Source organism: Massilia sp. X63 (assembly GCF_041023745.1).
In the GTDB taxonomy this organism is placed as follows: Bacteria; Pseudomonadota; Gammaproteobacteria; order Burkholderiales; family Burkholderiaceae_D; genus Telluria.
Map to the genome: position 1 here is coordinate 1 of NZ_JBFTEF010000002.1, position 57,671 is coordinate 57,671.

At 66.0% G+C, this 57,671-nt stretch carries 45 protein-coding genes (1 of these 45 running past the window's edge); 22 read left to right on the forward strand and 23 right to left on the reverse strand.

The window, feature by feature from the left end; genetic code table 11:
• Nucleotides 1–188: 188 nt before the first annotated feature.
• The 4 genes from AB3347_RS04215 to AB3347_RS04230 are packed head-to-tail and all read right to left on the reverse strand — an operon-like array spanning nt 189 to nt 2,637.
• Nucleotides 189–311: a hypothetical protein gene (locus AB3347_RS04215; RefSeq protein WP_369090533.1), complete on the reverse strand. Its 123-nt coding sequence runs from the start codon at nt 309–311 to the stop codon at nt 189–191.
• Nucleotides 308–1,282, reverse strand: a complete 975-nt coding sequence (locus tag AB3347_RS04220; protein ID WP_369090534.1) for a quinone oxidoreductase — start codon at nt 1,280–1,282, stop codon at nt 308–310. The genes AB3347_RS04215 and AB3347_RS04220 overlap by 4 nt, the downstream gene beginning before the upstream one ends.
• Nucleotides 1,283–1,294: 12 nt before the next feature.
• Complete coding sequence (locus tag AB3347_RS04225) at nt 1,295–1,645, reverse strand: methylglyoxal synthase (protein WP_369090535.1); 351 nt, start codon at nt 1,643–1,645, stop codon at nt 1,295–1,297.
• A 59-nt stretch (nt 1,646–1,704) separates the two neighbouring features.
• Nucleotides 1,705–2,637 carry a DMT family transporter gene (locus AB3347_RS04230; RefSeq protein ID WP_369090536.1) on the reverse strand — a complete coding sequence of 311 codons (933 nt, stop codon included), beginning with the start codon at nt 2,635–2,637 and terminating at the stop codon, nt 1,705–1,707.
• A gap of 221 nt (nt 2,638–2,858) precedes the next feature.
• Here AB3347_RS04230 and AB3347_RS04235 point away from each other — a divergent pair, with 221 nt between their 5' ends.
• The 9 genes from AB3347_RS04235 to rng all read left to right on the forward strand — a co-directional run bounded on the left by AB3347_RS04235 (nt 2,859) and on the right by rng (nt 11,070).
• On the forward strand, nt 2,859–3,626 hold the full coding sequence (locus tag AB3347_RS04235) for a DUF2182 domain-containing protein (RefSeq protein WP_369090537.1): 768 nt from the start codon (nt 2,859–2,861) through the stop codon (nt 3,624–3,626).
• Nucleotides 3,627–3,739: 113 nt separating this feature from the next.
• Complete coding sequence (locus AB3347_RS04240; RefSeq protein ID WP_369090538.1) at nt 3,740–4,465, forward strand: YebC/PmpR family DNA-binding transcriptional regulator; 726 nt, start codon at nt 3,740–3,742, stop codon at nt 4,463–4,465.
• Between the two features lie 15 nt (nt 4,466–4,480).
• Entirely contained in the window at nt 4,481–5,746 is a 1,266-nt protein-coding gene (purD, locus tag AB3347_RS04245) for a phosphoribosylamine--glycine ligase (RefSeq protein ID WP_369090539.1), read from the forward strand.
• Between the two features lie 253 nt (nt 5,747–5,999).
• Nucleotides 6,000–6,923, forward strand: coding sequence for an oxygen-dependent coproporphyrinogen oxidase (gene hemF / locus AB3347_RS04250; RefSeq protein ID WP_369090540.1), 924 nt, complete (start codon nt 6,000–6,002; stop codon nt 6,921–6,923).
• Nucleotides 6,920–7,603: a nicotinate-nucleotide adenylyltransferase gene (locus AB3347_RS04255; RefSeq protein WP_369090541.1), complete on the forward strand. Its 684-nt coding sequence runs from the start codon at nt 6,920–6,922 to the stop codon at nt 7,601–7,603. Before hemF ends, AB3347_RS04255 begins: the two co-directional genes overlap by 4 nt.
• Nucleotides 7,603–8,307: a ribosome silencing factor gene (rsfS, locus tag AB3347_RS04260; RefSeq protein ID WP_369090542.1), complete on the forward strand. Its 705-nt coding sequence runs from the start codon at nt 7,603–7,605 to the stop codon at nt 8,305–8,307. Before AB3347_RS04255 ends, rsfS begins: the two co-directional genes overlap by 1 nt.
• Before the next feature lie 16 nt (nt 8,308–8,323).
• Nucleotides 8,324–8,794, forward strand: coding sequence for a 23S rRNA (pseudouridine(1915)-N(3))-methyltransferase RlmH (gene rlmH, locus AB3347_RS04265; protein ID WP_369090543.1), 471 nt, complete (start codon nt 8,324–8,326; stop codon nt 8,792–8,794).
• An 88-nt stretch (nt 8,795–8,882) separates the two neighbouring features.
• Complete coding sequence (locus tag AB3347_RS04270; RefSeq protein WP_369090544.1) at nt 8,883–9,500, forward strand: nucleoside triphosphate pyrophosphatase; 618 nt, start codon at nt 8,883–8,885, stop codon at nt 9,498–9,500.
• A gap of 97 nt (nt 9,501–9,597) precedes the next feature.
• The gene (gene rng / locus AB3347_RS04275; protein WP_369090545.1) at nt 9,598–11,070 is read left to right on the forward strand and encodes a ribonuclease G; all 1,473 of its coding nucleotides are present in this window, start codon (nt 9,598–9,600) and stop codon (nt 11,068–11,070) included.
• Here the strand turns inward: rng and AB3347_RS04280 are convergent, their stop codons facing one another.
• Nucleotides 11,071–13,107 (reverse strand): putative bifunctional diguanylate cyclase/phosphodiesterase, encoded by a 2,037-nt coding sequence (locus AB3347_RS04280; RefSeq protein WP_369090546.1) that lies wholly within the window; start codon nt 13,105–13,107, stop codon nt 11,071–11,073.
• A gap of 191 nt (nt 13,108–13,298) precedes the next feature.
• A complete protein-coding gene (locus AB3347_RS04285) occupies nt 13,299–15,611 on the reverse strand; it encodes a heavy metal translocating P-type ATPase (RefSeq protein WP_369090547.1) in 2,313 nt (770 codons plus the stop codon).
• 88 nt (nt 15,612–15,699) lie between these two features.
• On the opposite strand from AB3347_RS04285, the gene AB3347_RS04290 reads away from it, so the two are divergent.
• From AB3347_RS04290 to AB3347_RS04310, 5 genes are all read left to right on the forward strand, one after another.
• Nucleotides 15,700–16,428 carry a cytochrome b/b6 domain-containing protein gene (locus tag AB3347_RS04290; RefSeq protein WP_369090548.1) on the forward strand — a complete coding sequence of 243 codons (729 nt, stop codon included), beginning with the start codon at nt 15,700–15,702 and terminating at the stop codon, nt 16,426–16,428.
• Between the two features lie 107 nt (nt 16,429–16,535).
• Nucleotides 16,536–17,483 carry a CHAD domain-containing protein gene (locus AB3347_RS04295; RefSeq protein WP_369090549.1) on the forward strand — a complete coding sequence of 316 codons (948 nt, stop codon included), beginning with the start codon at nt 16,536–16,538 and terminating at the stop codon, nt 17,481–17,483.
• Nucleotides 17,484–17,622: 139 nt separating this feature from the next.
• Entirely contained in the window at nt 17,623–18,504 is an 882-nt protein-coding gene (locus AB3347_RS04300; protein WP_369090550.1) for a sensor histidine kinase, read from the forward strand.
• Between the two features lie 79 nt (nt 18,505–18,583).
• On the forward strand, nt 18,584–19,009 hold the full coding sequence (locus AB3347_RS04305; RefSeq protein ID WP_369090551.1) for a hypothetical protein: 426 nt from the start codon (nt 18,584–18,586) through the stop codon (nt 19,007–19,009).
• An 11-nt stretch (nt 19,010–19,020) separates the two neighbouring features.
• Nucleotides 19,021–20,475: an ATPase domain-containing protein gene (locus tag AB3347_RS04310; RefSeq protein ID WP_369090552.1), complete on the forward strand. Its 1,455-nt coding sequence runs from the start codon at nt 19,021–19,023 to the stop codon at nt 20,473–20,475.
• A gap of 30 nt (nt 20,476–20,505) precedes the next feature.
• On the opposite strand, the gene AB3347_RS04315 is transcribed toward AB3347_RS04310, so the two are convergent.
• The 5 genes from AB3347_RS04315 to AB3347_RS04335 are packed head-to-tail and all read right to left on the reverse strand — an operon-like array spanning nt 20,506 to nt 27,251.
• The gene (locus tag AB3347_RS04315; protein WP_369090553.1) at nt 20,506–21,168 is read right to left on the reverse strand and encodes an energy-coupling factor ABC transporter ATP-binding protein; all 663 of its coding nucleotides are present in this window, start codon (nt 21,166–21,168) and stop codon (nt 20,506–20,508) included.
• Nucleotides 21,168–21,875, reverse strand: coding sequence for an ABC transporter permease (locus AB3347_RS04320; RefSeq protein ID WP_369090554.1), 708 nt, complete (start codon nt 21,873–21,875; stop codon nt 21,168–21,170). The genes AB3347_RS04315 and AB3347_RS04320 overlap by 1 nt, the downstream gene beginning before the upstream one ends.
• Nucleotides 21,875–22,747: a formate dehydrogenase accessory sulfurtransferase FdhD gene (locus AB3347_RS04325; protein WP_369090555.1), complete on the reverse strand. Its 873-nt coding sequence runs from the start codon at nt 22,745–22,747 to the stop codon at nt 21,875–21,877. The genes AB3347_RS04320 and AB3347_RS04325 overlap by 1 nt, the downstream gene beginning before the upstream one ends.
• Entirely contained in the window at nt 22,744–25,539 is a 2,796-nt protein-coding gene (gene fdhF, locus AB3347_RS04330) for a formate dehydrogenase subunit alpha (protein WP_369090556.1), read from the reverse strand. The genes AB3347_RS04325 and fdhF overlap by 4 nt, the downstream gene beginning before the upstream one ends.
• Nucleotides 25,536–27,251 (reverse strand): NAD(P)H-dependent oxidoreductase subunit E, encoded by a 1,716-nt coding sequence (locus tag AB3347_RS04335; RefSeq protein WP_369090557.1) that lies wholly within the window; start codon nt 27,249–27,251, stop codon nt 25,536–25,538. The genes fdhF and AB3347_RS04335 overlap by 4 nt, the downstream gene beginning before the upstream one ends.
• Before the next feature lie 108 nt (nt 27,252–27,359).
• On the opposite strand from AB3347_RS04335, the gene AB3347_RS04340 reads away from it, so the two are divergent.
• Nucleotides 27,360–28,826 carry a class I adenylate-forming enzyme family protein gene (locus AB3347_RS04340; RefSeq protein WP_369090558.1) on the forward strand — a complete coding sequence of 489 codons (1,467 nt, stop codon included), beginning with the start codon at nt 27,360–27,362 and terminating at the stop codon, nt 28,824–28,826.
• Between the two features lie 11 nt (nt 28,827–28,837).
• On the opposite strand, the gene AB3347_RS04345 is transcribed toward AB3347_RS04340, so the two are convergent.
• Entirely contained in the window at nt 28,838–29,095 is a 258-nt protein-coding gene (locus AB3347_RS04345) for a hypothetical protein (protein WP_369090559.1), read from the reverse strand.
• Between the two features lie 215 nt (nt 29,096–29,310).
• Between AB3347_RS04345 and AB3347_RS04350 the strand changes: the two genes are divergently transcribed.
• A complete protein-coding gene (locus AB3347_RS04350) occupies nt 29,311–31,575 on the forward strand; it encodes a family 1 glycosylhydrolase (RefSeq protein ID WP_369090560.1) in 2,265 nt (754 codons plus the stop codon).
• 49 nt (nt 31,576–31,624) lie between these two features.
• Here AB3347_RS04350 and msbA read toward each other — a convergent pair whose 3' ends face one another.
• Nucleotides 31,625–33,355, reverse strand: coding sequence for a lipid A export permease/ATP-binding protein MsbA (msbA, locus tag AB3347_RS04355; protein ID WP_369090561.1), 1,731 nt, complete (start codon nt 33,353–33,355; stop codon nt 31,625–31,627).
• Nucleotides 33,345–34,622, reverse strand: a complete 1,278-nt coding sequence (locus AB3347_RS04360; protein WP_369090562.1) for an O-antigen ligase family protein — start codon at nt 34,620–34,622, stop codon at nt 33,345–33,347. Before AB3347_RS04360 ends, msbA begins: the two co-directional genes overlap by 11 nt.
• Before the next feature lie 55 nt (nt 34,623–34,677).
• Here AB3347_RS04360 and AB3347_RS04365 point away from each other — a divergent pair, with 55 nt between their 5' ends.
• Complete coding sequence (locus AB3347_RS04365) at nt 34,678–35,541, forward strand: glycosyltransferase family 2 protein (RefSeq protein WP_369090563.1); 864 nt, start codon at nt 34,678–34,680, stop codon at nt 35,539–35,541.
• 17 nt (nt 35,542–35,558) lie between these two features.
• Here the strand turns inward: AB3347_RS04365 and AB3347_RS04370 are convergent, their stop codons facing one another.
• Entirely contained in the window at nt 35,559–36,131 is a 573-nt protein-coding gene (locus tag AB3347_RS04370) for a hypothetical protein (RefSeq protein ID WP_369090564.1), read from the reverse strand.
• Between the two features lie 136 nt (nt 36,132–36,267).
• On the opposite strand from AB3347_RS04370, the gene AB3347_RS04375 reads away from it, so the two are divergent.
• Entirely contained in the window at nt 36,268–37,371 is a 1,104-nt protein-coding gene (locus AB3347_RS04375; protein ID WP_369090565.1) for a DUF5694 domain-containing protein, read from the forward strand.
• 100 nt (nt 37,372–37,471) lie between these two features.
• On the opposite strand, the gene dnaE is transcribed toward AB3347_RS04375, so the two are convergent.
• Nucleotides 37,472–40,969, reverse strand: a complete 3,498-nt coding sequence (dnaE, locus tag AB3347_RS04380; protein WP_369090566.1) for a DNA polymerase III subunit alpha — start codon at nt 40,967–40,969, stop codon at nt 37,472–37,474.
• A gap of 195 nt (nt 40,970–41,164) precedes the next feature.
• Here dnaE and AB3347_RS04385 point away from each other — a divergent pair, with 195 nt between their 5' ends.
• Nucleotides 41,165–41,500, forward strand: coding sequence for a helix-turn-helix domain-containing protein (locus AB3347_RS04385; RefSeq protein ID WP_369090567.1), 336 nt, complete (start codon nt 41,165–41,167; stop codon nt 41,498–41,500).
• Nucleotides 41,484–42,737, forward strand: coding sequence for a type II toxin-antitoxin system HipA family toxin (locus tag AB3347_RS04390; RefSeq protein WP_369090568.1), 1,254 nt, complete (start codon nt 41,484–41,486; stop codon nt 42,735–42,737). Before AB3347_RS04385 ends, AB3347_RS04390 begins: the two co-directional genes overlap by 17 nt.
• 146 nt (nt 42,738–42,883) lie before the next feature.
• On the opposite strand, the gene AB3347_RS04395 is transcribed toward AB3347_RS04390, so the two are convergent.
• Nucleotides 42,884–44,008 carry an acyltransferase family protein gene (locus tag AB3347_RS04395; RefSeq protein ID WP_369090569.1) on the reverse strand — a complete coding sequence of 375 codons (1,125 nt, stop codon included), beginning with the start codon at nt 44,006–44,008 and terminating at the stop codon, nt 42,884–42,886.
• Nucleotides 44,009–44,156: 148 nt separating this feature from the next.
• On the opposite strand from AB3347_RS04395, the gene AB3347_RS04400 reads away from it, so the two are divergent.
• Entirely contained in the window at nt 44,157–45,032 is an 876-nt protein-coding gene (locus tag AB3347_RS04400) for a sulfurtransferase (protein WP_369090570.1), read from the forward strand.
• A gap of 248 nt (nt 45,033–45,280) precedes the next feature.
• Here AB3347_RS04400 and AB3347_RS04405 read toward each other — a convergent pair whose 3' ends face one another.
• The 6 genes from AB3347_RS04405 to AB3347_RS04430 all read right to left on the reverse strand — a co-directional run bounded on the left by AB3347_RS04405 (nt 45,281) and on the right by AB3347_RS04430 (nt 57,454).
• The gene (locus AB3347_RS04405; protein ID WP_369090571.1) at nt 45,281–45,856 is read right to left on the reverse strand and encodes a DUF4214 domain-containing protein; all 576 of its coding nucleotides are present in this window, start codon (nt 45,854–45,856) and stop codon (nt 45,281–45,283) included.
• Between the two features lie 381 nt (nt 45,857–46,237).
• A complete protein-coding gene (locus tag AB3347_RS04410; RefSeq protein ID WP_369090572.1) occupies nt 46,238–47,569 on the reverse strand; it encodes a TolC family outer membrane protein in 1,332 nt (443 codons plus the stop codon).
• A gap of 2 nt (nt 47,570–47,571) precedes the next feature.
• Nucleotides 47,572–48,924 carry an HlyD family type I secretion periplasmic adaptor subunit gene (locus AB3347_RS04415; protein WP_369090573.1) on the reverse strand — a complete coding sequence of 451 codons (1,353 nt, stop codon included), beginning with the start codon at nt 48,922–48,924 and terminating at the stop codon, nt 47,572–47,574.
• Nucleotides 48,924–50,825: a type I secretion system permease/ATPase gene (locus AB3347_RS04420; protein WP_369090574.1), complete on the reverse strand. Its 1,902-nt coding sequence runs from the start codon at nt 50,823–50,825 to the stop codon at nt 48,924–48,926. The genes AB3347_RS04415 and AB3347_RS04420 overlap by 1 nt, the downstream gene beginning before the upstream one ends.
• A gap of 520 nt (nt 50,826–51,345) precedes the next feature.
• On the reverse strand, nt 51,346–55,368 hold the full coding sequence (locus AB3347_RS04425) for a beta strand repeat-containing protein (protein WP_369090575.1): 4,023 nt from the start codon (nt 55,366–55,368) through the stop codon (nt 51,346–51,348).
• A 652-nt stretch (nt 55,369–56,020) separates the two neighbouring features.
• On the reverse strand, nt 56,021–57,454 hold the full coding sequence (locus AB3347_RS04430; RefSeq protein ID WP_369090576.1) for a FecR domain-containing protein: 1,434 nt from the start codon (nt 57,452–57,454) through the stop codon (nt 56,021–56,023).
• 181 nt (nt 57,455–57,635) lie between these two features.
• On the opposite strand from AB3347_RS04430, the gene AB3347_RS04435 reads away from it, so the two are divergent.
• A protein-coding gene (locus AB3347_RS04435) for a CHASE2 domain-containing protein (protein ID WP_369090577.1) crosses the window boundary here: on the forward strand, nt 57,636–57,671 show its 5' end (the start). The gene runs 1,884 nt beyond the window's last position; the window shows 36 of its 1,920 coding nt (coding positions 1–36); its start codon is at nt 57,636–57,638; the stop codon falls past the right edge of the window.

Genomic DNA, 57,671 nt, shown 5'->3' on the forward strand with positions numbered 1-57,671 from the left:
CAGGTCCTACGGCAAATTGCCTGCCTCGATGAAGCACCTTCGGGAAAGGCTGGTCAGCCTCCTGAAAGACGAACGGCCCGGCCGCAAATGCGACCGGGCCGTCAAGGCAGCGCCGAAGCGCTATGCCGTTCGAAAGGTCAAGAAGCTACCTTAACTGAACGGCATTAGGGCCAATGCCCCGTTTTTTTTCAGCTGAAGTAGGCTTCCGACCCGACCGTGATCGCCACGATCAGGACCAGCGCGAAGGCCAGCACGATCAACAGGCGCCCGAACTTCGGCGCGCCATCGCCGTTCTTGTCGGCCCCGCTCATGGCAGCAGCACCGTCGAACCGGTGGTGCGGCGCCCTTCCAGGGCGCGGTGCGCCTCGGCGGCGTCGGCCAGGGCGAAGCGCTGGTTGACCTCGATCTTCAGCTTGCCGCTCTCAACCATGTCGAACAGCTCGCGCGCCATGGCCTCGAGTTCCGGACGGGTGCCGGCATAGGCGAACAGCGTGGGCCGCGTGATGTACAGCGAGCCACGCGAGGCCAGCTCGGTGAGCGCGAAGGGCGGCACCGGGCCGGAGGCGTTGCCGAAGCTGACCATCAGGCCGCGCGGCTGCAGGCAGTCGAGCGAGCGGATGAAGGTGTCCTTGCCCACCGAATCGTACACCACCGGCACCTTGGCGCCGCCGGTGATCTCCAGCACGCGCTGCACCACGTCCTCGGTGTTGTAGTTGATGACGTGGGCCGCGCCATGGGCGCGCGCCAGCGCCGCCTTTTCTTCCGAGCCCACCGTGCCGATCAGGTTCACGCCCAGGGCTTTCGCCCACTGGCAGGCGATCAGGCCGACGCCGCCGGCCGCGGCGTGGAACAGGATGGTCTGGCCCGGCTGGAGTTGATAGGTCTGGCGGAACAGGTACTGCACCGTCAGGCCCTGCAGCATCATGGCGGCGGCGGTCTCGAAAGGGATCGACGCGGGCAGGCGCACCAGCTGACTGGCGGGCATGACGCGCGCCTCGCTGTAGGCGCCCGGCGGACCGCCGGCGTAGGCGACGCGGTCGCCCGGCTGCACGTGCGTCACGCCCTCGCCCACCGCCTCCACCACGCCCGCCCCTTCCTGGCCCAGGCCGGAAGGCAGCGCCATCTTGTACAGGCCGCTGCGGTAGTAGGTGTCGATGTAGTTCAGGCCGATCGCGTGGTGGCGCACGCGCGCTTCGCCCGGGCCCGGCTCGCCGAGCTCGACGTCCAGGAATGCGAGCACCTCGGGGCCGCCGGTGGCGGCAATACGGATGGCTTTGACCATGTGTGTCCTCCTTCAGGCCGGCGCGCCGGCCGCCGTTTCCAGCTGCATCAGCTGCGACAGCACCAAGCGCGCGGTCGAGACATTGGTCGCGCAGGCGACGTCGTGCACGTCGCAGGCGCGCACCAGCGCGTTGATGTCGGGTTCGTGCGGCTGCGGCGTCATCGGGTCGCGCAGGAAGATCACGCAGTCGATCTCGCCCTCGACCAGCTGGGCGCCGATCTGCAGGTCGCCGCCGACCGGGCCCGAGTGCTTGCGCTCGACCTCGAGCCCCAGCTCGTTGGCCAGGCGCCCGCCGGTGGTGCCGGTGGCCGACAGCGTGCAGCCCTTGAGGAAATCAAGGTACTCGCCCGCGAGGGTGATCATGTCGTCTTTCTTCTTGTCGTGCGCGATGAGCGCGATCCGTGGTTGTCGTTTAGGTGGCGTCATTTTTTGAGCGAGAGAGCGTAAATCCCCACAAGTACGAGACCGGTGCCGGCCAGCTGCACGCCGGTGATCGGCTCGCCCAGGACCAGCGCGCCGAGGAACAGCGTCGACACCGGCCCGATCATTCCGGCCTGCGAGGCGGTCGCGGCGCCGATGCGCTGTACCGCGGCCATGGTCATGAACACGGGGAAGATGGTACAGAATACCCCATTCACCAGCGAGAGCCAGTAAACCTCGGCCGGCTGCACCAGCATGCTCGCCGGGCGCAGCAGGAAGAACTGGGCGATGCAGGCCACGCTCGAGACGCACATGGCATAGGCCACCAGGCGCAGCGAACCGATGCGCCTGACCATCTCGCCGGTGCCGAGCAGGTAGACCGCATAGGAGATCGCCGAACCGAGCACCAGCAGCGAGCCCACGAATATGCTCCCCCTTGTGCTGCCGGAGCCGCCGGCCAGGTCGTGCACGAACACCAGCACGATGCCGCAATAGGCCAGTCCGAGCGCCGCCCATTCCACCGGCCGGACACGGCGCTTGAAGATCGCCACGTTGGCGAGCAGGACGAAGGTCGGGGTCAGGAACAGGATCAGGCGTTCGAGCCCCACCGAGATGTGCTGCAGGCCGAGGAAGTCGAGGTAGCTCGACAGGTAGTAGCCGAGCAGGCCCAGCACGACGATGCGCCAGCGGTCCTGTTTGCCGAGCGGCGGCTCGGTCCGCATCTTCCAGAGCGCGACGGCGGCAAACACCGGAAGTGAGAACAGCATTCTGAACGCGATCAAGCTTACTGCGTCGATGTGGTAGCGGTACAGCAGTTTGGCGACGATGGCCTTCGTGGAAAACAGGACGGCGCCGGCGACGGCGATCGACAGGCCGGCGACGATGGCAGCGCGTGGTAAAGGAGCAGCAGAGTTGGCAGGGGCGCTTCGGTTCATCCGACGATTGTACGGGCGAACCGCCGAGTTCGCTGGAGGGGACCGACCGGCACGCCAGAACGCGGGCCCTTCCGCGCTGTCGAACAGGCCACACCAACCACACCGAGGAGAGACAGCATGACGAACTCGTCAAACCATCGCCACAGGCGGCCCCGTGCGGGCGCAAGGATCGTGCATCCAACTGCGTCCTTCACGCCGGCGATACGCCGCGGGAGCCCGCGATGAGCCTGTCCGGTATCGATGAACGTCCCGGCCGGCCGTTCGCGCTGGGCCTGGCCTGGATGGCCCTGCTCGCCGGCGCCTGCTGGGCGTGGTTCGCCTTCCAGGGCGCGACCCTGGCGCTTCCTGCGCCCGCCGGCGCTCCACCCTTCCCGCGGCCGCTGCGGGCCGGCGAGGTGCTGCTGCTGTTCGCGATGTGGACCGGCCTGTCCATGGCCCTGATGCTGCCCGCCGCGGCGAGCGGCGTGTTCGTCTACCTGCGCCTGGCGCGCTGCCGCGCCGCGGTGCGCTGGCCGCGCCTGGGAACCGCCCTGTTCGCGCTTGGCTGCCTGCTGGCCTGGACCGGCTTCGCCGCGCTGGTCACCCTGCTGCACTGGGCGCTGCACGACACCGGCATGCTCGACGAGGCCCTGGCGGCGCGCCATCCGACCCTCGAACTGGCGCTGGTGGCGGCCGGCGCCTGGCAGTGGACGCCGTCCAAGCACGCCTGCCTGCAGCACTGCCGCGCGCCCTTGTCGGGCGTGCTGCTGGGCTGGCGCAGCGGCATCGCCGGAGCGCTCCGGCAGGGAGCCGCGCATGGGCGCATGTGTCTCGGCTGCTACTGGCTGCTGGTGCTCCTGCTGCTGGGCGGCGGCCCGGGCAACCCGGCCTTCGTGGGCGCCGTGGCGCTGCTGGCGCAGGCCGAACTGCGGCTCGAGGAGGGCGCGCTGGCCGCCTGCATGGCCGGGGTGGCGTTGGTCGCCTGCGGCACCTGGCTGTTGTTTCCGTGACAGTTTGCTCACCGCCTTGGGCGATTTTGCAAGAGGTGCCTATGCTAGAATGTCGGCCACTCTTGCATACAGGAACCTCGCAAGGTTCCCATACCGTCTAAGGAAATTTAGATATGGCTGGACACAGCAAATGGGCCAACATCAAGCATAAGAAAGCCGCCACCGATGCCAAGCGCGGCAAGATCTGGACGCGCCTGATCAAGGAAATCACCGTGGCCGCACGCATGGGCGGAAGCGACATCGCTTCGAACCCGCGCCTGCGCCTGGCGGTCGAGAAAGCGGCCGATGCGAATATGCCGAAGGATAACGTCACCCGCGCGATCCAGCGCGGCGCCGGCGAACTCGAAGGCGTCAACTACGAAGAAATCCGCTACGAAGGCTACGGCATCGGCGGCGCGGCGATCATCGTCGACTGCCTCACCGACAACCGCGTGCGGACCGTGGCCGAAGTGCGCCACGCCTTCAACAAGTACGGCGGCAACATGGGCACCGAGGGTTCGGTGGCCTTCATGTTCAAGCACGTCGGCCAGTTCCAGTTCGCGCCCGGCGTGGATGAAAACGGGCTGATGGAAGCGGCGCTGGAAGCCGGCGCCGACGACGTGCTGGCCGACGAAGAAGGCGGCTTCGAAGTGCTGTGCGACCCGTTCGCCTATGCTGGCGTGAAGGAAGCGCTGGAAAAGGCCGGCTTCAAGGCCGAGGTCTCGGAAGTCATCATGAAGCCGGACAACGAAACCGTGCTCACCGGCGAAGACGCCGTCAAGATGCAGAAGATCCTCGACGCGCTGGAAAACCTGGACGACGTCCAGGATGTCTACACCAACGCCGTCATCGAAGAGTAATTCCGAAAGCAAGCCATGAAAATCCTCGTCGTCGGCTCCGGTGGCCGTGAACACGCCCTGTCCTGGAAACTGGCCCAGTCGGAACGCGTCCAGACCGTCTTCGTTGCCCCAGGCAACGGCGGCACCGCGCTCGACTCGCGCCTGGTGAACATCGACATCACCGATCCGGAGGCGCTGGCCGACTTCGTCGTGGCCGAAGGCGTCGCCCTGACCCTGGTCGGTCCGGAAGCGCCACTGGCCGCCGGCATCGTCAACCTGTTCCGCGCGCGCGGCCTGAAGATCTTCGGACCGACGAAAGAAGCGGCGCAACTCGAAAGCTCGAAGGACTTCGCCAAGGCCTTCATGCAGCGCCACGGCATCCCGACCGCCAAATACCAGAGCTTTTCGAGCGCGGCCGACGCCCACGCCTACGTCGACGCCAACGGCGCCCCGATCGTCATCAAGGCCGACGGCCTGGCTGCCGGCAAGGGCGTGGTGGTCGCGATGTCGCTGGAAGAAGCCCACGCTGCGGTCGACCACATGTTGTCGGATAACGCCTTCGGCGACGCCGGCGCGCGCATCGTGATCGAAGAATTCCTGGCCGGCGAAGAAGCCAGCTTCATCGTCATGTGCGACGGCAAGAACGTGCTGCCGCTGGCGACCAGCCAGGACCACAAGCGCCTGAAGGATGCCGACGAAGGTCCGAACACCGGCGGCATGGGCGCCTACTCCCCGGCGCCCATCGTCACCCCGTCGATGCACGCTCGCGTGATGCGCGAGATCATCAACCCGACCATCCAGGGCATGGCCAGGGACGGCATCGTGTTCACCGGCTTCCTGTACGCCGGCCTGATGATCGACAGCGAAGGCAACCCGCGCACGCTGGAATTCAACTGCCGCATGGGCGACCCGGAAACCCAGCCGATCATGGCGCGCCTGAAGAGCGATTTGCTGCAGGTCGTCGACCACGCCTGCAACGGCACCCTCGACGCGGTCGAACTGGAATGGGACCGCCGCACCGCGGTGGGCGTCGTGATGGCAGCAAGCGGCTACCCGGACAGCCCGCGCAAGGGCGACGTCATCGACGGCATCCCGGCCGAGACGCCCGAATGCGTCACCTTCCACGCCGGCACCCAGCTGGTTGCCGGCAGCCTGCAGACCAGCGGCGGCCGCGTGCTGTGCGTGGTCGGCCTGGGCGACAGCATCAAGATGGCGCAGAAGCAGGCCTACGAGACCGTCGAGAAGATCCACTTCAACGGCGCGCAGTACCGCCGCGACATCGGCTGGCGCGGATTGAAGTAAGGTTCACGTTACGCTGGCACGATTGGGTCCCGGCCTTCGCCGGGACGCCTTTTTCAAGTTGTCCGTTAGCCTGGAGAACGTCATTCCTGCCACCGGCAGAAATGACTTCCTGCCACCGGCAGAAATGACTTGCGGCGCAGGCCGGAATCCAGGTTCGTCGCGTCCCATCATCCCTACGATCACCACAAGAATAAGTACGCCGCCCTGGGCAGGTGTACAATCTGCCCATTTTTCGTCCATTCACCCCAATCGCATGAGCACCCCCGATCCTTCCGCCATCAAAGCCTGGCTGCTCGCGCTCCAGTCCCGCATCGTCGGGGCGCTGGAAGAAGTCGACGGCCAACCCTTCCTGGTCGACACCTGGGAACGCCCGGAAGGTGGCGGCGGCATCTCGCGCCTGATCGAGGAAGGCAATGTGTTCGAGCGCGGCGGCTGCAACTTCTCGCACGTCACCGGCGCCAGCCTGCCGCCGTCGGCCATGGCCGCGCGCCCGGAACTGGCGGGACGGGCCTGGGAAGCGATGGGCGTATCGCTGGTGCTGCACCCGCGTAACCCCTACGCGCCGACCGTGCACATGAACGTGCGCTTCTTCGAAGCCACGGCCGAAGGCAAGGAACCGGTGTGGTGGTTCGGCGGCGGCATGGACCTGACGCCCTACTACGGGAACGAGGACGACGCCCGCCACTTCCACCAGGTCTGCCACGACGCCCTGGCGCCCTATGGCGGCGACCTGCACCCGCGCTTCAAGAAGTGGTGCGACGAGTACTTCTACCTGAAGCACCGCAAGGAACCGCGCGGCGTGGGCGGCATCTTCTTCGACGACTTCAACGAAACCGGCTTCGACGATGCGTTCGCGATGGTGCGCAAGGTGGGCGAGGGCTTCCTGGAGGCCTACCTGCCGATCCTGCAGCGCCGCAAGGACACGCCCTACGGCGAGCGCGAACGCGACTTCCAGGCCTACCGGCGCGGACGCTATGTCGAGTTCAACCTGGTGTGGGACCGCGGCACCCTGTTCGGCCTGCAGTCGGGCGGCCGCACCGAGGCCATCCTGATGTCGATGCCGCCGATCGTCAAGTGGCGCTACGACTGGCACCCGGAACCGGGCAGCGCGGAAGCCGCGCTGTACACCGACTTCCTGGTCCACCGCGACTGGCTGGACGCGAGACCGCATTCGTGAAGGAGTGCATTGCCCTGCTGGGTGGCAGCTTCGACCCGGTACACCACGGCCACGTCGCACTGGCCGCGCTGTTTGCCGGACTGCTGCAGCCCGACCAGCTGCGCATCCTGCCGGCCCGGCCCTGGCAGAAGAGCAGCCTGCAGGCCAGCGACGCCCAGCGCGTGGCGATGCTGGAACTGGCGTTCACCGGCCAGCCCCTGATGGGGACGACCCCGGTGAGCATCGACCTGCAGGAAATCGAACGCGGCAGCGCTACCTATACGGTCGAGACCCTGCGCGGGCTGCGCGCCGAACTGGGCGAGCAAAGCTCGATCGTCTTCCTGATGGGCGCCGACCAGCTGCAGAAGCTCGACACCTGGCGCGACTGGCAGGAACTGTTCAGGCTCGCCAACCTCGGGGTGGCGGCGCGCCCCGGCTACGACCTCGACCAGGACAAGCTGCCGCCCGCCGTGGCAGCGGCACTCGCGGGGCGGCTGGCGACGCCCGCGGAAGTGCGCGCCACACCCTGCGGCAAGGTATGCCTGGCGCAGTCACTCGCGGTAGATATTTCCGCAACCCAAGTCCGCAACGCACTGCATGCCGGTGCGCAAACGGGCGCGGGCATCGGTACTGACATAAGCGCGCTCCTTCCGCCGCAAGTGCTAGACTATATTCAACAACACAACTTATATAAAAGCTAATGGATATCAAGAAACTGCAGACCCTCGTCGTTGACGCCCTCGAAGACGTCAAGGGACAGGAAATCGCCCTGTTCGACACGACGCACCTGACCAGCCTGTTCGACCGCATCGCGGTCGTCTCGGGCACCTCGAACCGCCAGACCAAGGCGCTGGCCGCCTCGGTGCGCGACAAGGTCAAGGCGGCAGGCGGCGACGTGGTCGGCATGGAAGGCGAAGACACCGGCGAATGGGTGCTGGTCGACCTGGGCGACATGATCGTCCACATCATGCAGCCGGCCATCCGCCAGTACTACCGCCTGGAAGAAATCTGGGGCGACAAGCCGGTCAAGCTGGGCGCGGCCAAGCGCAAGTCGACGCCGGAAGCGCTCGAGGCGGCCGAATCCAAACCCAAGTCGAAGCACCTGGCCGCCAACAAGGACGAGCCGGAAGCCCAGCCGGTCAACGAACGCAAGCCGGCCGCCAAGCGCGCCACCAAGACCGCCACCAAGACCGCCACCGCCGCTGCGAAGAAGCCGGCCGCCAAGAAGGTCCCGACCGGCAAGACCGTGAAGGTCGCGCCGAGCAAGAGCGAAGTCGCCGCCGTCGAAGCCACCAAGGCCAAGCCGCCGAAGCGCACCCCGAAGGCTGCCGCACCTGCTGCAGGCGCTGCCGACGCCGCACCAGTGAAGAAAGTGATCCGCCGCGTCAAGAAGGCCGCCGAGTAAGCCCGTCCTTCATCGTATGCAGCTGATCATTGCCGCAGTCGGGCACAAGATGCCGGCCTGGATCGAATCCGGGTTCGGCGAGTACACGAAGCGCATGCCGCCCGAGCTGCGCATCGTCCTCAAGGAAATCAAGCCGGTCGAGCGCTCCGGTAGCAAGACCGCCGCCACCGCGATGGCGCTCGAACGCGAGCGCATCGAGGCCGTGCTGCCGAAGGGCGTGCGCATCATCGCCCTGGACGAGCGCGGCAAGGACCTGACCAGCGTCGGCCTGTCGCAGATGCTGGAGCAATGGCAGCAGGACGGGCGCGACACCGCCTTCCTGATCGGCGGCGCCGACGGGCTCGATCTGGCACTCAAGGCGCGCGCCGAAGGCATGATCCGGATCTCCAGCATGACCTTGCCGCACGGAATGGTGCGCGTCATGCTGGCCGAACAGTTGTACCGTGCCTGGTCGATCACCCAGAACCACCCGTACCACCGCGTCTGAGAGCGTCTGACAAAATCCCATGTCTGCGACGATGCGCCTTGCCTTGGCGCTTTGTCAGGCGCTCTAAGCCTACAACCATTGCCGACCGATGAAACCCACCGACAAGAAGATCTACCTCGCCTCGAAGAGCCCGCGCAGGCGCGAACTGCTGCGCCAGGTCGGCGTGGAATTCGACCTGCTGATGCTGCGCAGCGACCCGGCGCGCGGCGCCGACGTCAGCGAAGAGGTGCTGCCGGGCGAAGACCCGCACGCCTACGTGGCGCGCGTGGCCAAGGAAAAAGGCGCGTTCGCCTGGAACATCCTGCAGATGCGCCGCCAGCCGCTGCGGCCGGTGCTGACCGCCGACACCACCGTCACCATCGACGGCGAGATCCTCGGCAAGCCGGCCGACAACAAGGAAGCGGTCGCCATGCTCGAGCGCCTGTCGGGCCGCACCCACCAGGTGCTGACCTCGGTGGCGGTACATTCCGAACGCATCGCCGAGCAGGTCACGCAAGTGTCGAACGTGCGCTTCGCCACCCTCACCCCGGCCCAGATCAAGGCCTACTGCGCCACGCCGGAACCCTACGACAAGGCGGGCGGCTACGGCATCCAGGGCCTGGCCGCGCTGTTCGTCGAGCATATCGAGGGCAGCCATTCGGGGATCATGGGCCTGCCGATCTTCGAGACCGCCAAGCTGCTGCGCAAGGCCGGCTACCACATCTGAACCCCGGTTTTCCATGGGGCGGGCGGCGTATCCGCCTGCCCTACGATGCGCGCCGCCCGTGTATGATGTCGCTCTGAACAATACTGCGCGGCCGGCCATGAACGAAGACATCCTCATCAACATCACCCCGCAGGAAACGCGCGTGGCGCTGATCCTGCAGGGCGCTGTGCAGGAACTGCACATCGAGCGCACCCTCACGCGCGGGTTGGCGGGGAACGTCTATCTGGGCAAGGTCGTGCGCGTCCTGCCGGGCATGCAGTCGGCCTTCATCGACATCGGCCTGGAACGCGCCGCCTTCCTGCACGTCGCCGACATCTGGGAAGCCCGCAACCACGAAGGCCCGAACGGCGCGCTGGCCGCGCCCACTCCCATCGAAAAGCTGCTGTTCGACGGCCAGGTGCTGACCGTGCAGGTCATCAAGGACCCGATCGGCACCAAGGGCGCGCGCCTGTCGACGCAAATCTCGATCGCCGGCCGCATGCTGGTTTACCTGCCGCAGGACCACCACATCGGCATCTCGCAGAAGATCGAGAAGGAAGCCGACCGCGAGCACCTGCGCACCCGCCTCGCCGGCCTGCTGCCGAAGGAAGAAAAAGGCGGCTACATCGTGCGCACCCAGGCCGAGGAAGCCTCGGACGCCGACCTCGCCGCCGACGTCGACTACCTGCGCAAGACCTGGGGCGCCATCGTGCAGGGCGCGCGCACCCGGCCGCCCACCACCCTGCTCTACCAGGACCTGAACCTGGCCCAGCGCGTGCTGCGCGACTTCGTGCACGACGAGACCGCCACCATCCAGGTGGACTCGCGCGAGAACTACAACATGCTGGTCGAGTTCGCCCAGGTCTACACCCCGAGCGTGCTGTCGCGCCTGACCCACTACACCGGCGAGCGTCCGCTGTTCGACCTGTACGGCGTGGAAGAGGAAATCCTGCGCGCGCTGGGGCGGCGCGTCGACCTCAAGAGCGGCGGCTACCTGATCGTCGACCAGACCGAGGCGATGACGACCATCGACGTCAACACCGGCGGCTATGTCGGCGGGCGCAACTTCGCCGACACCATCTTCAAGACCAACCTGGAAGCCGCGCACGCCATCGCGCGCCAGCTGCGCCTGCGCAACCTGGGCGGCATCATCATCCTCGACTTCATCGACATGGAGAACAACGAGCACCGCAACGCCGTGCTCGCCGAACTCAAGAAGACCCTGGCGCGCGACCGCACCAAGGTGTCGGTGAGCGGCTTCTCGGCCCTCGGCCTGGTCGAGATGACGCGCAAGCGCACCCGCGAATCGCTGGCCCACATCCTGTGCGAGCCCTGCCCGGCCTGCGCCGGCAAGGGGCAGGTAAAGACCTCGCGCACGATCTGCTACGAAATCCTGCGCGAGCTGCTGCGCGAAGCCAAGCAGTTCAACCCGCGCGAATTCCGCATCGTCGCCTCGCAGGAAGTCATCGACCTGTTCCTGGAAGAAGAATCGCAGCACCTGGCCATGCTGGGCGACTTCATCGGCAAGCGCATCTCGCTGCAGGTCGAGAAGGGCTATCACCAGGAACAGTACGACGTCATCCTGATGTGATCATCGGCGCGCCAGCGCCAGTGCCTCGAATGCCGCCACCGGCATCGGGGCGCCCAGCAGGTAGCCCTGGAACGACTGGCAGCCGAGCGCCTTCAGGCGCTCCAGTTGTTCGGGCGTTTCCACGCCTTCCGCAATGTGGCCGAGTCCGAGCTTGCTTGCCAGCCCGATGACGATCTCGACGATGGCTGCCGAGCAGGGATTGTTCTCGCAGGTCGCGACGAAGGACTGGTCGATCTTCAATGTTCTCAATGGAAATCGGTGGATGTAGCTCAGCGATGAAAAACCGGTGCCGAAGTCGTCGATCGAGAAGTTGACGCCTTCCCGCTGCAGCGCCAGCATCTTGTCGATGGTGGCCTCGATATCCGTGGCCAGCAGCGATTCGGTCAGTTCCATCGACAGCTTCGACGGATCGGCGCCTTCGGCGCGCATGATCGCCAGCGACGAGGCGACGAAATCCTCGTCACGCAGCTGGCGCGCGCTGACGTTGACCGCGACGCCAAGCTGCGCGAGGGCCGGCACCGACGCCCAGGCCGCGACACGGGCGCTTGCCTCGCGCAGGACGAAATTCCCCAGCAGGACGATCAGGTCCGAGGTTTCCGCCAGCGGAATGAAGGCGCCCGGCGCCAGCATGCCGCGTAGCGGATGGCGCCAGCGCAGCAGCGCTTCGGCGCCGACGATCTTCCGGTCCGCGTCGAATTGCGGCTGGTAATACAGGACGAATTCGCCGCGTTCGATCGCCTGCGCCATTTCGCCTTGAAGCTGGGCACGCTCATCGATCGCTTGCTGCATACCGGGGTCGAAGAAGCGGAAAGCGTTGCGGCCCGCCGATTTGGCGGCGTACAGGGCGATGTCGGCCTGCTGCAGCAGCAAATCGGCGCTGCCGGCGCCGGTATCGAACATGACCACGCCGATGCTGGGCGTGATCGAAAACTGGCGCCCGCCGATCGGATAGGGGCGGCTCAACAGCCTGCCCAGTTCCTGGCACACTGCCGGCACATCCGGTCCGGTCCTGCCGGCCCCGCGCGATCCGGAGTCGAGCAGCACCACGAATTCGTCGCCGCCCAGCCGTCCGACGAAGTCGCCCTGGCGCAGTGCCGACCGCAGGCGCTGGCCGACTGCCTGCAGCAGGCGGTCGCCGAAGGGATGCCCTTCGGTATCGTTGAGCAGCTTGAAATGATCGAGATCGATGAGCAGGACCGCGCCGGCCTGCCCTGCCGCCGCGGCGCGCATGCGTTTGTGTTCGAGCTCCCTGAGCAGGTAGCGGCGGTTCGGCAGTCCAGTCAGGTGGTCATGGTCGGCGCTCAGCTGCAGTTGCCGCTCGAGCTGCTTGCGTTCGGTCAGGTCGGTATTGGTGCCGGCGATGCGCACGGCGCGTCCGTCGGCGTCGCGCAGGACGAAGCCGCGGCTGAGCACCGGAACGTCATGTCCGTCGCGGTGCCGGAGCCTGAACTCGAGCGCATAGGACACCTCCTTGCCCGGCAGCAGATCGGCAAGGAAGCCGCCGACGCGTTCGCTGTCCTCGGGATGCAGCAGGCGCCGCCACGTATCCGCGTCCTCCTGGCGCGCATCGGATGCGTAACCCAGCATGTCCCACCAACGCTCCGAATAGAACACCGTATGCCGGCGCAGGTCCCAGTCCCAGTAGCCGTCGTTCGTTCCCCGCAGGATCAGTTGCAGGCGCCGTTGCGAGCTTTCCAGCGCCTGTTGCGTGGCAACCAGATCGCTGCAATCGGTAAAGCACACGACGACGGAGTCGATCTCGCCGCCCTGGCCAAAGACCGGATAGGCATTACAGATCAGCCAGGTGGTGCCCGCCGCGCCGCGCCGGACACCCATGACCAGGTCGGTGATCGGCGCGCGCTCGCGGAGCACGCGCCTGGCGGGCAAGTCCTCCACGTCGACCGTGCCGCCATCCGCGGCGACGAACGACCACTCCGGATCGTCCGCGCCGCGCCCGCGGATCGTCTCCAGGTCTTCGCCAAGCAGGCGCTGCGCCGTGGGATTGGCGGTGACGACCGCCGAATAGCGGTCATGCACGACGACGCCGGCGGGGAGATGATCGACGAGATGCTTATCATGAAATAAGGTGGGAGGCGTCCGCATACGGTTTCTATCGTCGATCCTGTCGCTGAAATGTAGCAGAGACTCGTTTCCAGATCATTCCATAATTTGTCGCAATCCCGCAACATTTGGCGATACGCCTGCTGCCGTTTCGGGCGTCAGGCGTTTCAGGCAGAGAGACCATCGTAGAGTTCCTCTTCCTGGGAAAAATGCAGGCGCAGGATGGCGTCGAGCGCGTACAGGGTGCGCCGCAGTTCGCGCCTGGCGCCTTCGCTGTCCTCCTTGTCCCGGCCGCTCTCGGCATGTCCGGCATGCCCGCCATCGGCGTGGCGCGCCACGATGCGGCTGAGACGGAAGATTTCGCGATGCGCATGGCTCATGGAGGCCAGCGGGTCGTCGCCGCCGATCAGGCGCGCCAGCCGCGGATACAGGCTGGCATCGTCGTTCGATTCATGCGGGAGCAGGTGGTCGCGGAGCGCGGCATTGACCAGCGCCAGTTCCCGTTCCAGCGCCGGCATGGGCAGCCGGTCGGCGTCCTCCGCCAGGCGACCCATGCGCTCGATCAGCGGCAGCAGGGCGGCATGTTCTTCCCTCAGGCGGCGGATGTCGTCGGCAGGCATGGTGCGCGCCACCTGCGCCGCCGGCAGGCGCAGCACCCGCAACGCGTTGACGATCACCGCGACGTCGATGACTTCCTGCAGCAGGGCGCCGTATACCGGCGGCAGATAACCGAAGGCGGCGACGCCCATGGCCAGGATCGACAAGCCCATGCCCGCCACGACGCTTTGCAGGGCGATGGCGCGCGCCCGCTGCGCAATCCGCACGGCGAACGCCAGGCGGTCGAGGCGGTCGACCAGCAGGACCACCTGGGCCGACTCGGCGGCGGCGGCGGCCCCGCGTGCGCCCATGGCGACGCCGATATCGGCCGCGGCCAGGGCCGGCGCATCGTTGATGCCGTCGCCGACCATCATGGTCACGCCGGCCTGGCGCGCCGCCGCGATAGCCTCGAGCTTGCTTGCCGGCGTCTGGCCGGACAGGACCGTATCGATCCCGAGCGACCTGGCGATCGTCTCGGCCACCGCATGGCGGTCGCCGGTCAGCATGGCGATTTGCCTGACGCCGGCCGCCCTCAGCAGCCGCAGGGCGCGGGGCGTATCCAGCCGGACTTCGTCCGCCATCCGCAGCACGCCGCACAGGCTGCTGTCGACCGCCACGCAGACCACCGCGGAGCCTTCATAGGCCGCGCGCTCCAGAATGCTTGCCGACCAGCCGGGCGGAGAGCCGCTCCCGGCTACGTAGTCGTAGGTGCCGACCCGCAACGCGTGGCCATCCACGCGCCCGGACAATCCGGCGCCCGGCGCTTCGCTCACGTCGCGCGGGGTGGACAGGGACAGGCCGCGCTCGTTCGCCGCGCCGACCACGGCCTGGGCAATCGCATGACCGGATAACTGCTCCAGCGACGCCGCCAGCCCGAGTACGCGCTCCGGCGACATGGATGGCGCACTTGCGATCGCTGCCAGCCTGGCCCGGCCCGCCGTGAGCGTTCCGGTCTTGTCGAAGAAGATCGAGTGAACCTGCGCCATGTTCTCGAGCGCGGCGCCGTGCTTGATCAGCACGCCCCGCTGGGCGCAGCGCGACATCGCACTGACGATCGCGACCGGCACGGCCAGGATCAGGGGACAGGGCGTGGCAACCACGACGACGGCCAGGGCCCGGGCCGGATCGCCGCTCACGAGCCAGGCAAGCCCGGCGATCCCCAGGGCCAGCGGAACGAACAGCAGGGCATAGCGGTCGGCCAGGCGGGCGCCCGGCGCCTTCGACGCCTGCGCCGACTCGACCAGGCGGATGATGTGGCTGAAGGTGCTGTTCTCCGCCGTGCTGGTGGCCAGCATGTCGAACGCGTCGCCGGCGTTGACGACGCCGCTGCCCAGCATGGCGCCCGCGGCGTACGTGACCGGCAAGGCCTCGCCGGTCAGGCTCGATTCGTCCACCGTGGCGCAGGAACCGAGCCTGCCGTCGACCGGCACCGTCTCGCCCGGACGGACCGCCAGCCGGTCGCCCGGCTGGACCGCGGCCAGGGGCACCTGGACCACCACGCCGTCCTGGTACCGGTTGGCCGTCCTGGGCGCCCGCCCCAGCAATGCCGACATCTCGTCCCTGGCCCGCTTTTCCGCATAGTCTTCCAGCGTGCGCCCGCTGGCGAACATCAGGGCGATCACCGCCGCCGCCAGGTTTTCCTGGAGCGCCAGCGCGCCGCCGAGCGCCACCAGCGCGATCAGGTCGAGCCCGAGTTGCCTGCGGCACAAGCTGCGGGCGGTATCGACCAGCACGGCAAGCAGGACGACAGCGGCGCCTGCCATCCAGGCCCATCCGGCCGCGTCAGCGGCGCCGAGCAGGTGCAGGATGCCGCCAATCGCCAGCGCTGCGCCGGACAAGGCGAACTGAAGAAAATTGAATATGTTGTTTTTGAGTTTAATCATGGATTCATCTGTTGATGCAAGCATCCAATACAGGAACACCAGTGTCAATACACCACAATTAACTTCGTAATAACAATTGGAGCCAACGATGACTGCAAGAGAACATCTACACAGCGAGGAAATCGCGACAACAGCCGGACAGCGCAAGATCCTCGTATGGGACGCGCCGGTGCGCCTGTTTCACTGGCTCATGGTGCTCGCTTTTGCCGCTGCCTGGCTGACGGCCGAGCAGGACGACTGGCGCCTGGTCCATGTCACCCTCGGCTACACCATGGCGGGTCTGGTCGCCTTCCGCCTCGCCTGGGGCCTGGTCGGCACGCGCTACGCCCGGTTCGCCGATTTCGTCCGCGGTCCGGGCAGCGTGCTGGGCTATTTCCGCGCACTCGCGCACCGCAAGCCTCAACACTTCACCGGCCACAACCCCGCCGGCGCGCTCGCCATCCTGGCCATGCTGGCGCTGACCATCCTGGTTGCGCTGTCCGGTTGGGCCACCCTGTATGGCTACGCCGCCGACACGATGGAAGAGGTGCACGAAGCACTCGCCACGCTGATGCTGGCGGTGGTCGGCCTGCATGTGGCGGCGGTATTGCTCAGCAGCTGGCTGCACCGCGAAAACCTGATCGGCGCCATGCTCAGCGGACGCAAGCCCGGCACGCCGGAGCAAGGCATCCGCAGCGCGCGGCGCGGGGTCGCGGCAGTCCTGCTGCTCGCGGTGCTGGGTTTCTGGTGGTTCCAATCGCAGGACCCGATCGGCGCCAACCCACTCGCCGAGCGTGCCGCTAGCGCCAGACAGGAGGCCGGGCATGACGAGGACTGAGGCAGGCGGCTAGCGCGATGCGTCGGCACGCGTTTGCGCGTGCGCCGTGAAGGCGCGGTATGCCATAAGATCGCTTCGACCAGCAGCCACATCCTCGGCAAGTACCCATGGAAACCGAACCCGACCAGCCCTCCACTGCATCCACTGCATCCACTGCATCCGCCGCATCCGGTAATCCGGCGCCGGCAAAAGCGGCGCGGGTGCGCCTGAAGCGCAAGATGCACATGGAAGACGCGCTGCAATGCATCGGCCTGAACTGCGTGGCGCAGATCGAAGCCAACCTGCCCGGGGTGCTGGCGCAGGACGCCGAGAGCCTGCACCAGATGCGGGTCGGCCTGCGCCGCCTGCGCGCCCTGCTCGACATGTTCGATGGGCTGGCGCCGCTGCCGCCCGAGCTGCAGGAAGGGCTGGACTGGCTGTCCGGCGAACTGGGCGCCGCGCGCAACTGGGACGTGCTGGCCGACAGCACGCTGCCCGCGATCACCGGCATTCATACCGAAGCCCTGCAGGCGGCGGCGAGGGAACGGGCCCGCCAGCTCCACCGCAAGCTGCTGCCTGCCCTGCAATCGGCGCGCCATGCCGCGTTGATGCTGGAGCTGAACGCCTGGCTGCGCGGCCGCGCATGGCGTCCCGAGGCAGGGCTGCGGCCGGACGACCCGCTGGCCCGGCCCGCGCTGGACGGCCTGGTGCCCCTGGTGCGCAAGGCGCACAAGCGCCTGCGCCGGCGCATCGGCGCGCTCGACCGGGACGACGCCGCGGCGCGGCACCGGGTCCGCATCGCTGCCAAGAAAGCGCGCTACGCGGCCGAGTTCTTCCGCGACCTGCTGCCCCGCAAGGAGGTCAAGGCTTACATCCAGTGCCTGTCCCGGATGCAGGACCGGCTGGGCCGCCTGAACGACCTCGCGGTGGCCCAGGAACTGCTGCCGGTGCTGGAGAACAGCGGACACGCGCATGACGCAGCCTTTGCGCGCGGCCATGCCGCCGGCGCCGCCGCCGCGCACGCCGGCTACCTGCGCAAACCGCTGCGTGCGGTGGCACGCCTGAAGCTCGCCTGAACCCTGTCGGCCTTCCCATGCCTGCTGCATGAGACGTTGCCGCACTACGTTTTTTCTTGACATTGCGGCTTGACATCCTTAGCGTTTGCATGAGTAGCGGTATCCCGCCATGTGACGGTGGCCCAACTGATGCTCCGACATGCAGACACATTCTTTCGTGCCCGAAGACAAGGCGCATGGCCGGCGCCAGATCCGTGATCACGACCGGGACGTTGGCGCCCCGGCCGACAACGCCGGGCTGGCAGCCCTGGTCGAACAGCTGACCCGGGACCAGATGCTGGTCAACCAGGCGCTGGTGGAAAAGATTTTTGCCTGCGAGCGTGCCGAAGCGGCGCTGCGGGAATCCGAAAAGAACCTGCACGACCTGCTGGCGCACCAGCTGGCAAACCGCGAAGCCGAGCGCAAGCGCATCTCTGACGACATCCACGACTCGCTCGCGCAGAACCTGCTGGCCCTGCGCATGGATATCGTCATCCTGTTCCAGCATACCGAGCGCCACCCGCGCCTGCACCAGTGGGTCGGGGCCGCACTCGACAACGTCGACATCACCCTGCGGACCGTCAAGCACCTGCTCGGCGAACTGCGGCCGGCCGGTCTCGAGCTTGGACTGGTGGCGACGCTGGAAATGGAGGCGCGCAAGTTTTCGCGCGCCAGCGGCATTGTTTGCCAGCTCGACCTGGACAGCGCCACCGATGGTCTTGCACTGGACGAGGAAACCCTGTTGACGCTCTGCCGCGGCCTGCAGGAATGCCTGAACAATGTGTTCCGCCATTCCCTGGCCAGCCGCGTGGTGGTGCGGCTGCGCGTCGATAGCGATGCGCTCGCCATGACGGTCAGCGACAACGGCATCGGCTTCGATACCACGGCCGCGCGCAAGGCCAGCAGCTACGGCCTGCTCAGCCTGGAAGAGCGGCTGGGCATGCACGGCGGCGAGCTGGCGCTGGCCAGTGATCGGTCACGCGGTACGGCGGTGACGCTGCGGATTCCGCTTCGGCCTGCCGCAGCCGCCGCGTCCTCGTGATCGGATAAAATGATGTCCTAAACCATCTCTTCACCCGGACCGGAACGGTGCGCAGTTCGCCGACGGGCCGCAGCAGCTATTGCCCGAAACCATGCCGATACCGACCGAGCTGCTTGCCCCCATCACCGAACGCCTGAGCCCCGGCGGCGAGCCTGGCAATGCCGATGACGCGGCGCAGGTCTGGCAGTGCCTGTTCGCCAAATTTCGCCCGCTGATCGGCCCGCTGAGCACCAATCTGCTGTTTGCCCGCACCCTGCTCGGCCACGCCGGCGCATTTCCCTGGCTGGCGGCACTCCCCGGTCTGGACGGGGCACAGGATGCGCACCAGACCTTCGCGGCATTCCTGCGCCACTTGCGCGATCAGCCGCCGGAACAGATCGTGGCTGTCAACCGCGCACTGGTGACGGACTATGCGGCGGCACTGGCCGAGCTGATCGGCGAGCGGCTGGCAAGCCGATTCCTGGTCGCGGCCTTTGCGCCGGGTGATGCACATAAGAATATTTAGGAGAACCCGGCATGACCGACCAACCTGACCTGCGCCCGCTGGCGACAGGCATCCCCGGACTGGACACCATCTTCGGCGGGGGCTTGCCCGAGCTGTCGTTCAACATCATCGGCGGCACGCCCGGCAGCGGCAAGACCACCTTCGCCCAGCAGCTCATGTTCGCCCTGGCCGGTCCCGGCCGCAAGGCCCTGTTCTTCACGGCCATGGGCGAGCCGCCGGTCAAGATGCTGCGCTACCAGCAGCAGTTCAGCTTCTTCGACGTCGACAAGGTCGGCGATTCGGTCAACTACATCAGCCTCGCGCCCCAGGTCGAGGAAGGCAACTACGACGCCGTGCTGGCCCATATCCTGGAAGAAGTGCGCGCCCACCAGCCGGCCCTGGTGTTCATCGATTCGTTCCGCTCCTTCATCGAGGGCGCGCGCGGCGAGGACCAGGATGCCGCCGCCCTGCAGGCCTTCGTGCAACGCCTGGTGGCCCACATGACCACCTGGAAGGCAACCAGCTTCCTGATCGGCGAATACACCTCGGGAGAGGCGCACCGCAACCCGATCTTCACGGTGGCCGACGGCATCTTCTGGCTCAGCCAGGTCGTGCAGCGCAATGCGATGTCGCGCAAGATCCAGGTCATCAAGATCCGCGGGCAGAAGCAGCGACCCGGCCTGCATGCCTTCCGCATCGGCCGCGACGGCATCGAAGTGTTCCCGCGCGTGCTGCCGGCGCCGGAACCGGTCGGCGCCGGGCCGCGCCAATGCGTGCCGCCCGCACGCCTGTCGTGCGGCGTGCCGGTACTCGACGAGATGCTCGGCGGCGGTATCCCGGCCGGCTACTCGACCCTGGTGGTCGGCCCCACCGGCTCCGGCAAGACCATGCTCGCCACCGAATTCCTGGCGGCGGGCGCGGCCGGCGGAGAGAAGGGCGTGATCGCCCTGTTCGAGCGCAGCCCCGGCCAGATGATGAACCACAAGCTCGACGCACTGGTACGCGCGGGCGCGGTCGGCATCCTCAGCGTGCAGGCGCTCGACCTGTCGGTCGACGAGGTGCTGCACGAACTGCTGGGCATGATCGAAGCCATGGGCGCGACGCGCGTCGTGCTCGATTCGCTGGCCGGCTTCGAGATAGCGCTCGGGCCGGAGGACCGCGAGGATTTCCGCGACTCGCTGTACCGCATGGCGACCGTGCTTGGCGCACGGGGCGTCACGGTCATGATGACCAGCGAACTGGAAGACCGCTTCGACGAACTGCGCTTCAGCCGCTACGGCAGCGGCGTGCTGCTCGACGCCATCATCATGCAGCGCTACGTCGAGTCGCAATGCGAGCTGCACACCCTGATCTCGGTGGTCAAGGTACGCGGCAGCAAGCACAGCCGGCAACTGCGCCGCTTCGAGATCACCGACGCAGGCATCGTGATCGACGACAGGGCGGCGCCCTTCGACGGCGTCCTGCACGGGACGCCGCAATTGCGCTGACAGCGCGGCGCGCACAGCTGCCGCCACCGCTCAGCGGTACTCCAGGCGCCCGTCGCGCAGCTTCAGGCGGTGGATGCCGGGCAGCCCGATCAGGTCGCGGTCGTGGCAGGCCATCACCACGCTGCCGCCCTGCTCCAGCAAGGTCGGAATCAGGTCGATGACCTGCTCGCGCGCCGGCCCGTCGAGGTTGGCGGTGGGCTCGTCCAGCAGCAGCAGGCGCGGCCGCAGCACGCGGGCGCGCGCCAGCGCCACGCGCTGCTTCTCGCCGCCGGACAGGCGCGCGGGATCGCTGTCGCGCAGGTGGGCCACGCCGGCCCAGGCCATCGCCTCCTCGACCACCGGCGTCACCGTGCGCCGGCTCGCGCCGCGCGCCAGCAGGCCGTAGGCGATGTTGTGGAAGACGCTGGTCGAGAACATGATCGGGTGCTGGTGCACGAAGACGATGGCGCGGCGCAGCGCCTGCGGGTATGGGTGCAGCGGCATGCTGCGCCCGTCGAACTCCACCGTGCAGGCGTCGCAGCGTTCCAGGCCGGCCAGCATGCGCAGCAGGGTCGACTTGCCGGCGCCGTTGACGCCGGTGAGCACGTAGGCCGCGCCCGTCTCGATGGTCAAGGTGCCGATCTCGAACAGCGTGCGCTCGCCATGGCGCTTGCGCAGGCCGTGCAGGGTCAGCAAGGCATGTTGGCCCGGCATCAGCAGCGCCCTCCCGCCGTATGGGCCTCGCCCTGCAGCAGCACCAGCGCCCCGTTCATCAGCAGCGCCAGCGACACCAGCACGATGCCCAGCGCGATGCCCTGGGCGAACTCGCCCTTGCTGGTTTCCAGGGCAATGGCGGTGGTGATGGTGCGCGTCTGCCCTTCGATGTTCCCGCCCACCATCAGCGCGCAGCCGACCTCCGAGATCACCCGGCCGAAGCCGCTGATCACGGCCGCCATCACGCCGTAGCGCGCCTCGTGCAGCACGGTCAGCATCACGCGCCAGGTTGACGCGCCATGGGCGATCGCGGTCTCGGCATAGCGCGGGTCGGCTGCCTGCACCGCCGCCAGGGTAAAGGCGAGCAGCACCGGCATCCCGATCACCATCTGGCCGAGGATCACGCCTTCCTGGGTGAACAGCCATGCCAGGCCGCCCATCGGCCCGCGCCGCGACAGCAGCAGGTAGAGCAGCAGGCCGATCAGCACGGTCGGCAGCGACAACGCGGCCTGGGCCAGCCACACGGCCACGCGCCGGCCGGGAAAGCGGTGCATGGCGATCGCGTAGCCCAGCAGGACCGCCGGCGGCGCCGCCAGCAGCAGCCCGAGGATGCTGGTCTTGAGCGAGACCCAGACGATGCGCCACAAGGCCTCGTCGCCCGAGAACAGCAGCGCGAAGGCATGCGCGGTGGCGTCCAGCAAGGGCATCAGGCGGTGTGGAAAGGAGCGTTCAGGGGTTCCAGCAAACCGGGCTCGAACACCATCCGTTCGTGCCCGGCCAGCAGCAGGAAGTGCTTGCCCGAGCAGCGCGCCAGCAGCGACATGCCGACCTTTTCCGCCACCATGTGGCCCATCTGGGTGGTGCCGGAGCGCGACAGCAGGAAGGGAATGCCCATCTGGGCTCCCTTGATGACCATTTCGGACGTCAGGCGGCCGGTGGTGTAGAACACCTTGTCGCCGCCCTCCAGGCGATCGAGCCACATCAGGCCGGCGATGGCGTCCACCGCGTTGTGGCGGCCGACGTCCTCGACGAAGTACAGCAGCTCGCCCGTGTGCGAGAACAGGGCGCAGCCGTGCACCGAGCCGGCCTGCTTGTAGATCGACTGCTGGGTGCGGATGGTCTCGACGATGCGGTACACCACCGACTGCGGCAGGCGCGCATCGAGCGGCAGCGCGATCTGGTCCACTTCGTCCATCAGGCCGCCGAACACCGAACCCTGCCCGCAGCCGGTGGTGACCACCTTCCTGGCGGTGCGCTCTTCGATATCAAGGATGCCGTGGCGGGTGACGACCGCCACCGCATCGACCGACCAGTCGACCTGCACCGAGACGATGTCTTCGACGCTGCGCACCAAACGCTGGTTGCGCAGGTAGCCCAGCACCAAGGCCTCGGGCGCGCCGCCCAGGGTCATCAGGGTGACAATCTCGCGCTTGTCGACGTAGACGGTGAGCGGGCGCTCGGCCGGGATGTGGATGCGCGACGCGCGGCCGCGCTCGTCCATCGCCGTGACCTCGTGCGTGAGCTCGGCGTGCGCCTCGGACAGCAAGGGACGGTAAGGGGCTAAGTCAGGGCAATTCATGTTGCCAATTGTGCCACGTTCGACAAAATCAGGCCGCCACCGAAGGAGCCCTGCGCCGCGACGGTCCCGCCCGGCGTCACGCGCACCGCACAGTACTTGAATTCCGGGATCTTGCCGAACGGATCGAGCGCCGGATTGGTCAGCCGGTTGATCGCCGCCTCGTAGTAACAGAAGGGCACGAACACCGCCCCCGGCGGCGAGCTGGCGTCGGCGCGGGCGTACAGGACCACCTCGCCGCGGCGCGAAGCGATGGTGATGGTCTCGCCCGGCCGCACGTTCAGGCGCGCCAGGTCCTGCGGGTGCACCAGCGCCACCGGGTCGGGCTCGAGGGCGTCGAGCACGGCGGTGCGGCGGGTCATGCTGCCGGTGTGCCAGTGCTCGAGCTGGCGACCGGTGATGAGCACCATCGGGTAGTCGGCGTCGGGCCGCTCGTCGGCGGAGATCAGGCCGGCCGGCACGAAACGCGCCCGGCCGCCCTCGCGCGGGAAGCCGTCCTGGAACACCACCGCCTGGCCCGGGTCGCCTTCGATGCGGCAGGGATAGGTGACGGCGCCGTCCTGCTGCAGGCGCTCCCAGCTGATGCCGGCGATGCTCGGCATCAGGCGGCGCATCTCGTCGAAGACCTCGGCCGCGTCCGCATAGCGCCAGTCCAGGCCGATGCGGCGTGCGAGTTCCTGGATGATCCACAGATCCTGGCGCGCCTGGCCCGGCGGCGCGATCGCCTGCCGGCCCAGCTGCACCAGGCGGTCGGTGTTGGTGAAGCTGCCGGTCTTTTCCGGGAAGGCGCTGGCCGGCAGCACCACGTCGGCCAGGTAGGCGGTCTCGGTCAGGAAGATGTCCTGCACCACCAGGTGCGAAAGCAGCGCCAGGGAGGCGCGCGCATGGTTGGCGTCGGGGTCGGACATGGCCGGGTTCTCGCCCAGGATGTACATGCCTTTCACCTTGCCCTGCTTGGCCGCATCCATCACCTCGACCACGGTGAGGCCGGGCTGCGGGTCGAGCGTGGCGCCCCAGGCCGCTTCGAATGTCGCGCGCGCGGCCGCGTCGTCGACGCGCTGGTAGTCGGGCAGCATCATCGGGATCAGGCCGGCGTCCGACGCGCCCTGCACGTTGTTCTGGCCGCGCAGCGGATGCAGGCCGGTGCCGGGGCGGCCGATCTGGCCGGTCATCAGGGCCAGCGCGATCAGGCAGCGCGCATTGTCGGTGCCGTGCACGTGCTGCGACACGCCCATGCCCCACAGGATCATCGAGGCTTTCGAGGTCGCGTACAGGCGCGCCACGTAGCGGATGGTGTCGGCATCGATGCCGCAGACCGGGGCCATCGCCTCGGGGCTGAAACCGGCCAGGTTCTGCGCGAATTCGTCGAAGCCGACCGTGCGGCGCGCGATGAAGTCGCGGTCGACCAGGTCTTCGGCGACGATCACGTGCATCATCGCGTTCAGCAGGGCCACGTCGGTGTCAGGCTTGAACTGCAGGAAGCGATGCGCGTGGCGCGCCAGTTCCGGGCGGCGCGGATCGCACACGACCAGGCGCGTGCCGCGTTTCGCCGCGTTCTTCATCCAGGTGGCGGCCACCGGGTGGTTGACGGTGGGGTTGGCGCCGATCACCAGCACCACCTCGGCCTGGGTCACGTCCATCACCGGGTTCGACACCGCCCCCGAGCCAATCCCTTCCAGCAGCGCCGCCACCGAGGAGGCGTGGCACAGGCGGGTGCAGTGGTCGACGTTGTTGCTGCCGAAGCCGGTGCGCACCAGCTTCTGGAACAGATAGGCTTCCTCGTTGCTGCACTTGGCCGAGCCGAAGCCGGCCAGGGCGCGGCCGCCGTGCTGCTCGCGGATGCGCGCCAGCGTGCCGCCGGCCAGCGCCAGCGCTTCTTCCCAGCTGGCCTCGCGGAAGACCTCCCCCACGCGCGACGGGTCCATCGGCGCCTGCGGATCTTTCGCCACGCCCTCGCGCCGGATCAACGGGGTGGTGAGGCGCTGCGGATGCTGGACGTAATCGAAGCCGAAGCGGCCCTTGACGCACAGGCGCTCGTGGTTGGCCGGGCCGTCGCGCCCCTCGACCGCCACGATGCGCTCGTCCTTGACCTGGTACGTCAGCTGGCAGCCGACGCCGCAATAGGGACAGACCGAATCGACCGTCTTGTCGGGCTGGACCAGGGCGCCGCGCGCGGGCGCCAGCGCGCCGGTCGGGCAGGCCTGCACGCACTCGCCGCAGGAGACGCAGGTGGAGGCGCCGAGCGGGTCGTCCTGGTCGAACACGATCTTCGCTTCCTGGGCCCGCCCGGCCAGGCCGATCACGTCGTTGACCTGCTCGTCGCGGCAGGCGCGCAGGCAGCGCGTGCACTGGATGCAGGCGTCCAGGTTGACGGCGATCGCCGGATGGCTCAGGTCGCGGGGCGGCTGCGCGCGGCGCGGAAAACGCGCCTCGCGCACCTGCATCTTCTGCGCCCACTGGGTGAGCTCGTTGTCGCGCACGTAGCCGGGGTCGCCGGCGTCCGACAGCAGCAGTTCCAGCACCAGCTTCCGGGACGCCACGGCGCGCGGGCTGGCCGTGTGCACCTTCATGCCGGCCGCCGGATGACGGCAGCACGAGGGCGCCAGCACCCGCTCGCCGTCGATCTCCACCATGCACGAGCGGCAGTTGCCGACGGCCTCCATGCCGGGCCGGTAGCACAGGCGCGGGATGTCGACGCCTTCGCGTGCGGCCACGTCGATCAGGGTTTCATGCGGCAGCGCCTCGACCTCGCGGCCGTCCAGTTCGAAGCGGATGGCGGGCAGGCTGGCGTTCATGCGCCCTCCAGTTCATGCGGAAAGTAGCGGATCACGCAGTCGAAGGGATTCGGCGCCGCCTGTCCCAGGCCGCAGATCGAGGCGTCGCGCATCACCTGCGACAGCTCGCCCAGCACCGCGGTATCCCAGCGCGGCTGTTCGATCAGGGCCAGGGCCTTGGCGGTGCCGCTGCGGCAGGGCGTGCACTGGCCGCAGGACTCGTGGCGGAAGAAGGCCAGCAGCTTGCGGGCCGCGGCCACCGCGCTGTCGTGCTGCGACAGCACGATCACGGCCGCCGAGCCGATGAAGCAACCGTAGGGCTGCAAGGTGTCGAAGTCGAGCGGAATCGCGTTCATCGAGGCCGGCAGGATGCCGCCCGAGGCGCCGCCCGGCAGGTAGGCGTAGAGCGTGTGCCCTTCCTGCATGCCGCCGCAATACTCGTCGATCAGTTCCTGCACCGTGATACCGGCGGGCGCCAGCTTGACGCCCGGTTCGCGCACGCGCCCCGAGACCGAGAACGAATGCAGCCCCTGGCGCCCATTGCGGCCCTGGCCGGCGAACCAGGCGGGGCCGTTCTCGAGGATGGCGCGCACCCAGTACAGGGTCTCGAAGTTGTGCACCAGCGTCGGCCGCCCGAACAGGCCCTGCTGCGCCACATAGGGCGGACGCAGGCGCGGCATGCCGCGCTTGCCTTCGATCGATTCGATCATGGCCGACTCTTCGCCGCAGATGTAGGCGCCGGCGCCGCGGCGCAGGAACACCTGGGGCAGGCCCGCGACCGGGGGCGCCGCGAACAGGCGCTGCAATTCGAGGTCGAGGATGGCGCGGCAGCCGTGGTATTCGTCGCGCAGGTAGATATACACGGCCTCGGCGCCGGCGGCCCAGGCGGCGACCAGCATGCCCTCCAGGAAGCGGTGCGGATCGCGTTCCAGGTAATAGCGGTCCTTGAAGGTGCCCGGTTCGCCCTCGTCGAGGTTGACCGCCATCAGGCGCGGACCGGGCTGCGCGCGCACCAGTGTCCACTTGCGGCCGGCCGGAAAGCCTGCGCCGCCCAGGCCGCGCAGGCCGGCGTCCTCCATGGCGCGCACGACCTCGTCCAGCTGGCGCCGGCCCGCGATGCAATCGGCCAGCAGGCGGTAACCGCCCTGTTCGCGATAGGCGTCGTAATCGAGCCAGGGTTCGGGCGCGTGCCGGGTCTGGCCGGCCGCCACCTTGGCCAGCACCGCATCGAGCGTGGCATGCGGCACCGGATGCTGGCCGACCACGGCCGCGGGCGCCTGCTCGCAGCGGCCGATGCAGGGCGCCGGCAGCACCCGCACCTGCGTGCCCAGCAGCGCCGGCAGTTGTTCCAGGAGCCGGGCGGCCCCGGCCATCTCGCAGGACAGGCTGTCGCAGACGCGCACGGTCAGCGCGGGCGGCGCAGCCTCGCCGTCGCGCAGCACGTCGAAATGGTGGTAGAAGCTGGCGACCTCGTAGACCTCGGCCTGGGCCATGCCCAGTTCCTGCGCCAGCGCGGCCAGGTGGGCGGCCGGCAGCGCCTTGAGGCCGTCCTGCAGCAGGTGCAGGCATTCGATGAGCAGGTCGCGGCGGCGCGGCATGGCGCCCAGCAGCGCCTGCACCTCGCGCAACACCTGCGGGTCGACCTGGCGGCCCTTGGGCGCTTCGCGCTTGCGCTGGCGGCTGGCGCCCGCGCTGTCGCCAACGGGGGCGATCGGAATGATGGGGTGGTTCATGAACAGCCCTGTTCTCGTCTCCTGGTCCGGTCGTGCGCCGGTTGCAATCAGTATAAACCCACCGCAAGGCTTGCCGAAGCCTGTGCGGTGCAGGTATAAGCATGCCCCATGATCGATCCCGCTACCCTCCCCTCCCGCATCGCCGACATCGTCCGCATCCAGGCCGCACGCGCGCCACAGGCGCCTGCGCTGGCCGAAGGCGGCCGTATCTGGAGCTACGCCGAGCTCGAGCGCGAAACCGGGCGTTATGCCGCGCTGCTGCGCGACCTGGGCGTGCGCCCCGGCGACCGCGTCATGCTGGTGGCCGAGAACTGCATGGCCCAGGTGGCCCTGCTGTTCGCCATCGCCAGCCTCGACGCCTGGAGCGTGAACGTCAACGCGCGCCTGAGCGCGAGCGAACTGGCCGCCATCCGCGCCCACTGCAGCCCGCGCCGGGTGCTCTATACGGTGGCGGCGTCGCCGGATGCGCTGGCCCATGCCGGGGCCGACGCCGCCGAAGCCCGGGGCGAGCTGATGGCCGGGCCGCTCGACCCGGATGCCGTGCCGGAACCGGTGCGGCCGGACGGCGGCCAGGTGGCCGCCCTGGTCTACACCACCGGCACCACCGGCCAGCCCAAGGGCGTGATGCTGACCCATGCGAACCTGCTGTTCGTGGCCGCCACTTCCAGCCGCCTGCGCGGCCTGACGCCATCGGACCATGCCAGCGGCGTGCTGCCGGTCTCGCACGTGTACGGGCTCAGCTCGGTGATGCTCGGCACCCTGTACGCGGGCGCCTGCCTGCACCTGATGCCGCGCTTTTCCGCCGAAGCGCTGCTGGCGCAGATCCGCGCCGGGCTGCTCACCATCGTGCAGGGCGTCCCGGCGATGTACGCGCGCCTGCTGGCGCTGGCGGGACAGGAACCGGTGCCCTCGCGCCTGCGCTTCTGCTACGCCGGCGGCGCGCCGCTCGACCCCGTGCTCAAGCGTGCGGTCGAGCGCATGTTCGGCCTGCCCCTGCACAACGGCTACGGCCTGACCGAAAGCGGCCCGACCGTGTCCCAGACGCGCCTGGACGCCGCGCGCGAGGACAGCTCGGTGGGCCACCCGATTCCCGGCGTCGAGGTGCGCATCGTGGAGCCGGCGGGCGAACTGTGGGTGCGCGGTCCGAACGTGATGGCGGGCTACTACCGCGACCCGGCGCAAACCGCCGCCGCGCTGCGGCCCGGCGGCTGGCTCGCCACCGGCGACCTCGCCACGATCGGTGCCGACGGCGCGCTGTTCATTGCCGGCCGCCTGAAGGAACTCATCATCCGCTCGGGCTTCAAGGTCTACCCGCTCGAAGTGGAGACGGCGCTCAACAGCCACCCGGCGGTGCGCCAGTCGGCGGTGGTCGGGCGCGCCGCGGCCGATGGGGAAGAAGAAGTGCTCGCCTTCGTCGAGGCGGCCGGCGAGGTCGATGCGGCCGCGCTGCACGACTGGCTGCGCACCCGGCTGGCGCCCTACAAGCGGCCGGCGCGCATCGTGTTCATGGCGGCGCTGCCGGCCGCCCCCAGCGGCAAGATCTTGAAAAGCCGGCTGCAAACCGGCGTCGCCTGAGCCGGCCTGGCTCAGCGGCGCCGCTTCTTCCAGTCGTAGTCGGGCCCGGTCACGTCGACGCCCGGATGGCCGACCAGGTCCGGATGTTCGGACGACATCGTGATGAAGCGCACGCCCTCGCCCTCGCGCTGGCGCTTGCGCAGCGCTTCCATGTGCTGCATCGCCGCCACCATCTCCGCGGTCTCGAACAACTGCTGGTGCGGCGTGCACCTGTCGCCGTCGACCATCGTCCAGTACACCATGTACATCGTCACCTCCTGTGTAGGCATATTGTCGCCGCTCGCGGCGCCCAGGGGCGCACCGGTCGCGACCTTTCGACGCCCCTGGAAATGTTCAGTTAATAGAAATTAGCCTCAGAAACGCGCTAAATACTTACAAAACGTAGGACTTGTCCGAAAAAGCCTTTATATGTGGGCCAGTTCACACAACTCGTCGCATGCGGCCATTAGGCTTTAGGCTGTCTTCACAAACAGCGGGTCAGAACATGAACACACCGATGGTTTCCCAGCCGGACCATACCCCCGAGCTTGCGCTCTGGGGTGGACTCGAATGCACGGTCAACCGTGTGCGCGACAACTACTTCAGCCAGATGGACCGCAACGGCCACGCTGAACGCCTGCAGGACATCGAACGCTTCGCCTCCCTTGGCATCAAGGCGATCCGCTATCCGGTGCTGTGGGAGCGCACGGCCCCCGACGGCATCGAGTCCGCCGACTGGTCGTGGCCCGACGAGCGCCTGCCGGCGCTGCAGCAACTGGGGGTCGAGCCGATCGTCGGCCTGATCCACCACGGCAGCGGCCCGCGCCATACGAGCCTGATCGATCCCGCCTTCCCCGAACAACTTGCCGAGTACGCCGGCGCGGTCGCCCAGCGCTATCCCTGGGTCGCGTACTACACGCCCGTCAACGAACCCCTGACCACGGCCCGCTTCTCCGGCCTGAACGGGGTATGGTACCCGCACGGCAGCGACGAGGCCACCTTCATCCGCGCCCTGCTCAACCAGTGCAAGGCCGTGGTGCTGTCGATGCGCGCGATCCGCGCCGTCAACCCGGACGCCAAGCTGGTCCAGACCGACGACCTGTCGAAGACCTATGGCACGCCGGAGATGGAAGAGATCACCTCCCACTTCAACGAACGCCGCTGGCTGGCCTGGGACCTGCTGTGCGGCATGGTGGACCAGCAGCACGCGCTGTGGAACTACCTGCTCGAGTCCGACGCCTCGGAAGAAGAGCTGCTCTGGTTCCGCGACAATCCTTGTGCGCCGGACGTGATCGGGGTGAACTACTACGCCACCAGCGAGCGCTGGCTCGACCATCGCCCGGAACGCTATCCGGAGAACCGCCGCCACGTCTACCGCGGCGTGCCGCACGCCGACATCGAGACGCCGCGCGCGCTGGCCACGCCGACGCCGGGCATCGCCCCGCTGTTGATGGAAACCTGGGAGCGCTACCGCCTGCCGATCGCCATCACCGAGGCCCACATCGACGCCAACCGCGAAGACCAGCTGCGCTGGCTGGTCGAGATCTGGAATGCCGCCCGCAAGGCGCGCCAGCAGGGCGCCGACGTGCGCGCCGTGACGGTCTGGGCCCTGCTCGGCTCCTACGACTGGAACTGCCTGGTCACCGAATGCCGCGGCTACTACGAGCCGGGGCCGTTCGACGTGCGCGGCGGCGAACCGCGCCAGACCGCGGTGGCCACCCTGATGCGCGAACTGGCCACCGGACGTCCGCTGTCGAGCCCGGTGCTGCAGGGCGAAGGCTGGTGGCGCCGCCCGGGGCGCTTCTTCTGCAAGCCGGTGGCGACCCGCACCGCGGTGGCCGACATCGCGATCCGCAGCCAGTTCAAGTCGAACGTGGTGCAGCCGATCCTGATCACCGGCGCCACCGGCACCCTCGGCTCGGCCTATGCCCGCATCTGCGAGAAGCGCAACCTGGCCTACCACGTACTGACGCGCCAGGAAATGGACATCACCGATCCGCAATCGGTGGAGACGGCGATCCAGCGCTACAAGCCCTGGGCCATCATCAATGCGGGCGGCTACGTGCGCGTGGACGAGGCCGAAGGCGATGCGCCGCGCTGCATGCGCGAGAACTCCCTGGGCCCGACCGTGCTGGCGCTGGCCTGCATCCGCCACCAGCTGCGCTTCATGACCTTCTCGACCGACCTCGTATTCGACGGCACCAAGGGCGCGCCCTATGTCGAGTCCGACGCCGTCAACCCGCTCGGCGCGTACGGCCGCAGCAAGGCGGAAGCCGAGCAGCGCGTGCTGGACGCCGACCCGCAGGCCCTGGTGATCCGCACCAGCGCCTTCTTCGGTCCGTGGGACCGGCACAACTTCGTCACGCAGGCGCTCAACGCGCTGGAAGCCGGCCTGCCCTTCCAGGCGGCGGGCGACCTGGTGGTCTCGCCGACCTACGTGCCGGACCTGGTCAACGTCTCGCTCGACCTCCTGATCGACCGCGAGCGCGGCGTGTGGCACCTGACCAATGCCGAAGCCCTGAGCTGGGCCGACCTGGCCCGGCGCGCCTGCGACGCCGCCGGCGTCGATGCGGCCGGCCTGGAAGTGGTGTCGGGCGAGAGCTGCGGCCACGTGGCGCGCCGGCCGGAATTCAGCGCGCTGTCGAGCGAACGCGCCCTGATGCTGCCGTCGCTGGACGATGCGCTGCGCCGCTACCTGGAAGCGGTGCAGGACCGCGCGCACGGGCGCGATGCGGAGGCGCCGGGGGAAGCGGCGCATTACGCGAGCTAGGCGCTTTTGCAGGGTGGCCGGCAGAGCCGGCCACCCTGCGGTCTACGATTTACGATTGCTCATCCGCCGCCACGAACTGCAGCCGGTACAGATTCGCATACATCCCGTTCGCATCGAGCAGCTCGGCATGCGTGCCCTGCTCGACGATGCGGCCGTGTTCCATCACCACGATACGGTCGGCCCGCTCGATGGTCGACAGGCGGTGCGCGATCACGATGGTGGTGCGGCCCGACATCAGGGTGTCCAGCGCCGCCTGCACGGCGCGCTCGGACTCGTTATCGAGCGCCGAGGTGGCTTCGTCCAGGATCAGGATCGGCGCATCCTTGTAGATCGCGCGCGCGATCGCCACGCGCTGGCGCTGGCCGCCCGACAGGCGCATGCCGTTTTCGCCGATGCGCGTTTCCACGCCGTCTTCCAGCTTGGCCACCACGTCCGTCAGGTGCGCCGCCTTCACTGCGGCCGCCAGGCGCTCGTAGTCGATCTTCTCGACGCCATAGGCGATGTTGGCCGCCAGGGTGTCGTCGAACAGCACCACGTTCTGGCTCACCATCGCCAACTGGGCGCGCAGGCTGGCCAGCTGGATGTCCTGGTAAGGCACGCCGTCCAGCAGCAGGCGGCCCTGCTCCGGATCGTAGAAGCGCGTCACCAGGTTCACGAAGGTCGACTTGCCGCCGCCCGAGACGCCCACTAGCGCCACCGTCTGGCCTGGCTGCACCTCCAGGTTCACGTCCTGCAAGGCCAGGTTGAGCGCGTTCGGATAGCGGAACGCAACGTTCTCGAAACGCAGGTGGCCGCGCGCCCGTTCGATCCGGCGGGTGCCGGTGTCGTGTTCGGCCGGCGCGTCGATCAGGCCGAACACCGTCTCGGCCGCGGCGATACCGCGCTGCATCGGGCCATTCACTTCGGCCAGCGACTTGAGCGGCGTCAGCAGCATCAGCATATAGGTGACGAACTGGGTGAATTCCCCCACGGTCATGTTGGCCTGGATCGCCAGCACCACCACCAGCGACAGCGCCATCGCGGTGGCGATCTGGGTCACCGGGGTGGTGGCGGCAAAGGCCACCGTCATGCGCTGCGAGAAGCCGCGCAGGGCTTCGCTGCGGGCGTGGAAGCGCGCGCGCTCGTAGCGTTCGCCCGAGAACACGCGGATCACCTGGTGGCCGCGCGTGGCTTCCTCCACCACCTGGGTCATCTCGGCCGTGACGCGCTGGTTCTCGCGGTTCAGGCGGCGCAGGCGCCCGGTGGTGGTGCGCACGATCACGGCAGTCAGCGGGATCACGATGATGGCCACCAGGGTGAGTTTCCAGTTCATGTACAGCAAGGCGCCGAGCAGGCCGATCACGACCAGGGTGTCGCGCACGCAGGCCACGAACACCGACTGCAGCATGTCGACCACCTGGCGCACGTCGGCCACCACGGTGTTGATGATCTTGCCGGTCGATTCGGCATGAAAGCGCGCGACCGGCAGCTGCAGCACGCGGTTGAACACCATCGCGCGCAGGTCGTTCAGCACGCGGCTGGTGACCCAGTTGTTCAGGTAGGCGGTGGAGAAGGTGCCGACGCCGCGCAGGACGAAGATCGAGACCAGCACGCCGGGGATCCACCACATGCTGAACGGCACCTTCTCCTTGAAGCCGAGGTCGAGCAGGAGCTTCAGCGCCCAGCCCAGCAGCGGCTGGGTAGCGGCGGTGAGCGCCATCGCGAGCAGCGCCAGCCAGGCCCGCGTCTGGTAGGGTTTGACGACTGCGAGCAGGCGTTTGACGATGACTTTATTTTCCACGCTGTGTTTCCATATCTGTTTTCGCGTTCAGGCAGAAGCCCATCAGGAGGGCCACCATGAGCACGTAGAACATGCTGCCCTTCAGGGACCAGAAGATGACCTCGGTCAGCCCGAAACTGAAGTAACTGAGCACCACCAGCATGCCGGCCAGGGCCGGGGCGAACTGCTGGGAAGCGCGCTTGCCGCCCGGGCCGGCGCTGCGCCCGACCGCGCGCGCGAAGAAGGCGAAGGGCGCCGCCAGGATCCCGAGGTAGGCCAGCAGGCCGAACACGCCGCCGCTGGCCTGCGCCTGCAGCAGGTCGTTGTGCAGGTGCTCGAAGGGCAGCACCACGTCCTGGATCCTGCCCTGCTCCGCCAGCTTGCGCAGCTCGGCGCGCACGGTCAGGGGGTCGAGCCCGAACACCGGGTTGTCCGCGATGATGTAGCGGGCGCCTTTCCACAGCTCGAGGCGGATGCCGACGTTCGACAGCGCGCTGCCGCCATCGAGCCAGGTCTGCACGTCGTGCACGCCCTGCCCCACCCGTTCCTGCACCCCGAAGGCCGGGATGAAGAAGGTCGAGGCGAACAGCGCGAAGCTGCCGATCAGGAGCAGGCGCACGCGCCGGCTGTGCAGCAGGCGCGCATAGGTCAGGAACAGGATCGCGGCCAGCACCAGCGCGATCCAGCCGCCGCGCGTGCCGCTCAGGACGGTCGCGCCCAGGCCGGCCAGCGCGCCGAGCGCCGGAAAGATCGCCTTGCGGGTGCTGTGGCGGTAATCGATGGCCGCCGCCAGCGCCACCAGCGCCAGGCACAGCGCGATGTCGCCGAAGGTGATCGGATTGAGCCAGCCGCCCGGCCGGTAGATATCGAGTACGATGCGCTGCCATGCGATGAAGGGCAGCGCGGCGAGGGCGCCCGCGATCACGCCCCACCACAGCGTGGCGCGCGGGGGCCGCGCGAGCACCACCAGCGCCAGGGCGCTCAGCCCGAACAGCATGCGCGAAGGCTTGTCGAGGTAGCCCCAGCTGGCTTCCGGCCGCAGCAGCACGGACAGCAGCGCCAGCACGCAGTAATAGACGAAGGCCGCGACCACCCAGCGGATCTCGCCCCAGTGCGGCGCCAGCGCGGCCCAGGCCTTGCGCGGCACGCACGCCAGGACGAGCACGAAGACCAGGCTGGAAAAGCCAATGCCGAACGGGGTGATGAGGCTGAGGAAAGGGAACAGGAAAACCAGGAAGCCGATTCCGCGCTGCATCGGCATCCCGATTTTCGTCTGATTATTGTTCATTCATGTTCTTGTGGGATATTCTTGCGGACCCTGGGCGTGATTTTTTTTGGACACCATGAAGCAAGCAACACAGCAGCAACCGAGCATCTCGGTCGTGATCACCACGTACAACCGTCCGGACGCACTCGAAGCGGTCGTGGAAGCCTGTTTCATGCAGGACGACAAGAATTTTGAAATCATTATCGCTGATGACGGCTCGACTGCCAACACGCGGGACACCATCGACTGCCTGCGCGCCCGCTCGCCGCTGCCGCTCAAGCACGTATGGCAGCCGGACGACGGTTTTCGCGCGGCGATGGCGCGCAACCGCGGCACCTTGGCGGCAACCGGCAACTATATCATCTTCCTGGACGGCGACTGCGTGCCGCAGCGCGACTTCATCGCGCGGCACCGCGCGCTGGCCAAGCCGGGCTTCCTGGTGTCGGGCAGCCGCATCCTGCTGAGCCAGGCGCTGACCGAACGCGTCCTGCGCGAGCATATCGACGTCGCCGCCCTGAGCCTACTCGAACGCCTGCGCTACCGCCTGCGCGGCGACATGAACAAAGTGCTGCAGACGATGCTGCGCTGGCCCGACCTCGGCCGCGAGCGGCGCACTTTCAGCTGGCGCCGCATCAAGAGCTGCAACCTGGCGGTGTGGCGCGAAGACCTGGACAAGGTCAACGGCTTCGACGAGAGTTTCGTGGGCTGGGGGCATGAGGATTCCGACCTGGTGGTGCGCCTGTTCCATGCCGGCGTGCTGCGCAAGGACGGGGCCATGGCCACCGAGGTGCTGCACCTGTGGCACCGCGAGGCCAGGCGCGACGAGGAGTCCAGCAACCGCAAGGTGGTGCTCCAGCGCGCGGCCGACAAGACCGTGCAGGCGACCCGCGGGCTGCGCGAGCACGCCGGCGAGGCGCCGTTCACGCCCCCCGCGTCCTGATCCCCCGCGGAGCGCCCTCAGGCGCCCGTGGAATGCAGCCTTCCTGCCGGGCTGGCGAGCGCGCCGCGGCGCATGCGCATTTCGGCGATCGTCAGCGCATAGGCCGCCACCACGACCGCGGCCGATGCGCTGACGGGATGGCCGGGAAACGCGAACCAGACAGCCACCAGGCCCAGGGTTCGCAGGATCGCATGGCGATAGCCGAGCGGATGGCCGATGATCCAGGAATAGACCATCCAGTGCAGCCCGAGCGCAATGCCCAGGCTGAGCGGGACGAATTGCGGCGCCCGCATCAACAATGGAATGTGCACTGCCCACAGCAGGTTGACCATCAACACGCAGACACCCATCAGCTTGGCCAGCGGATTGGCATTGTCGAGCAACTGTTCGCCGCGCAGCCTGGCAATTGCCATCGCCAAAGGAAAGATCGCGCCGGTCGCGAACACCAGCGCCAGGATGGCGGCCTTCGGTGGCAGGATGATACCGAGGACGCCGACGACGCACCAGACCAGCAGGCCGGCAATCGGCAAGGACATCGCGCCCTTGGAACGCTCGTCGAAATCCGCGCGAAGTTGAATCAGTGTCTGCATTGCCGGTGTCCCCTTCATATTATTGTGAATACATGAAAATGTAGCATGTGCGGTGCCGGGGTGGAAGCCGATCCGCCTTGCATGTTCGAAGCATGCATAGATTGATCTTGCAGGGTTGGCATGCCATGATCGTTCGATGTTCCAATTCCCCGGAAAGGAAATCGTCGTGCGCCACATGTATGCATTGCTCGTCGCAGCCCTGTTTTCCAGCGCCGCCGGCGCACAGGCTTACCAGCCCGATTTTGCTCCAGCTACCATGAAAGGCCCGGCCAAGGGTCCTGCGAATGAAGTGATGGTACTCGGCTCGCCGCACCTTTCCTATTTCCCGAAGACCTTCGATCCGGCCTCGCTTGGCCTGCTCGAGGAGCGGCTGGCCGCGTGGAAGCCGGATGCGATCAGCATCGAGGCGCTGTCGGGCATGCAGTGCGACCACGTGCGCCGCTATCCAGGGCGCTACAAGGACACGATCGCCAGCTACTGCTGGGATCCGGCGCCGGCACAGGCTGCGACCGGACTGGACGTGCCGGCGGCTACCGCGCAGGCGGAGGCGCTGCTGGCGGCATGGCCCGCCAAGCCTTCCGCCGGCCAGCGCCGCCGCCTGGCGGCCCTGTTCCTCGCGGGCGGCGAGCGCGCTTCGGCAGTCGTACAGTGGCTGCGCCTGCCGCAGGCGGAACGGCGCGCCGGCGACGGCCTCGATGCCGCGCTGGTCGAACTGCTGGACAAATTGAAGGACAGGCGCGACGAGAGCTACCTGATCGCCGCGCGCCTGGCGGCACGCCTGGGCCATGAGGCGGTGATCGCCATGGACGACCACACGGCCGACCGCATGGTCGCGGATGAGAAGGCCTGGGGCGCCGCCATCATGAAAGCCTGGGACAACCCTGCGGCGAAACGACGCAGGCAGGCCGACGAGGCCTTGCAGGCGAAGCTGGGCACGCGAGAAGGGGTGCTGGATCTCTACCGCGCCTATAACGCGCCCGGACAGACCAGGCTCGCCTTCGACGGCGACTTCGGCGCCGCGCTCGAAGAGCCTTCGGCGCAGCGCTTCGGGCGCCAGTACGTGGGCTATTGGGAGACACGCAACCTGCGCATGGCGGCGAACATCCGCGATGCGATGTCGCCGCGGCCGGGCATGCGCATGCTGGTGGTGGTGGGCGCCTCGCACAAGGGCTACCTGGAGGCGTATTTGCACCAGATGCACGACGTGCGGGTGGTGGATGCGGGGGCGGTGCTGCGCTAGCAAACCAGGTTCCGGCCTGCACCGGAACGACGTGCCGGTTTACCCCGGCAGACGATCGCTGACGCCGTTCATGTAGCCGACCGTAAAACCGTCGCCCCGGTCAATACTCCACCGCCACATCCTTCGCCCCCAGCGTCAGCTCCAGCTGCTGCTTGAGCGTGTCCGAGGGCGCCACGCGCCAGTCGTCGCCCAGCTGCAGGATGGCTTCCACGCCCTGCGGCTTGATGCGCAGGCTGACCGGCATGCCGTCCTGCATGCGGTGCGGCAGCAAGACCTCGGCCAGCTTGGCCGGATTCAGGTCGCAAGGCACGTCCATCTCCAGCTTGAAGCCGTACTGGATGCGCGCCGCGGCGATGTCGAACACCTTCTCGGCCGTGATGCGCAGGCCGCCATTGAAGCGGTCTTCCGAGACCTTGCCGACCACCAGCAGGAACTCGTCTTCCTTGAAGATGTTCTTGTTCTGCTCCAGCAGCTCGCTGTAGACGGTCACCTCGACCACGCCGGTCTTGTCGTCCAGCGCCACGATCAGGATCTTGCCGCGCTGGGTCATCTGGGTGCGCACGCCGGTGATCACGCCGCACAGCATGCGCGGGTCGCGCGAAGGCTCCAGGTCCTTCAGCTTGGTCTTGGCGAAGCGCCGCACCTCGGCCGCATACGAATCGAACATGTGGCCCGACAGGTAGTAGCCGAGCGCGATCTTTTCCTCGGCCAGCTTCTGGCGGTCGGTCCAGGGCGTCGCCTTCACGTACTCGGGCGGCGCCACGAGATCCGAATCGTCGCCGCCGAACAGGCTGACCTGGTTGGCGGCGGCGGCGGCCTGGCCGGCCGCTTCCATCGCGAAGCCGACCGAGGCCAGCAAGACCGCGCGGTCGACGCCGAAGCAGTCCATGGCGCCGGCACGGATCAGGGATTCGATGGTGCGGCGGTTGATCTGCTTGCGGTCCACCCGCATGCAGAAGTCGAACAGGTCCTTGAACTTGCCGCCGCTCGTCCGTGCGGCGATGATCGCCTCGATCGCGCCCTGCCCCGCGCCCTTCACGCCGCCCAGGCCGTAGCGGATGTTGGACACCTGCTTGCCGGTGACGGAACGCGGCGGGCCTTCCGGGGTGAAGCGGAACTTCGATTCGTTCACGTCCGGCGGCAGGATGGTCAGCTTGCAGACGTCGATCGCGTCCTCGACCAGGATCTTGATCTTCTCGGTGTCTTCCATCGCCAGCGACATGTTGGCTGCCATGAACGCGGCGGTGTGGTGCACCTTCAGATAGGCCGTGTGGTAGGACAGCAGCGCATAGGCGGCCGCGTGCGACTTGTTGAAGCCGTAGCCCGCGAACTTCTCCATCAGGTCGAAGATCTCGTCGGCCTTCTCGGTGGAGAGGCCGTCCTTGGCGGCGCCGGCGCGGAAGATCTCGCGGTGCTCGGCCATCTCTTCGGCCTTCTTCTTGCCCATCGCGCGGCGCAGCATGTCCGCGCCGCCCAGCGAGTAGCCGCCGACGATCTGCGCCATCTGCATCACCTGCTCCTGGTAGACCATGATGCCGTAGGTCTCGGACAGGATCGACTCGGTGCGCGGGTCCGGGTAGTCGAACTTCTCGCCGTGCTTGCGTTTGCAGAAGTCGGGGATCAGGTCCATCGGGCCCGGACGGTACAGCGCCACCAGCGCGATGATGTCCTCGAAACGGTCGGGACGCGCGTCCTTCAGCATGCCCTGCATGCCGCGCGACTCGAGCTGGAAGATCGCGACGGTCTTGGCGTCCGACAGCAGCTTGTACGAAGGCCGGTCGTTCAGCGGCAGGGTCTCGAGGTTGAAGTCGGCGTCGGCCGGGTCGAGCGCGCGGATGTAGTTCACCGCGCGGTCGAGAATGGTGAGCGTGGTCAGGCCCAGGAAGTCGAACTTCACCAGGCCGACGGCTTCCACGTCGTCCTTGTCGTACTGCGAGACGACGCCGGCGTCGCCGCCCTGGGTGTACAGCGGGCAGAAGTCGGTGAGCTTGCCCGGCGCGATCAAGACGCCGCCGGCGTGCATGCCGATGCCGCGGGTGATGCCCTCGACCTGCTGGGCCAGGTCGAGCAGTTGCTTGACCTCTTCCTCGTTCTCGAGGCGCTCCTTGAGCAGCGGTTCCTCTTCGATCGCCTCGGCGATCGAGACCGGTTTGCCCGGCTTGAACGGAATCAGCTTGGAGATGCCGTCGCAGAAGTTGTAGCCGAAGTCGAGCACGCGGCCGACGTCGCGGATTGCGCCCTTGGCCGCCATGGTGCCGAAAGTGGCGATCTGCGATACCGCATCACGTCCATACAGATCTTTTACGTGCTGGATGACCAGTTCGCGCTTTTCCTGGCAGAAGTCGATGTCGAAGTCGGGCATCGAGACGCGTTCCGGGTTCAGGAAGCGCTCGAACAGCAGGTTGTACTTGAGCGGGTCGAGGTCGGTGATCTTCAGCGCGTAGGCCACCAGCGAACCGGCGCCCGAACCGCGGCCCGGGCCGATCGGCACGCCGTTGTTCTTGCCCCACTGGATGAACTCCGCCACGATCAGGAAGTAGCCCGGGAACTTCATCTTGATGATGGTCTGGTTCTCGAACTCCAGGCGCGCCTCGTAGCGCGGGCGCTCCTTCTCGCGCTGCTCTTCGTTCGGATACAACTGCACCAGGCGCTCTTCCAGGCCCTTTTTCGTCTCAAGGACCAGGAAATCGTCGATGCTCATGCCGTCCGGGGTCGGGAAATCCGGCAGCTGTGGTTTACCCAGAGTCAGGGTAACGTTGCAGCGCTTGGCGATCTCCACCGAATTGGCGAGCGCGCCCGGCAGGTCGGCGAACAGTTCCGCCATTTCTTCCTGCGTCTTGAAGCACATGCTTTCGTTGAAGCGGCGCACGCGCTTGGCGTTGGCCAGCATCTCGCCTTCGGCGATGCAGACGCGCGCTTCGTGGGCGATGAATTCTTCCTTGTCCAGGAACTGCACCGGATGGGTCGCCACCACCGGCAGGCCGAGGCGCCCGGCCAGCGCCACCGAATGGCGCACGCCCTGCTCCTGATTCGGCTGGCCGGCGCGCTGGATCTCGATATAGAAGTGGCCCGGGAAGATGCGCGCCCAGCGCTCGGCTGCGCGTTCGGCGCGCTCGATGTCGCCCTGGTCGATGGCCTGGCCGACGTCGCCAAAAGCCGCGCCCGACAGCACGATCAGGGCATTGGCCTGGTCGACCTCCGGTTCCAGCGTCGAGGTCGAGGCGGCAAGCGCCTCCAGCCACTCGACGCGGATCTCGGCGCGGCCCTTGTACTGGTTGGTCAGCCACGCTTTCGAGAGCAGGTCGCACAGCTGCAGGTAGCCGGTGCGGTTCTTGGCCAGGATCAGCAGGCGCGACGGCTTGTCGCGGTTCTCGTCGTTGGTGATCCAGGCGTCGACGCCGACGATCGGCTTGATCCCCTTCCCGCGCGCCGCCTTGTAGAAGCGCACCAGGCAGAACATGTTGGCCAGGTCGGTCACGGCCAGCGCCGGCTGCTTGTCCTTGGCGGCGGCACCCACGATGTCGTCGATGCGCACGAGGCCGTCGACGATCGAGTATTCGGAGTGGACGCGCAGGTGGGTAAAAGTCGGGGAAGTCATCCCTGCATTTTACCTCGGACGGGGAAAAACGATGTTGTCAAAAGACACGCCGCCTCAACGTCCAGCCGAAACAAAATGCTCATAGATGATACTTTATATATTGTAATGAACCATCTATGAATCAATGAAGTTCTTTGATTGTTCATAAATCAGTTCTTGTGCACTATAATGACCTAACTATGGAGCTAGTCAACAATGCCCAAGAAGCTTACCGCCACCGAAACCTGGCCGACACTCGTTCAGGAGCGCCTGAGTATATGGGGCAGGTGTATCCATACTCAACGCCTGCGTCAGCGCATCACTGTAGCTGACCTGGCCGCAAGACTGGGAGTCTCCAGGACTACACTGCTTCGTCTTGAACGAGGCGACCCAGGCGCTGGCGCCGGCGCCTACTTGACAGCGCTGCTCGCATTAGGTGTCGCTGACCGGGCAGTACCAATACTGCCTACGGAACTGTGGCAGGGAGACTTTGGTCAGCGTGTCAAGTTGAGCCGGCACGAAAAAGGGGGCGCTGATGATGAATATTTCTAAGCCCCTGTTTGTGTACCTTCAGCGACCGGATACTGGTGAGTGGGTCACGGTTGGACGGTACAAGAAAGGGCAATCGGGAGAAGGATTTTTTTTATACGCTCCTTCTTACTTCGAGGCCGACCTTACCTGGTCTATCGACCCAAAAAACCTGCCATTCTTGCCGGGCGAGGACGTCCCGGCGCCCCGCTACCAAGGCTTGCATGACGTCCTGCGAGATGCTTGTCCAGATGCGTGGGGACAGGCATTGCTCCGTCGAGAACATAATCTTCCAGAAGATGCTCCGCCCCTTCAGTACCTACTGAAAGCCAGCAACCTTGACCGATGGGGCGCCCTCGCCGTTGGTACAGGCAACAGACCACCTGACGCAACGATCAACAATCCTGGTCTGCCGCAACTCAATGAGGTCATTGAAGAGTTGGCTGCACTTGCAGAACGCCGCCCTACCATACGCGCAAAGATCCGCTCCCGCCTGGTCCAGACAGCGAGTGTAGGCGGGGCGCGGCCGAAAGCGACAGTGCGAGGCGAGAACGGGGAATTCTGGCTCGTCAAGCCAGAAGTCGCGTCAGACGTGGCGAACATTCCTTTGCTTGAGCACGTCGGCCAGCGATGGGGGGCTGCAAGCGGATTAAATTTTGCTGCCACAGCCTATCACCCTGCGGCAGGTGGCCGCAGCGCAGTACGCATTCTACGTTTCGACCGTACCCATGCTCGGCGCCATATGTGCGTCAGCGCCGCCTCTTTGCTACAGGCCGAATATCCGGGGCTTCTGCAGACTGACCGTTGGAGCTATCCCCGATTGGCTGAAGAGCTGAAGTTATTAGGTGCGCCACCAGCAGACCGTATCGAATTGTTCGGCCGCATGGTGTTCAATGCCGTGTGTGGCAACGATGATGACCATGTGCGTAACCACGCGATTGTCTATTGCTCTGAAGAGCGTCGTTGGCGACTCGCGCCGGCTTTCGATGTTGTCCCCAACCCGGTCGAAACGCCAACCCGCCTGCACATGCAACTGTCCTTAGGGCGTTTTGACATTTCCAGGGAAGCCGTGTTGGCTGACGCAAAGCGCTTTGGATTCGCTGGCACGGTGGACGCGGCGGATTATCTCGACACTTTGCTCGCGCGTATCTCGGCGAGCTACGACGCTGCGGCGCAATCGCTCGACCAGGAGTGGAGGAAAGTGCTGCATGAACGCTTATCACACAACCTGGCAATTCTCAGCGGCCAGGCAGTCGGCTGATCAGGCTTTGGCGCGGATCGTCCGGAACAGCCGAAACAGCCGAAACAGCTAGTCGAACATGCCCTCCCCTGCCGGCGTCAAGTACGCCATCGCCTGCGTTCACTCGTCCAGTAATTGGCGGACATGATCGGCAAAAACCGCCCTGCCTACGACTCCCGGGCGGCCTGGGCCGGCACCATCCGCCCGGCGCCATAGTTGCGCCGCATCCGCAGGAACGGTTCCTCGACGATGTGGTAGCACAGCGTCGACAGCGCCCAGGTGGCGCCATAGGCGAGGCCGAACACGATGCCGGCGTCCAGCCACGGGCTGCCGGTCGCCACCAGCTTGAAACGGCTGGCGAAGACGTGCAGCAGGCCCATGTGCAGCAGGTAGAACGAGAAGCTGATCTTGCCGCCCTGGCACAGCGCGCGCTCGAGCAGGCCCGGCAGGCGCGGCGTGAACGCCACCCAGGCCAGGACCAGCGCGGCCCACCCGAGGCTTTCCAGCAGCGACCAGCCGATCCAGAACGCGGACCGCGGCGTTGCGCCGAACGGGGCGATGCGGTGCATCAGGGCGGTGTTCCACATCACCAGCGCGATGCTGGCGAGCAGCAGCAGTGGCGCCCAGCGCGCCAGTTGGGGACGCCAGCGCGCGTACAGCAGGGCCGCCGCCATGCCGATCAGGAACTGGTCGAAGCGGCCCACCCAGGTGCTGAAATACATCAGGGTGCTGTTGTCGTTGACCGTATAGGCGGCCACCTTGAAGAAGGCCATCAGCACCAGCCAGCCGCCCAGGTAGGCGATGCCGCGCTCGAGCGTAAAACGGGCCAGGAAGGGGAACACCAGGTAGAACATGAATTCCAGCGAGATGGTCCAGGCCGCGCCGGTAACCACGCTGCCCGAGGTCGGCGCCAGCCCCAGGTTGGAGGCGAAGAAATACAGCAGGTCCTGGGGCGCGAACTTGTCGCGGCCGATCGAGGTCGCGACCAGGAAGATGACCAGGTAGAGCGGCACGATGCGCAATACGCGGTTGCGCAGGAAGTCGCGGTAGACGATCTCGCGCCCGGCCCCGTGCTGGTGCAGGGCGATCTGCATGAACAGGAAGCCCGACAGCGTGAAGAACAGGCCGACGCCGGTATGGCCTTCGGTGATCAGGGCGGTCCAGGGTCCATCGAGCCGCATGCCGCCGTTGCCGGCGTATTCGAGGTGGAAGTGGAACAGGAAAACCAGGGTGGCGGCCAGCCAGCGCAGCTGGTCGAGCCTGGGGTTGTACTGGATGTTCAGCGAATGCATGGAAGGACCGGGCTGGCGGGTGGCCTGTTGTTCTAATCCGGCTATTCTAATGCGTAAACCCGAGCCATTCCCTCTGGAATTGCCGCTGACGGCATCGCCTGACTTATAATAGCCGGCTATCTTCACCCCTCACCACGCTTCCGCAGCCATGCACGTCAATATCGCCGCCTACAAATTCGTCACCCTCGACAATCTGGAAGAACTGCGCCCGCAGTATCAGGAAAAGTGCAATGAACTGGGCCTGAAAGGCACGGTCCTCTTGACCCCGGAAGGCATCAACATGTTCGTGTCCGGTCCGCGCGAGCAGATCGACCAGTACCTGGCCTGGGTCCGCAGCGACGCCCGCCTGGCCGACCTGGAGTGGAAAGAAAGCCTGTCGACGGAACAGTCGCACAAGCGCATGCTGGTGAAGATCAAGAAGGAAATCATCACGATGCGCATGCCGCTCATCAAGCCGGAACTCGGCCGTGCGCCCTCGGTCGATCCGAAGACGCTCAAGCGCTGGCTCGACCAGGGCCACGACGACGACGGCGTGCCGGTGGTGATGATGGAAACCCGCAATGCCTTCGAAGTGGACGTCGGCACCTTCGAGAACACGCTCGACTACCGCATCGACAAGTTCACCGAATTCCCCGAAGTGGCTGCCAGGCACAAGGAAGAGTTGGCCGACAAGACGGTGGTGACCTTCTGCACCGGCGGCATCCGCTGCGAAAAGGCGGCGATCCACATGAAGAACATCGGCTACGAGCGCGTCTACCAGCTCGACGGCGGCATCCTGAAGTACTTCGAGGAAGTCGGCGGCGACCACTACCAGGGCGACTGCTTCGTGTTCGACTACCGCACCGCACTCAACCCGAAGCTCGAGCCGACCGAAACCGCGCAGTGCTTCGCCTGCCGCGCCGTGGTCACGCCGCGCCAGCAGCTCTCGCCCGATTACGTGGTGGGTGTGTCGTGCCCGCACTGCGCCGGCAAGATGGAGGGCGCCAGCGGTAGCCAGGCCGGGCAGGAATCGGCCGCGCCGTAAGCCGGCAGGAGGGCATGGTCGACCCGGACCGCCCTCCCCTTGCGCCTGCCATTGCCGGCACTGCTTGTCTTACTTGCTTCTTTCGGAACCCCGGCTGCGACGCCAGCCGGATCATCGGTATCCTCTGCGATAGTGCGCTACCTGCGCCATACCACCTTCCATGGTTCCGATCTGTTCAAGGGTCACGCCTGGCGGCGAACCGCTTACCGCATAAAATTTCAAAAAACTTCCGTTTTTGAAATAATATTTCACACCACCCAAGCGTCGTCGAAGACCATGCCGCTTGGCGAGCCGACGATCTTCGCGATGGCCTGGTCGATCTGACCCGGATCGGAATACATCGCACCGGTTTCCAGGCTCTTGACGTTAGCGATGTAATCGATCGCCACTTTCAGCCCCGCCCCGGTATATGCAGCCTTTTCCGCGTCGGTATCGATACGGTTGGTGAAGTTGGTCGACACGCCGACCTTTGCATTGAAGGCGATTCGGTCGGAACCTTGCGCACCGGCGGCGACGCCGGTCACGACATTACCGATGTTCAGCGTGCCATTGTTCAGTGCATTGGTCCAGTAGTCGATGCCGGCCGCCTCACCCGCACGACTGAACAGGTTTTCGTATACCTCGGCCACGACGGCACGGTTGGCCTGCCCGCCGTAGGTTGCCTGGTACTCGGCCGAGGTGGAGAATGCCTGTGCAATATTCTGGTAAGCGTTCGGGTTCGTCGCCAGCTGATTGGCCCAGAACGTCAAGCCGCCCGGGTCTGCTGGACGGCTGAAATATGCCACATACAATTTCTGCACTTCGTTAACGTAATCAGTTGCCATCACGGCCTCCTCATCAAAATGGTGAAGAAAATATACCGTAATAAAAAGAACAAGGGCGCCATTCACTCATCCGTGCGCACCTAATTTCCTCAAGAAAATCAATTACATAGAGAAATTTGTTTCGCACAAGAATTGAATAGGTGTGACAGTCCAGATATCGAACCAGATGAGCGGGAAGAGGTGAAACCAGCCACCCATGCGGTTTACAGCCGCTCGTTTTGAAGTGCAAACCATCCATGGCAGCCTTGGCGCGAGACGCTGAAAAAATGTTTTGCAGAAACTAAATTGCCACCGACATCCGCGCCTCGACGCTGTTCTGCAAGGCAAGATGTGGTGGCAGAGAGACAAGACCTCGACGGGCTGCCGGCCTGTCGGACAGGATCAGCGGAAGTAGGCGGCGATCTCGCGGATTTCCTGTGGGCCGATGTTGCCGGTGAAGGCGCGCAGGCGCATCACGGCAATCAGGTAGGTGTAGCGTGCCTGCGCCAGGTCGCGCTGGTTGCTGAACAACTGCTGTTGCGCGTTGAGCAGGTCGAGGTTGATGCGTACCCCGCCCTTGATGCTTTGCTCGGTGGCGGTCATCAGGAGCTTGGCCGCGTCGACCGCCTTGACCAGCGCATCGACCTTGCGCACGCTGCTCAATGTCTGGCTATGGACCTTGCGCACCTCCACCAGCAGCTTGTCGGTACGCGCCTCGAGGTCGGCGCGCGCCCGTTCATACTGCGCCGCGGCCTGGCGGGTCTGCGCGTTGACCGCGCCGCCCGAGTAAATCGGGATGTTGACTTGCACGCCGAGGCTGCGGTTCAGGTTTTCCTGGCCGCGCGTGTTGATGGTCTCGCTGTCGCCTTTGCTGTAGGTCGCCAGCAGGTCGACGCGCGGCAGGTGACCGGCCTTCTGGCGGCCGATTTCAAGGCGAGCGTTCTCGACGGCCAGGCGCGCAGCGGCCAGCTCGTTGCTGTTATCGACAGCACGCTTGCTCCATTCCTCGAACGAACCTTTCACCAGTTCGCCCACGCGGAAATTGTCGGACAGCCGGTCGAGGTTTCCCGCCGGGCCGCCAATGATGCCTTCCAGGACTTCGCGCTGGGCCACGGCCAGGTCCTGTGCCTCAATCAACTGAGCTTCGGCGACTTCCAGGCGGGCCTGCGTCTCCAGCATATCGGTCTTGGTACCCTCGCCCTTCTCGAACAGGCGCTGGTTGACTTTCTGCTGCTCAGCGTACATATCGCGTTGCACACGCGACAGCGCCAGCTGATCGTCCGCAAACAAGGCGTCGAGATAGGCGCTGACGACCCGCACTGCTACTTCATTGGTATCGGCCTCGAACTGCTCGGCGCCTTGCGCCGCCTGTACCTTGCCCTGGCGGTAGCGTTGGACCGCGTCCATGTTCAGCAGTGACTGGCGCAACTGCACCGTCGACGAGCGGCTGATGTACCTGGGATGGTCGATGATCGGCGCACGCCCCGGGATGTCGGTTTCCTGGTCCATCACGTTCTTGCTGCCGTTGAAGCTGGCGGAAAGGCTGGGCAGCAGTCCCGCGCGGCCAATCACGCGGTTTTCCTGTGTAGCCTGGTTCGCGTAGTAGCCCATGCGATAGACCGGGTCGTTCTTCAGGGCCATTTCATAGGCCTGCTGCAGGGTGACCGCGCCGGCATGACCGACGGACAGCGCGGCGCCGACCGCCAAGGCGATCCGTTTGAATGGAAGACGCATGTTCAGTCTCCACCCACCGATGCCTTGGCGCGGTCGAATACCGGCTTGAGCAGGTAGTTCATCATGGTGCGCTCGCCAGTCTTGACGAACAGCTCCACCGGCATGCCTGGGATGATGTTCATCTTGTGCGCCGCAACTTTCTTCGCGCCTGCCTGGCTTACCTTCACACGCACCTTGTAGTACGGCATGCCGGTGTGCTCGTCGACCGAGCGGTCGGCAGAAATGGTCGTCACTTCGCCTTCGATATGCGGGGTCTTGTTGGTGTTAAACGCCGAGAACATCAACTCCACCGGCAGGCCCGGATGGACCTTGTCCACCAGGTTCGTCGGCAACTGGCCTTCGACCACCAGTGGATCGTCGCTCGGCACGATGTCCATCATCTTGAAGCCCGGCGGCACCACGCCGCCTTCGGTGAACACGGCCAGGTTGACCACCGTGCCGTCGGCCGGCGCCTTGACGTCCACGCTCTGCAGCTCGAACTTCTGGCCTTCGATCCGCGACGCCAGTGCTTCGGCTTCCTTCTGTACCTCGGTCAGCTGGGTCCGCACTTCCTTCTGGTAGTCGGAGGTGCGCTGCGCGCGGCGCAGGCTCAGCTCCATCACCTGGCGCTGGGAGCGGCCGATATTGCCGATGTCTTCCGAGATCGAGCCGCTCAGCTGGGCATAGGTACGCTCCAGGTCGAGCAGGCGGTTGCGCGCCACGTAGCCTTCCCTGGCAAGGTCGCGCATGCCGCCCAGCTGTTCCTTCAGGATCGCGACCTGTTCCTTCTTGCTCTCGCGCGATTCTTCCAGGCCGCGGATCTGCAGCTTGAGGCCGGCGATGGTCTCGTCCACGCTGCCCAGCTCACTCTTGAGCGACATCTGGCGCGACATCAGGAGCTGCTCCTGCAGGCGCATCATATCGGCCACGCGCGGATCGCCGCTGCGCTTCTTGAGTTCGTCCGGGAAGGCGATGCTGCTGCGGTTCGCCATCTCGGCCATCAGGCGCGCCTCGACCGCACGCGCGGTCAGGTACTGGCCCTCGCTCATGTCGAAGGCCGACTTGGCCACGATCGGGTTCATGCGCACCAGCACCTGGCCGCGCTTGACCACGCTGCCGTCCTTGACCAGCAACTGCTGGACGGTGCCGCCGGTCTGGTGCTGGACAGCCTGCCGATTCGATTCTTTAGACACATAGCCCGACAGCGGCACGCCCTTGTCGAGCGGCGCGGTCGTCGCCCACAGCAGGAACCCGCAGAATCCCAGCAGCACCACGATCCAGCCGACACGGGCGAAACGGCGCGCGTCGGTATTCACTTCCACCGGAACGACGTCGTGTGCGACGACGTCCGAGGTTTCGCTCTTGAGTAGTTTCATCAGTTGTTCTCTCCAGTGGCCGCGTTCGCGGTTTCCTGTTCCGCCTGGGCACGCTGCTGCTGCGCCAAGGCCTGCTGCTGTGCTGCCTGCTGCTGGGCTGCCTGCTGCTGGGCTGCCTGCTGCTGGGCTGCCTGCTGCTGGGCTGCCTGCTGCTGGGCTGCCTGCTGTTGGGCTGCCTGCTGTTGCGCCTGTTGCTGCGCCAGCATGGCCTTCTTGTTCGCTTCCTGCAGTGCGCCCAGCACTTCATTGGTCGGACCAAACATCTGGACGGTACCGTCGCGCACCAGCAACAGCTTGTTGGTCACGCCGAGCACCGTGGTCCGGTGGGTGATCAGGACGATGGTCTTGCCGCGCTGGCGCAGGTCGAGCACCGCCTGCACCAGGGCCTGTTCACCGACATCGTCCAGGTTCGAATTCGGCTCATCCAGCACGATCAGCGACGGATCGCCGTACATGGCGCGCGCCAGGCCAATGCGCTGCTTCTGCCCCCCGGACAGGCCTGCGCCGCCGTCGCCCAGCCTGGTATCGTAGCCTTCCGGCATATGCAGGATCATGTCGTGCACGCCGGCGCGCTTGGCCGCCAGCACCACTTTTTCCGCATCGATCTCGCCGAAGCGCGCGATGTTCTCGCTCACCGTGCCGCCGAACAGTTCGATGTCCTGGGGCAGGTAGCCGACGTGCGGGCCCAGCTCGCCCTTGTTCCACTGGTAGATGTCAGCGCCGTCCAGGCGCACCTTGCCCATTGCCGCCGGCCACACGCCGACCAGCAGACGCGCCAGGGTCGACTTGCCGGACCCGCTCGGGCCGATCACGCCGAGCACGTCGCCCGGAGCGATTCCGAAGCTCAGGCCCTTGATGACGGGCGCCTTGGCGCCAGGAGGAGCGGCGGTCACGCCCTCCACCGTCAGCGCGCCCTGCGGCTTCGGCAACTCCATCCCGGCTTCGCGCGCCGGATTCGCTTCCAGCAGCTTGGTGAGGCGCTCGAAAGCGCTGCGGGTGCTCGCCCACGACTTCCACACGCCGATCACCTGCTGCACCGGCGCCAAGGCCCGGCCGACCAGGATCGATGCGGCGATCATCATGCCGGGGGTCATCTTGTTTTCCAGGACCAGCAAGGCGCCGAATCCGAGCACCAGCGACTGCAGCGACACCTGCACGAACTTGGTGGCCGAGGCGATCTTGGCGGCCTTCTCGCTTGCCTCGGCCTGCAACTGCAGGAATTTCCCGTGGGTCTTGTACCAACGGGTAATCAGGTTCGGCAACATCCCCATCGATTCGATGACTTCGGCATTGCGCAGGTTGTTGGTCGCCATCGTGGTCGAGGCGATCGCCATGGCGTTGGCTTCGTTCAGCGGCTTCTTGGTGGTGCGTTCGTTGATGACGGCCAGCACCACCAGCACCAGTGTACCGCCCAGCGCGAACCAGCCCAGGGCCGGCTCGAAGAAGAAGATGACGATCAGGTAGATCGGGAACCACGGCGCATCGAAGAAGGCGAACAGCGCGTTGCCGGTCAGGAACTGACGCAGGTTGGTCAGGTCCGCCAGCGCCTGGCCCGCGTTGCCGCCGGCCTGCTTCAGGTTCTGCTCGAAGGCGGCGGTATACACCCGCTTGTTCATGTTCATGTCGAACTTGGCGCCCACGCGCACCAGCACATAGGAGCGCACCAGCTCGAGCCCGGCCATCAGCAGGTAGGCACCCAGCATCAGCACGGTCAGCATGACAAGGGTCAGCTCGTTGCGGCTGGCCAGCACGCGGTCGTACACCTGCAGCATGTACAGCGAGGGCACGAGCATCAGCAGGTTGGTGATGGCGCTGAAGGTGCCGACTGTCCAGAACGTGCTTTTGAAAGCGAGCAGGGCTTGCTCGATCTCGTTTTTCTTGTTGAAGAGTTTGGTATTCATCGGGTCCGTGAGAACGTCAAGGGAGTGTCCCGCCAGTCAAACGAGCTCGGCAGGAGCAAGACATTATCGCTCAAATCCCATGAAATATGTGACGCAGATCACATTTTTGGAAGCTCTGGGCAGCGATTCCCCCACCATGGGTGGCAGGGCGTGGTATCGCGACGACAGGCGGATCCCGCCAAGGCCCCGGTCCGGTCGGTATGCGATCGCGGCGCTGCCGGGAGGCGGCGCAGGCATCCTTGCACAGGAGCCTCGCACTAAAGAAAAAGGCCGGACTTCGCAGTCCAGCCTCGTATCGCAAATCTTGTTTGTGTGACAGTCATGCCTGCCGAGTCAGTCCATTCGCGCAGTAACTCAGCAACCAGGCGGTCGCATTCGACTGTGCTGCAGAAAAACCTGTGCCGACACTAGGCCATCCGGCGAAAAAGGGATGGGTTTGCACCCATCCCTCACGCCCAACAAAGTTGCTGAGCAACGAACTTCAAGCACCTGCCCGAAGGCAGGTGTGTCGCATGATGGATTAGATCAGCGCGGCGGTGCCGAAGTCGGTGTTGAAGGTCAGGTTGTCGCCGTTGATGCCGGTCAGCTTGACGATCAGGTCCTGGCCGTTCTGGAAGGTCTCGCCTTCGGTGCCGCTGTCGACCACAACGTACAGGTCGCCCTTGTAGTTGAACCAGACGGCTTCACCAATCAGTGCCTGCTTGACGGCCGCGTCGACGAAGTTCGAGAACGTTGCGGTGCTCTCGTTCAGGGTCGCGGTCAGCTTGCCCAGGACCGACACGTCGGCTTGAGCGGCACCCACGAAGGCGCGCAGTTGCAGCAGGTCGCCAGCCGAGAAATCGGTGATTTCCGAGTAGGTGTTGCCTTCCTTGTTGCCGAGGCTAGCCGAAGCTGCCGACACGATGAAGGTGTCGTTGCCAGCACCGCCGGTCAGCTTGGCGCCGTTGGTACCGACGTACAGGACGTCGTTGCCTGCACCGCCGATCAGCACGTCGGCCTTGGCGTTGTCGCCAACCGAAGCGCGCAGAACGTCAGCACCTGCACCACCGGTGACGGTCACGACGTGCGAGCCGTTGGCAGTGAAGGTCAGGTTGCCGGTCAGCGCCGAAGCGTCGACGGTTGCAACCGCCTTGGCATCCGCGCCCAGCGACAGGGACAGGTGCGAGTTGCCGGTGACGACGATGCTGGTTGCCGCATCGGCGTTCACTGCCAGGGTGCCGGTCTGGATCGACGAGGAACCGCTCACGGTCGGCTGTGCATCAGCAGCGTTGACCTTGATGGTCTCGACGCCAGCGACGTTCACGGTGCCGAAGTCAAGGTTGCCGCCGACCACTTTGGTGACGATGTTGAACACGTCGGCGGTGCCGGAAGCATCAGCCATCTTGACGTTGACGCCGCCGCCACCAGCAACCAGTTCCAGGGTGCTGTCGTTGACCATCTTGTCGAGGGTCAGGGTCGGTGCAGCGATACCGATGTCAGCGCCTTGGGTGGTCACGGTCACAGCCGCGGATGGAGCCACGACCGGGTTCTTCACGTTGGTGATCGCGAAGTCGCCAGCCACGACGTCGGTCATCGCGCCCACAGCAGCGGCGGTGAAGGTGACGACGTTGCCAGTCACGCTGGTGGTGAAGCCAGCGTAGGTGCCTGCGGCAACCTTAGCAGCGATTTGAGCCGGGGTATCGCCAGTTGCCAGGGTGATGGTCTGGCCTTTGAAGACGATGGTGTCGCCGTCTTCGATCGCGCCCGAGGTGGTGAAGTCAGCGGTGAACTCTTCCTTCACTGCGACGTCGCCCTGAGCGGTGGTGGTCACGACCACAGCAGCGGTGGTTGCGTCTGCGTCGACAACCACGAAGTCAGACGACTTGGCATCGGTAGCGATCGCACCTGGGTTCTTCGCCTCGAAGGTCACCACGTTGCCGTTGACGCCGGTCACAGTGTAAGCGGCCGACGACTTGGTGATGAACTTGGCAGCGATCTCTGCTGCGGTTTCAGCACCGGTCAGACCGGTAATCGACAGGGTGTCGAAGGTGATCGAGTTCGCGCCGACAGCATTGGTGAAGTCGACTTTGAACACTTCCTTGACAGCAGCAGCAGCACCGGCGGTCGAGTTGTTGCTCACCACGTACTTGATGCCGTCCATGTTGGCCATGTTGACGGTGGTAGCGGTGGTCACGGTGTCGGTGATCGCCAGCTTCTCGAAGCCGTCGATCTTGCCGGCGAAGTCGCCGTTTGCCGACATGGCAGCAGCGCTTGCACCGTTCATGCCGATGGTGTCGACGCCTTCGCCGCCCGACAGGGTAGCGGTCGGCAGAACGACGGTGCCGTTCAGGGTCAGGCTGTCGTCGCCGGCGCCCAGGGCCACGGCCTTGGTGATGGCGGTGCCAGCATTGCTGATGGTCACGGTGTCTTTAGCTGCGCCACCGGTGTAGCTGGTCTTGGTGCCGTCAGCGATGGTGAACTCGGCGGTGCCGGCAGTCATTGCGCTGGTGTTGATCGCGGTAGCGGCGGTCAGACCGGCGGTGGTGTTGCCTGCGACGTTGCCGGTGCCCGAGACGTTCAGTGCTTCAGCCGAAGTCGAGGTCAGGGTGGTGACCACGTCGTCGCCGGTGACGCTGGCGTTCACGGTCTTGGTGACGGTGCCGCCGACCGACACGGTGCCGTCGACATTGGTCAGGTTCAGTGCCAGGGTGGCGGCAGCGTTCGAGATCGAGAAGCCTTCGCCGTTCGCCAGGGTGACGGTTGCCAGAGCAGCATTGGTGCCGGTAATGCCGGAAGCGGCCTTGTAGCCGTCGACGGTGACATTCTTCAGGGCAGCGCCGCCGGTGATGCTCACCAGGCCGGTGTCCACGCCCAGGCGATTCAGAGCGCTGGTAGCAGCGCCGCCTTGGGTGGTGGTGGTAACAGCAACCACCGAAGCAGCCGACGAGCTGTCTTCCAGGTTAGCGATGTCGGTGTTGGCGCGGGCGGTGAAGGTCACAGTGTCGCCCGAAGCAGCGCTGCTGCTCCAGTTGGCCAGCAGCGAGCCGCTGAAGGTACCGTTGGCGGCAACGCTCGAACCGTTGGTGTCGCTGGTAGCGGTTGCCGGAGTGCCTACCAGTTGGGTCGGCTTGATTGCGCTCGACGACAGGTTGGCGAAAGCCTGCGCCACGTCAGCTGCGCTCAGGTCCTTGGCTGCCTTGAAGGTCAGGCCGCCGACCATGACCGACTCGCCGGCTTTCAGCGCGGTGAACTTGGCGGTAGCGACTTCGGTCTTGCCGGCCACTGCAGCGCGGCTTTGGGCCGAGATTGCTGCGTCCTGCTTGACGGTGACGTCGGTGGTGTTGGCAGCTGCGACAATGGTCACGTCGCCCTGGATGGCCTTTTCGGCGGTCGCGTCAGCAACGATAGCGCTGCTGTTGACGGTTGCTTTCTGGGTCACGGTGATGGTGCTGCCACCGCCGACATTGATAGCGCCCATGGTGACATTGCTGCCAGCCACAACTGCAGCGCCGGTTGCGCTGACGACAACTGCGCCGACCGGATCAGCTGCCACGCCAGCGCCAACGTTGATCGTGCTGACCGAATCAGTGGTCGCGACGTTGACGTTCTTGCCGCCGATAACATTGATGGAACCGATACCGGCAACATCCTTCAGGGACACACCGACGTTGGTGGTGTTGCCTGCGGTCGCCTCAACCACGCCAGCTGCGCGGACGATGTTCAGGTCGGTCACGCCAGCGGCTGCGGTCGCGTTGATCTTTGCACCGCCGTCAGCAGTGCTAGCTGCGCTGGTGACTTCGACGATTTCCACGTTGCTCAGGCTACCCAGGTTCACGTCGCCTTTAGCGTGCGCAATCTTCAGGGTATCGATGCCAGCGCCGCCGTTGATCAGGTCGATGCTGCTCAGGGTGTTCAGTTCCGAACCGGCGGTGGTGTCGATCGAACCGATGATGACGTCATTGCCGGCGGTGCCGACGATGTTGTCCAGGCCCTTGGTCAGCTGGTAGGTCTGGGCGACGGCGCCGGCGCCGATCACGCCGTTGACCGACGCGTCCAGGTTAGCCGGGGTGATGGCGGTTGCCAGCGAAGCGGCATCGGTCACGCCTGCGATGAACTGCTTGGCGGCAGCGTTAGCCTTGGCGCCGCTGTAGCCCAGGATTTCGTCGGTGGTGTCCAGCGCGTTGGTGAAGGCGGCTGCGGCAGCGACTTTCGAGTCGTAGGCGACCTTGTCGGTGCCTTGTGCGCCCGAAGCGATCTGGGTGACGGCGTTGCTCAGGGTCATCTTGTTCGACTGGACAGCGTTGGTCCAGAAGTCCAGACCGGCGATGTCGGCGCTGTGGCCGAACAGGTTCTTGTAGATGGCGTTGATGGTGTTACGCAGGTCCATGCCGGCGTAGGTGTCCTTGTATTCCTGCGAACCTGCGAACGCAGCGGCGACCGCATCAGTCTTGCCGCCAGCAGCGGTGACGATGGCGTCCCAGTACTGCAGGCCGTAGTAGTCGGCTGGGCGGTTGAAGTATGCCACGTACAGCTTCTGGATTGCGTCGGCGTTTTGAATAGCCATGTATTGCTCCTAAGTAGATCAATGATCAGAAAAGTTCAACCTGCAGCTTCTTGGTTTGTCCAACTGCAGCCCAACGACCCGGATGATGACAGAGGTCGAGGCGGCAGCAATGTGACGATCGTCACATCGATGAACAATCTGTTGCGAAAATGCGGTTTTTTCCACTCCGTTTTTAGCGGCGGATCATTATCAGAGAAAGTTTTCTATAGCGCAATGACTTCCGAGTTAATCCATAAGACGGTAACGCTCTTCCATATAGGAGAAGCGCAGCTTATTCACGTTGCATGACCGCCATGAAAAACGCGCGTCACGTCGCCGGGACGACCCGCAAGGAACCAGCACCCAAATGGGCTGCCCGCCAAAAATCAAGAACCGGCTTTTCTTGTTTTTCATGGCGAGCTTCGCCGAGCGTTTCAGGCGCAGGCTTGCTCGGAAATACCTGGATGCACGCCAGCCGGGCAGATTGGGGACCGGCCCTCGTCGGCGCAGGATGGGCGAAGCGTGCATAGGAGACCCACGGCGCCGTCGAGCTCAAACGAAAAAGCCCGAGTCCTGTTCGATACAGGACCCGGGCCTTGGCCGTTTGACGACCATCCAGTCAAATGGGGGCGGTTCGACGCGGTGACGTTTTTTGGTACGCCAGGAGCATGGTTTATTTCTGCGCGCCCCAGAAGGTCGCACCGTTGACGATCCGGTCAGCGTCCAGGCGACGCTCGAATATATATGCCGCGGCGCCGCCGTTTTCTTTACTCAGCTGCCCGTCGACAGTCATATTAGTAGGCGCGCGCCAGGATTCATTGCCGAACAGTCGGCCATTCTTGCCGACATCCCCTTCGGCAACCATATTAAACGTCTCGCCCGCACTGGTGCCAAGATCGAAACTGGTGCGGAAACTGCGCGCGCCAAAATCGACATTCAGCTTTCCGTTCGTGATGCTCGCCTGTTTCGGCGATGCGCCATCCGCCGTATAGACATAGGCTTCGCCCGACTTGAGGTCAAAACCCACGCTGCCGCGCTCCGGCACGACGTATTCCGCGCCAGGCGTCAGGAACAGCGCATAGTTGCGGCGCACGGCGACTTTCGTATTTTCCGAGCCAAGCTGCTCTTCCAGATCGAGCGTCGCCGGTGCCGCTGCAATCCCCTGCCAGCGCCCCCATACCAACTGTTTTTCCGGCGGCAGCGGCAGCGGCGGCGTCGGCTCGACCACGACCGGCGGCGGCACCGGGTCGGGCTGCGGAGCGATCACGACCGGCGGCGGCAGCGGCGGCGTCACGACGGTATCCACCGGCGGCGGTGGCGCTGGCGGCTGTGGTTGCGGCTGTGGTTGCTGCTGGGCGCTACCCTGGCTCACCAGCTTCTCAAGCGTGTCTCCCTTGCGCGCATCCAGAATCGGCGCCGCGGCGCCGGTTCCCGAACTAGTGCCGGTCTTGACCGCCACCGGCTCGTCGGCACGCGGCGGCGACACCTGGTCCGGACCATTGCCGCTCGCCTGCAGCAGCTGAGGCGCCGTATCCCCACGCTTGACCTGCAGAAGCTGGCCGCGCTGGCCGGCGAACAGTTCGCGGCTGGCAGCTCCTTCGCAGGGACCACCGCCCTCGGGATTGCAGTTGCCGGCAAAGCCGCTCACCACCACGCCGCCGGTCAGGACGCTCACACGCGAGGTTTCCTGGTCGGTGTACACAGTGAAATCGGTGCCGCGCACGCCGATCGCCGCCACTGGCGTGTTAAACCGGAAGTTCTGGCGCGCCAGCTTGACGGCTTCGCCCGACTTGCTGCGCGCCACGCCACTGATGAGTTCGAGCTTGATACGGGTATTCGCCGGGTTCTTCCGGTCCACGTGGTAGGCCACGATCCTGGCCCTGGTGTTCGGGCGCAGGATGAACAGGCCGTTGTCGATCGTTTTCACGTAGAGAAAACCGTCCTTGCCCGTCGTCAGCAGCTCGCCTTCCTGCACCGGGGTGCCCTCGGCGCCGGCCTTGTCGGCGACCTGGACCGCGCCGGCGGCAAAGATGACCTTGCCGGCTTCGGCCGCGTGTGCCGCGGCGGCAAAGGCGAGTGAGCTGATAATGAGTATTGGACGCAACATGGTTTTCCCCTTTTCGCGCTATTATCCGGAGCCGCGTGCAGCCCGACCGTGACGGCCATCACATTTTAGAGCAAACTCATGTGTTATCCGTGGTGCTTACAATTTGTATCACTTGCCCTCAGAGCAACTCTTTAGCGTTATACTGTTCGTTTCCCTTCATTAATATTTCTTCTGTTACGGCGTGGCCGATAGCCCTTCTTCCCTGAGCGATCGCAGG

Excerpts from the sequence above, each read along its gene's own strand:
- AB3347_RS04215 (WP_369090533.1), bottom strand. The coding sequence starts at position 311 with ATGAGCGGGGCCGACAAGAACGGCGATGGCGCGCCGAAGTTCGGGCGC.
- AB3347_RS04220 (WP_369090534.1), bottom strand. The coding sequence starts at position 1,282 with ATGGTCAAAGCCATCCGTATTGCCGCCACCGGCGGCCCCGAGGTGCTC.
- AB3347_RS04225 (WP_369090535.1), bottom strand. The coding sequence starts at position 1,645 with ATGATCACCCTCGCGGGCGAGTACCTTGATTTCCTCAAGGGCTGCACG.
- AB3347_RS04230 (WP_369090536.1), bottom strand. The coding sequence starts at position 2,637 with ATGAACCGAAGCGCCCCTGCCAACTCTGCTGCTCCTTTACCACGCGCT.
- AB3347_RS04235 (WP_369090537.1), top strand. The coding sequence starts at position 2,859 with ATGAGCCTGTCCGGTATCGATGAACGTCCCGGCCGGCCGTTCGCGCTG.
- AB3347_RS04240 (WP_369090538.1), top strand. The coding sequence starts at position 3,740 with ATGGCTGGACACAGCAAATGGGCCAACATCAAGCATAAGAAAGCCGCC.
- purD (WP_369090539.1), top strand. The coding sequence starts at position 4,481 with ATGAAAATCCTCGTCGTCGGCTCCGGTGGCCGTGAACACGCCCTGTCC.
- hemF (WP_369090540.1), top strand. The coding sequence starts at position 6,000 with ATGAGCACCCCCGATCCTTCCGCCATCAAAGCCTGGCTGCTCGCGCTC.
- rsfS (WP_369090542.1), top strand. The coding sequence starts at position 7,603 with ATGGATATCAAGAAACTGCAGACCCTCGTCGTTGACGCCCTCGAAGAC.
- rlmH (WP_369090543.1), top strand. The coding sequence starts at position 8,324 with ATGCAGCTGATCATTGCCGCAGTCGGGCACAAGATGCCGGCCTGGATC.
- AB3347_RS04270 (WP_369090544.1), top strand. The coding sequence starts at position 8,883 with ATGAAACCCACCGACAAGAAGATCTACCTCGCCTCGAAGAGCCCGCGC.
- rng (WP_369090545.1), top strand. The coding sequence starts at position 9,598 with ATGAACGAAGACATCCTCATCAACATCACCCCGCAGGAAACGCGCGTG.
- AB3347_RS04285 (WP_369090547.1), bottom strand. The coding sequence starts at position 15,611 with ATGATTAAACTCAAAAACAACATATTCAATTTTCTTCAGTTCGCCTTG.
- AB3347_RS04290 (WP_369090548.1), top strand. The coding sequence starts at position 15,700 with ATGACTGCAAGAGAACATCTACACAGCGAGGAAATCGCGACAACAGCC.
- AB3347_RS04295 (WP_369090549.1), top strand. The coding sequence starts at position 16,536 with ATGGAAACCGAACCCGACCAGCCCTCCACTGCATCCACTGCATCCACT.
- AB3347_RS04300 (WP_369090550.1), top strand. The coding sequence starts at position 17,623 with ATGCAGACACATTCTTTCGTGCCCGAAGACAAGGCGCATGGCCGGCGC.
- AB3347_RS04310 (WP_369090552.1), top strand. The coding sequence starts at position 19,021 with ATGACCGACCAACCTGACCTGCGCCCGCTGGCGACAGGCATCCCCGGA.
- AB3347_RS04315 (WP_369090553.1), bottom strand. The coding sequence starts at position 21,168 with ATGCCGGGCCAACATGCCTTGCTGACCCTGCACGGCCTGCGCAAGCGC.
- AB3347_RS04320 (WP_369090554.1), bottom strand. The coding sequence starts at position 21,875 with ATGCCCTTGCTGGACGCCACCGCGCATGCCTTCGCGCTGCTGTTCTCG.
- AB3347_RS04325 (WP_369090555.1), bottom strand. The coding sequence starts at position 22,747 with ATGAATTGCCCTGACTTAGCCCCTTACCGTCCCTTGCTGTCCGAGGCG.
- fdhF (WP_369090556.1), bottom strand. The coding sequence starts at position 25,539 with ATGAACGCCAGCCTGCCCGCCATCCGCTTCGAACTGGACGGCCGCGAG.
- AB3347_RS04335 (WP_369090557.1), bottom strand. The coding sequence starts at position 27,251 with ATGAACCACCCCATCATTCCGATCGCCCCCGTTGGCGACAGCGCGGGC.
- AB3347_RS04340 (WP_369090558.1), top strand. The coding sequence starts at position 27,360 with ATGATCGATCCCGCTACCCTCCCCTCCCGCATCGCCGACATCGTCCGC.
- AB3347_RS04345 (WP_369090559.1), bottom strand. The coding sequence starts at position 29,095 with ATGCCTACACAGGAGGTGACGATGTACATGGTGTACTGGACGATGGTC.
- AB3347_RS04350 (WP_369090560.1), top strand. The coding sequence starts at position 29,311 with ATGAACACACCGATGGTTTCCCAGCCGGACCATACCCCCGAGCTTGCG.
- AB3347_RS04360 (WP_369090562.1), bottom strand. The coding sequence starts at position 34,622 with ATGAACAATAATCAGACGAAAATCGGGATGCCGATGCAGCGCGGAATC.
- AB3347_RS04365 (WP_369090563.1), top strand. The coding sequence starts at position 34,678 with ATGAAGCAAGCAACACAGCAGCAACCGAGCATCTCGGTCGTGATCACC.
- AB3347_RS04370 (WP_369090564.1), bottom strand. The coding sequence starts at position 36,131 with ATGCAGACACTGATTCAACTTCGCGCGGATTTCGACGAGCGTTCCAAG.
- AB3347_RS04375 (WP_369090565.1), top strand. The coding sequence starts at position 36,268 with ATGTTCCAATTCCCCGGAAAGGAAATCGTCGTGCGCCACATGTATGCA.
- dnaE (WP_369090566.1), bottom strand. The coding sequence starts at position 40,969 with ATGACTTCCCCGACTTTTACCCACCTGCGCGTCCACTCCGAATACTCG.
- AB3347_RS04385 (WP_369090567.1), top strand. The coding sequence starts at position 41,165 with ATGCCCAAGAAGCTTACCGCCACCGAAACCTGGCCGACACTCGTTCAG.
- AB3347_RS04390 (WP_369090568.1), top strand. The coding sequence starts at position 41,484 with ATGATGAATATTTCTAAGCCCCTGTTTGTGTACCTTCAGCGACCGGAT.
- AB3347_RS04395 (WP_369090569.1), bottom strand. The coding sequence starts at position 44,008 with ATGCATTCGCTGAACATCCAGTACAACCCCAGGCTCGACCAGCTGCGC.
- AB3347_RS04400 (WP_369090570.1), top strand. The coding sequence starts at position 44,157 with ATGCACGTCAATATCGCCGCCTACAAATTCGTCACCCTCGACAATCTG.
- AB3347_RS04405 (WP_369090571.1), bottom strand. The coding sequence starts at position 45,856 with ATGGCAACTGATTACGTTAACGAAGTGCAGAAATTGTATGTGGCATAT.
- AB3347_RS04410 (WP_369090572.1), bottom strand. The coding sequence starts at position 47,569 with ATGCGTCTTCCATTCAAACGGATCGCCTTGGCGGTCGGCGCCGCGCTG.
- AB3347_RS04415 (WP_369090573.1), bottom strand. The coding sequence starts at position 48,924 with ATGAAACTACTCAAGAGCGAAACCTCGGACGTCGTCGCACACGACGTC.
- AB3347_RS04420 (WP_369090574.1), bottom strand. The coding sequence starts at position 50,825 with ATGAATACCAAACTCTTCAACAAGAAAAACGAGATCGAGCAAGCCCTG.
- AB3347_RS04425 (WP_369090575.1), bottom strand. The coding sequence starts at position 55,368 with ATGGCTATTCAAAACGCCGACGCAATCCAGAAGCTGTACGTGGCATAC.
- AB3347_RS04430 (WP_369090576.1), bottom strand. The coding sequence starts at position 57,454 with ATGTTGCGTCCAATACTCATTATCAGCTCACTCGCCTTTGCCGCCGCG.